Genomic DNA, 44,890 nt, shown 5'->3' with positions numbered 1-44,890 from the left:
GTCCTGGACGCCATGTACGCCGAGTCCCGGGACCGGCTGCCCGCCCCCGGTCGCCCGGCGTGGCCCGCTCCCGCCCGCCGAACCCGGCACTCCCCCGCCCGCCAAGGGCGGGGGAAACCCCGTGCATGCGCATCAAGCTGCGCACATGCAGTACGTTCGGGTCATGTCCCAGCCCGCCAAGTCCTCACGTACACCCACCACGCCCGACGCGCCGGAAAGTGCCGCCGGCAGTCGCGCGGCCGCTCAGCGTCTCAAGATGCGCCGCGAACTGGCGGCCGCGGCGATGGAGCTGTTCGCGACCAAGGGGTACGAGGCGACCACCGTCGACGAGATCGCGGCCGCGGCCGGGGTCGCCCGCCGTACGTTCTTCCGCCACTTCCGTTCCAAGGAAGAGGCGATCTTCCCGGACCACGACGACACCCTGATCCGCGCCGAGGCGGTGCTGAACGCCGCCCCGGCCCACGAGCACCCGCTCGACACGGTGTGCCGTGGCATCAAGGAAGTCATGCGGATGTACGCGGCCCGACCGGAGATCTCGGTCGCCCGCTACAAGCTCACGCGCGAGGTGCCCACCCTGCGTGAGGCGGAGATCGCCTCGGTGGCCCGCTACGAGCGCCTCTTCACCCGCTACCTCCTCGGCCACTTCGACGAGCACGCCCACGACGACGACGCCAACGACGACCCGCTGCTGGCGGAGGTCGCCGCGTCGGCCGTGGTCACCGCGCACAACCACGTGCTGCGGCGCTGGCTGCGGGCCGGCGGCCAGGGCGACGTGGAGGCCCAGCTCGACCACGCCTTCGCGATCGTCCGCAGGACCTTCGGGTCGGGAATCGGGGCGGGCCGCGAGACCGCGCCCCGCACGGCGCCGGCGTCGGTGGCCGCGCAGGGCGAGGTGCTGGTGACGGTGGCCAGGACCGACGCCCCGCTCGACGAGGTGATGCGGACGATCGAGCAGGCGCTGAAGGAGCGGGCCTAGACACACCGCTCCCGGGGCCCGCGGCGGGCCGGTCAGGGCCCCGGGTGCCACAGCAGGACGCGCGCGATGGATCCCCCAGCGGGAACCATCGCGCGTTTGTGCGTTCACGAGCGGGGAGCCGCCGGGCGTTGCGGCACGAGCCGCGGAGCGCGAGAGCGAGGAATCTCGCGTGTCCGGCCGATGCCGTGCGGATGACCGGCGGGCGACGACCGATAGCAACCGATTAGTACCTACTCGCCAGTAGCTTTGATCGATCATCGCTCATTTGTTACGTAAAGATTTCATCTGAGAGCAAGTTCTGGCACTCGGTGCCTTGCCAGGTGACACGCGGTGCCATACGTTGAAAGTGTCCGGGCGGCCGGCGTGCAGAGACCTTTCGTACGTCGGCTGTCCCCGCAAGTCCCTCCCGGGACCTGCGCGCCCGGGCGCCTGCGTCACAGGCAACCTCCCGCGCCACAAAGCGCTGCCGAACAGCAAGAACCGCCGAACCGACGGCAACCACCAAATCCCCCAGCAGCACCGACGTAACCCTCAGCACCCCTCCCTCAGGGTGCGCATCGCCGGAGGCAACACCGTGACCACTCAGGCCATTCTGGACGCGATCCAGTCGCCGGACTCGACGCCGGACGACTTCGCCGCCCTGCCGCTCCCCGAGTCGTACCGCGCGATCACCGTGCACAAGGACGAGACGGAGATGTTCGCGGGCCTTGAGACCCGTGACAAGGACCCGCGCAAGTCGATCCACCTCGACGAGGTGCCGCTGCCCGAGCTCGGCCCGGGCGAGGCCCTGGTGGCCGTCATGGCCTCCTCGGTCAACTACAACTCGGTGTGGACCTCGATCTTCGAGCCGCTGTCCACCTTCGGATTCCTCGAGCGCTACGGCCGCACCAGCGACCTGGCCAAGCGCCACGACCTGCCGTACCACATCATCGGCTCCGACCTCGCGGGCGTCGTCCTGCGCACCGGCCCCGGCGTCAACTCCTGGAAGCCCGGTGACGAGGTCGTCGCGCACTGCCTGTCCGTCGAGCTGGAGTCCTCGGACGGCCACAACGACACGATGCTCGACCCCGAGCAGCGCATCTGGGGCTTCGAGACCAACTTCGGCGGCCTCGCCGAGGTCGCGCTCGTCAAGTCCAACCAGCTCATGCCCAAGCCGGGCCACCTGAGCTGGGAGGAGGCCGCCGCTCCCGGTCTGGTCAACTCCACCGCCTACCGCCAGCTGGTCTCCCGCAACGGCGCCGGCATGAAGCAGGGCGACAACGTCCTGATCTGGGGCGCGAGCGGTGGACTGGGCTCGTACGCCACCCAGTTCGCGCTGGCCGGCGGCGCCAACCCGATCTGTGTCGTCTCCAGCGACCAGAAGGCGGACATCTGCCGCTCGATGGGCGCCGAGGCGATCATCGACCGCAGCGCCGAGGGCTACAAGTTCTGGAAGGACGAGCAGACCCAGGACCCCAAGGAGTGGAAGCGCTTCGGCAAGCGCATCCGCGAACTCACCGGCGGCGAGGACATCGACATCGTCTTCGAGCACCCCGGCCGTGAGACCTTCGGCGCGAGCGTCTTCGTCACCCGCAAGGGCGGCACGATCACCACCTGCGCCTCGACCTCGGGCTACATGCACGAGTACGACAACCGCTACCTGTGGATGTCGCTGAAGCGGATCATCGGTTCGCACTTCGCCAACTACCGCGAGGCCTGGGAGGCCAACCGGCTCATCGCGAAGGGCAAGATCCACCCCACCCTGTCGAAGGTCTACTCCCTGGAGGAGACCGGCCAGGCCGCGTTCGACGTGCACCGCAACCTCCACCAGGGCAAGGTCGGCGTCCTGTGCCTCGCCCCCCAGGAGGGTCTCGGCGTGCGCGACGAGGAGATGCGCGCCCAGCACATCGACGCCATCAACCGCTTCCGCAACGTCTGAGACACCCGAGGTCATAGATGACTGAGCGTCAGCCCGCCGAAGGCAAGCGGGAGAAGGACCGGCCGTGGCTCATGCGGACCTATGCCGGTCACTCCACGGCCGAGGCGTCCAACGAGCTGTACCGGCGCAACCTCGCCAAGGGCCAGACCGGTCTGTCGGTCGCGTTCGACCTGCCGACCCAGACCGGCTACGACTCCGACCACATCCTCGCCCGCGGCGAGGTCGGCCGGGTCGGCGTGCCGGTGGCCCATCTCGGTGACATGCGCCGGCTGTTCCAGGACATCCCCCTGGAGCAGATGAACACCTCGATGACGATCAACGCCACCGCCATGTGGCTGCTGGCGCTCTACCAGGTCGTCGCCGAGGAGCAGGGCGCGGACATCACCAAGCTCCAGGGCACGACCCAGAACGACATCGTCAAGGAGTACCTGTCGCGGGGAACGCATGTCTTCCCGCCGGGGCCCTCACTCCGGCTGACGACGGACATGATCGCGTACACGGTCTCCCACATCCCGAAGTGGAACCCGATCAACATCTGCAGCTACCACCTGCAGGAGGCGGGCGCCACGCCGGTCCAGGAGATCGCGTACGCGATGTCCACCGCGATAGCGGTTCTCGATGCCGTACGCGATTCAGGGCAGGTCCCCGCCGAGAAATTCGGGGACGTCGTGGCCCGTATCTCCTTCTTCGTGAACGCGGGCGTCCGCTTCATCGAGGAGATGTGCAAGATGCGGGCGTTCGGGCGGATCTGGGACCAGGTCACGCGCGAGCGGTACGGCATCGAGAACCCCAAGCAGCGCCGCTTCCGGTACGGCGTCCAGGTCAACTCCCTCGGTCTGACCGAGGCACAGCCGGAGAACAACGTCCAGCGGATCGTGCTGGAGATGCTGGCGGTGACCCTCTCCAAGGACGCACGCGCCCGTGCTGTGCAGCTGCCCGCCTGGAACGAGGCGCTGGGGCTGCCCCGGCCCTGGGACCAGCAGTGGTCGCTGCGTATCCAGCAGGTCCTGGCGCACGAGAGCGACCTGCTGGAGTACGAGGACATCTTCGAGGGCTCGCACGTCATCGAGGCGAAGGTCGCGGCCCTGGTCGAGCAGTCCTTCGCCGAGATCGAGCGGATCCAGGAGATGGGCGGCGCGATGGCCGCCGTCGAGTCCGGCTACCTCAAGTCGCAGCTCGTCTCCTCGCACGCCGAGCGCCGGGCCCGGATCGAGTCCGGCCAGGAGAAGATCATCGGCGTCAACATCTTCGAGACGACCGAGCCGAACCCGCTGACCGCCGACCTGGACACCGCGATCCAGACGGTCGACCCGGCGGTCGAGGCCCGGGTCATCGCGGGCCTGGAGCACTGGCGCGACACCCGCTACCAGCCGCCCTTCAACCACCCGCGCCCGTGCAAGGCGCTGGAGAAGCTGAAGGAATCCGCCAAGGGCACCGCCAACCTCATGGAGGCCACCCTGGAGTGCGCCCGCGCCGGCGTCACGACCGGCGAGTGGGCCGGGGCCCTGCGCGAGGTGTTCGGTGAGTTCCGGGCGCCCACGGGTGTCTCGTCGGCCCCGGTGGCCGTGCCGGCCGAGGAGGGCAGTGCGCTGTCCCTCGTCCGCCGCAAGGTGCAGCTGACGGCGGACGACCTCGGCGTCGGCAAGCTGCGCTTCCTGGTCGGCAAGCCGGGCCTGGACGGGCACTCCAACGGCGCCGAGCAGATCGCCGTCCGTGCGCGTGACGCCGGCTTCGAGGTGGTCTACCAGGGCATCCGGCTGACGCCGGAGCAGATCACGGACGCGGCCCTCGCCGAGGACGTGCACGCGGTCGGCCTGTCGATCCTGTCCGGCTCGCACGCGCAGCTGGTTCCGGACGTCCTGGAACGGCTCCGTGTGGCCGGTGCCACAGATATACCCGTGATCGCCGGTGGCATCATCCCGAATGGTGACGCCGAGCAGCTCCGGGCCGCGGGCGTGGCCGCCGTCTTCACCCCGAAGGACTTCGACATCACCGGCATCATCGGCCGCATCGTCGACGAGATCCGGAAAGCGAACAAGCTCGACCCCCTGGAGGTCCCCGCATGACGACCGTCAACCGTCTCCGCCCGCGGCGCTCGTGCCTGGCAGTACCCGGTTCGAACCCCCGCTTCCTGGAGAAGGCGCAGGGTCTCCCGGCTGACCAGGTCTTCCTCGACCTCGAGGACGCGTGCGCCCCGCTCGCCAAGCCCGAGGCGCGGCACACCATCGTCAAGTTCCTCAACGAGGGCGACTGGACGGGCAAGACGAGGGTCGTGCGCGTCAACGACTGGACGACCGAGTGGACGTACCGCGACGTCGTCACGGTCGTCGAGGGCGCCGGCCAGAACCTCGACTGCATCATGCTGCCGAAGGTGCAGACGGCCCAGCAGGTCGTCGCCCTGGACCTCCTCCTCACCCAGATCGAGAAGACGATGGGCTTCGAGGTCGGCAAGATCGGCATCGAGGCGCAGATCGAGAACGCCCAGGGCCTGAACAACGTCAACGAGATCGCGACGGCGTCCCAGCGCGTCGAGACGATCATCTTCGGCCCGGCCGACTTCATGGCGTCCATCAACATGAAGTCGCTGGTCGTGGGCGAGCAGCCGCCCGGCTACCCGGCGGACGCCTACCACTACATCCTGATGAAGATCCTGATGGCCGCCCGCGCCAACAACCTCCAGGCGATCGACGGCCCCTACCTGCAGATCCGCAACATCGACGGCTACCGCGAGGTCGCCCAGCGCGCCGCCGCGCTCGGCTTCGACGGCAAGTGGGTGCTGCACCCGGGCCAGGTCGAGGCGTCCAACGAGATCTTCTCGCCCTCGCAGGAGGACTACGACCACGCCGAGCTGATCCTGGACGCGTACGACTACTACACGTCCGAGGCGGGCGGCAAGAAGGGCTCCGCGATGCTCGGCGACGAGATGATCGACGAGGCCAGCCGCAAGATGGCGCTGGTCATCTCGGGCAAGGGCCGGGCCGCCGGCATGCAGCGCACGTCGAAGTTCGAGATCCCGGAGGCCTGAGCGCGATGCAGTTCGGACGCACCTACGAGGAGTTCGAGGTCGGCGCGACGTACAAGCACTGGCCGGGCAAGACGGTCACGGAGTACGACGACCACCTCTTCTGTCTCCTGACGATGAACCACCACCCGCTCCACATGGACACGAACTATGCGGAGAAGACGACGGACTTCGGCAAGAACGTCGTCGTCGGCAACTACATCTACTCGCTGCTGCTCGGCATGAGCGTGCCGGACATCTCCGGCAAGGCCATCGCCAACCTGGAGATCGAGTCGCTCAAGCACGTGGCGCCGACCTTCCACGGCGACACGATCTACGGCCAGACGACCGTGCTCGACAAGTGGCCGTCGAAGTCGAAGAACGACCGCGGGATCGTCTACGTCGAGACCAAGGGCTACAAGCAGGACGGCACGCTGGTCTGTGTGTTCCGCCGCAAGGTGATGGTGCCGACGGAGACGTACATCAAGGAGCGCGGCGGCGAGCAGCCGGGCCGCCCCGAGCTCAAGGAGCAGGAGAAGTAGCCATGGCACGTCTCGCCCGGACCGCCGGTCTGACCGACATCCAGCAGGAGATCCTCTCCACCGTCCGCGACTTCGTGGACAAGGAGATCATCCCGGTCGCCACCGAGCTGGAGCACCGCGACGAATACCCGCAGCAGATCGTCGACGGCCTCAAGGAACTGGGCCTGTTCGGCCTGATGATCCCCGAGGAGTACGGCGGCCTGGGCGAGTCGCTCCTGACGTACGCCCTGTGCGTCGAGGAGATCGCCCGCGGCTGGATGTCGGTGTCCGGCATCATCAACACGCACTTCATCGTGGCGTACATGCTCAAGCAGCACGGCACGCAGGAGCAGAAGGACCACTTCCTGCCGAGGATGGCGGCCGGCGACATCCGCGGCGCCTTCTCGATGTCGGAGCCGGCCCTGGGCTCCGATGTGTCGGCCATCACGTCGAAGGCGGTGAAGGACGGCGAGGAGTACGTCCTGAACGGCCAGAAGATGTGGCTGACGAACGGCGGGACGTCAAGTCTGGTCGCCGTTCTCGTCCGAAGTGACGAAGGACACCCCGAGGGCACGGCGCCCCACAAGTCGATGACGACCTTCCTCGTCGAGAAGGAGCCCGGCTTCGGAGAGGTCCGCCCCGGCCTCACCATCCCCGGCAAGATCGACAAGATGGGCTACAAGGGCGTCGACACGACCGAGCTCATCATGGACGGCCTGCGCATTCCGGCCAATCGGGTACTCGGCGGCGTCACCGGGCGCGGCTTTTACCAGATGATGGACGGTGTCGAGGTCGGGCGCGTCAATGTGGCGGCGCGTGGCTGCGGCGTCGCTCAGCGTGCGTTCGAGCTGGGTGTCCAGTACGCCCAGCAGCGGCACACCTTCGGCAAGCCGATCGCCCAGCACCAGGCCATTCAGTTCAAGCTGGCCGAGATGGGTACCAAGGTCGAGGCCGCCCATGCCATGATGGTGAACGCAGCACGCAAAAAGGACTCCGGGGAACGAAACGACCTTGAGGCTGGGATGGCGAAGTACCTCGCCTCCGAGTACTGCAAGGAGGTCGTGGAGGATGCTTTCCGGATCCACGGCGGCTACGGCTTCTCCAAGGAGTACGAGATCGAGCGCCTCTACCGCGAGGCTCCGATGCTGCTGATCGGTGAAGGAACTGCCGAGATCCAAAAAATGATCATCGGTCGCCGGTTGCTCGAAGAGTATCGCTTCCAGGGCTGATTGTCCGGATACGGGGTGTTTTCTTGGAGAAGAAGATCACACCCCGTCAACACTCTTCGGCCGCCGACTCGGCTTCCTGGCTTGCCCAGTTGTGGTCCGCGACCGGTACGATCCCGGGAAAGCCGCCGTCCCCTGATACCGCGCGGCATCATCCGCTACGAAGGTCATCCATGCCCCACAGCCAAACCTCTGCACCACGCGACAGCCAGGTCGGCGGCGTACGCCTCGCGCGCGGAGCATCGCCGTGGCTTCTCCCGACCGTCGCCACCGCAGCCGTCAGCCTGCTGCGCGCACGCCGCTCCGGCGTCGCCAAGGCCGTCGCCGTGCCCGCCACCGCTCTCGCGGCGGGCATGCTGTGGTTCTTCCGCGACCCCGAGCGCGAGATCGCCCAGGGCCGGGTCATCTCGCCCGCCGACGGAGTGGTGCAGAGCATCATGCCGTGGAAGGACGGCCGCACCCGCGTCGCGATCTTCATGAGCCCGCTGAACGTCCACGTCAACCGTGCGCCGCTGTCCGGCACGGTGACCTCCGTGGAGCACATCCCCGGTGGGTTCGTTCCGGCGTTCAACAAGGAGAGCGAGAACAACGAGCGCGTGGTCTGGCATTTCGACACCGAACTCGGTGACATCGAGATGATCCAGATCGCCGGCGCGGTGGCCCGCCGTATCGTCCCCTACGTCCCGCAGGGGACGAAGGTCGAGCAGGGTGACCGTATCGGTCTGATCCGCTTCGGCTCGCGTGTCGACATCTACCTGCCCGAGGGCGTGGAGGTCGCGGTCGAGGTCGGGCAGAAGACCGTGGCTGGGGTGACTCGCATTGACCGTGATTGATCCTGAGACCCAGCCGGGCTGGGTGCCCGAGGCCGACGAGGTCGACGAAGAGGAGGAGATGCCTCTTTCTCTGCGCCTGTCGATAGCGGACACCCTGACGCTCGGCAACGCGACCTGCGGCTTCATGGCGGTGTACTTCACCACCACCGGCATCCTGATCCCGCACCTCACCGGTGACCAGGAGACCGGCATGGCCCGCCACAGCGCGGCCACGGCGGTCATCCTGATGCTGTGCGCGGCGGTCTTCGACCTGTTCGACGGCCTGGTCGCGCGCAAGCTGCGCTCGTCGCCCATGGGCGCCGAGCTGGACAACCTGTCCGACCTGATCAGCTTCGGTCTGGCGCCCGCGTACTTCGTCCTGGTCTACGGCATGGTCGCCGACGACGCCCACCAGCGGGTGGCGGCGGTCGGCGCGATCGTCGTGTTGCTGGCCGTGGTGCTGCGGCTCGCCAGATTCTCCTGCGTGACACCGCCGAACGGCATGTTCCAGGGCATGCCCTCGCCGTTCGGCGCGCTGACGGTGGTGTCGATCGTGCTGCTGGAGCTGCCCTTCGTGGCGACGCTGCTCGCGATCCTCGGCACGGCGTGGCTGATGGTGAGCCGGGTGGAGTACCCGAAGCCGCGGGGGCGCCTCGCGGTGGCGATGCTCTCCTGGATCGTGGTCAGCATGGGCCTGCTCGCTGCCTGGGCCTTCGACGCCCCGAGCGGTCAGCTGCTGCTGCAGACCGGCTGTGCGTTGCAGCTGGTGATGGGCGCGGTGATTCCGCTGTTCGCCACGGCTCGCCGGGTGAACAACTTCCGTGACAATCGACGTGAGGCGCGGGCGGCTCAGCCGTAACGCTGCGCTTGCCTTGGGCCCCGGACCGGGTTGGTTCGGGGCCCTTCGCTTGTCCGCGGGCGGCGCTCGGGCGGACGTTCCTGGGGGCTGACGCCCCCAGACCCCCGCATCGGCCCTGAACGGGCCTCGTCCTCGAACGCCGGACGGGCTGAAAACTCAGACCCCTCCGGCGTGACCCGTATTCAGCCCCTCCGGCGTTTGAGGAGCCGGAAGACGGGACGGGTCGGGGCGGCGAGGGCGGGAGGAATCGGGTCAGGACAGGAAGTCGCGGGCGATCCGTTCCGCCGAGCGTTCCAGGATGGGGCCCGCTTCCGCGATGCACTTCGCGACGTCCGGCTCGATCTCCGTCAGGGGGTAGGCCCGCCGGATGCCGGCCCGGCCGAGCGTCTCCGGGGCCAGGGCGAGGCGGCCGCAGACCGCGACGACCTCCTTGTCCGCCGCCCGGGCGGCGGAGGCGACGCCCGCGGGCGCCTTGCCGTGCAGGGTCTGCTCGTCGAGGGAACCCTCACCGGTGATCACCAGCGTCGCCCGCTCCAGCGCGGGCGCGAAGCCCAGGACGTCGAGCATGACCTCGATACCGGGGCGGAACCGGGCACCGAGGAGCAGGGCGCCGTAGCCGATACCGCCCGCGGCACCCGCGCCGGGCGCGGCGGCGTGCTCGGCGGCACCGGCACCGACCGACTCCTCCAACACCTTCGCGAAGTGCGCGAGAGCCGCGTCCAGCGTCTCCACGTCGTCCGGCGAGGCGCCCTTCTGCGGCCCGTACACGGCGGATGCGCCCTTCGGGCCGGTGAGCGGATTGTCGACGTCGCTGGCGAGCACCAGGTCGACGGCCGCGAGGCGCGGGTCCAGACCCGACAGATCGGCCGTGGCGAGGTCGCCGAGGCCACCGCCGCCCGGCGGCACGGGCTCGCCGTCCGCGTCCAGGAAGCGCGCGCCGAGCGCGGTCAGCATGCCGGCGCCGCCGTCCGTCGTGGCACTGCCTCCCACGCCGAACACGATGGTGCGGGCACCGGCGTCCAGGGCTGCCCGCAGCAGCTCGCCGGAGCCGCAGGTGGACGCCGTGAGCGGCGCGAAGACGCCCGCGGGCAGCCGCTGCAGGCCGCTCGCCTCGGCCATCTCCACGACCGCCGTGTCGCCGCGCAGCGCGAACGCCGCGCTCACCTCGTCCCCGAGGGGCCCGGCCACCCGGACCTCCCGCCGCTCGAAACCGGCCGCGACCGCCGCGTCCACGGTCCCGTCGCCGCCGTCGGCCACGGGCATGGCCTCCACCTCGAGGTCCGGCACGATCCGGCGCAGACCGGCGGTCACACGCTCGGCGACCTGCACGGCCGTCAGCGACCCCTTGAACTTGTCCGCGGCGATGAGCACGCGCTGTGTCACCTGTTTTCCCCTTGCTCTCCGGGCCTCGCGCACGTCAAGGCCAGTCGCGCCGCTGCGACCTTAACCGGAGGAGGCCCGTGGCGTCATGCCCTGCCCGGAGCCTGAGAACGCCCTGCGGGCCCGCTGTGCGTACCGGGCGAACCCCGAGCGGAGGGCCCCGGAATTGGGTAAACCGGTCCTATGACCCCTGTGGGCACTGAGCCGGAGCTCGCCGACCGCGTTCTCGGAGGCTGGCTGGGCCGGATCGCGGGCAACATGCTCGGCAAGCCGGTCGAGCAGGGCGACCTGTGGACGCGGGACCGTATCGACCGGTATCTGCGGCAGGCCGCCGCCCTGCCGCTCACCGACTATCTCCCCGAGCCGCCCAGCGAGGCCGACGGCTTCGAGCTGCGCCCGGAGTGGCGCAGCTGCGTGCGCGGCCGTATCCACGGCAGCTGCCGGGACGACGACGTCGACTACGCCATCCTCGGCCTCGACCTGCTGGAGACCCACGGCTTCGGCTTCAGTACCGAGCAGGTCGGGGACCTGTGGCTGCTGCGGCTGCCGTACCTCCAGACCTTCACCGCGGAGCGGGCCGCGTACCGCAATCTCGCGAACGGGCTGAAACCGCCGCTGACGGCGACGTACGACAACCCCTACCAGGAGTGGATCGGCGCTCTCATCCGTGCCGACATCTACGGCTGGACCTGCCCCGGCGTCCCGCGGCGCGCGGCCTCGCTGGCCCGGCGGGACGCGGTGCTGTCGCACACCGGCAACGGCGTGTACGGCGCGATGTGGGCGGCGGCGCTGATCGCGGCGGCGTTCACGGCGTCCACGATCCGGGAAGCGGTCGACCAGGCGCTCGCGGTGATCCCGGCGAGCTGCCGCCTCGCCCGCACCGTGCGCCGGGTCGTCTCGCTGCACGACACCCGGATGACCTGGGAGGACACGCTCACCACGGTCGCCGAGGAGACCGCCGGGCTGGGCTGGATCCACACCGTGCCGAACGCCGCCGTGCTCACCGCGGGGCTGCTGTACGGCGACGGCGACTTCACCCGCAGCATCACGCTCACCGTCCGCGGCGGCCTGGACACCGACTCCAACGGGGCGACCGCCGGTTCGGTGGCCGGTGTCCTGACCGGGGCGGAGGCGATCCCGGAGCAGTGGACCGAGCCGCTGGAGGACAGGGTGCGCAGCGCGGTGTTCGGGTTCGACGGGGCGCGGATCAGCGAGCTGGCGGAGCGGACGGTGCGGCTGGCCGGGACGGCGGAGGAATAGGGGGTGGAAGGGGCGCGGTCCGCTCCGCAGCGTCGGGCTCTGGGCCGAGGGCGTGGTTGCGCCCGCTGGTTACGCTTCCCCCCATGACCACCACGCAAGACTTCGCCACGTACATCGCCGGTCTCCCCCGCGTCCTCGCCGGTGCCGCCGCCCTGTTCCGGGACGGCGAGGGCCGGGTGCTGCTCGTGGAGCCCAACTACCGAGAGGGCTGGGCGCTTCCGGGCGGCACGGTCGAGTCCGACGACGGCGAGACACCCCGCCAGGGCGCGCGCCGGGAGACGGCCGAGGAGATCGGCCTGGACCGGCAGCTGGGCGCGCTGCTCGCGGTGGACTGGGTGCACGGGACGGGGCGGCCGCCCGTGGTGGCCTATCTGTACGACGGCGGGGTCCTCGGCGAGGACGACCTCAAGGCGATCCGGTTGCAGGAGGAGGAGTTGGTGTCCTGGCGGCTGGTCGCGCGCGAGGAGCTCACGGCGCATCTGCCGGGCTCGCTCGGCCGGCGTGTCCTGGCCGCACTCGACGTCCTGGCGGACGGCGGCGGGACGGTCGAGCTGGAGAACGGGCACCGGGTGGACTCCGGCGCCGTGTGAGTCCGGCTGGGTGCCCGGGAATTCCCGGGCACCGTGGTGTTTCCGGAAGCGGGCGGGAATGGCCGGAAGAAGTCGGGGAATCACGGCCTCACCCGCCCGTGCCCCCGTCAGAGGTGGCCGATGGGGGCATGCACGGCGACACGATTGACGCCGCGCCCGCCTCCTCGGCCAGGGCGTTCACGGCGGCACGGCTGTCGCCCTGCGCTCTTCGCGGGGCCGGCGGAAATCCGTTCGCCGCCACCACAACCCGGCCCTACTCTCGGGGACATGACCAAGCCGCCCCTCGTCGCCCTGCTCAGCGGCGCCGGTATCAGCACGGACTCCGGGATCCCCGACTACCGCGGGCCGAACGGTCTGTGGCGCCGGGACCCGGAGGCCGAGAAGCTCGTGACGTACGAGTACTACATGGGCGATCCGGAGATCCGGCGCCGCTCGTGGCAGATGCGGCGCGAGAACCGCGCGCTGAAGGCGGAGCCGAACGCCGCGCACCGGGCGGTGGCGGAGCTGGAGCGCTCCGGGGTGCCGGTGCGGGTGATCACACAGAACGTCGACGGGCTGCACCAGCTCGCCGGGATGCCCGCCCGCAAGGTCCTCGAACTGCACGGCAGCGCACGGAGCGTGGTGTGCACGAAGTGCCATGCGCGCGGGCCGATGGAGGACGCCCTGGCCCGGGTCGAGGCCGGTGAGGCGGATCCCCCGTGCCTGGAGTGCGGCGGGATCCTGAAGTCGGCGACGGTCATGTTCGGCGAGCGGCTGGACCCGGTCGTCCTGGGCGAGGCGGCCGCGATCACCAAGGCCTGCCAGGTGTTCATCGCCGTCGGCAGCAGCCTCCAGGTGCAGCCGGCGGCCGGTCTCGCGGGCGTCGCCGCCGACCACGGCGCCCGGCTCGTCATCGTCAACGCCGAGCCGACGCCTTACGACGACCGCGCCGCCGAGGTGATCCGCGAACCGATCGGCACCGCCCTGCCGGAGCTGCTGCGGGGGCTGGGCGCCCCGAGCGGTCGGGCGGGCTGATCCGCCGGGCCCGCGGGCCCGCGGCACGGCTAGGGGCGGATCCCGTCGCAGCCGATGTGCAGATGGCGCGGCCCGCGCAGTACGGCGTTCTGCCGGTACGGCGGCGGGTCCTCCAGCAGTCGTGGGTTCTCCAGCCTCCGGGCCAGCTCCGCCAGGGCGAACTGGGCCTCCAGCCGGGCGAGCGGTGCGCCGAAGCAGCTGTGGATGCCGCTGCCGAGACCGAGGTGCTGGATGTCCGGGCGGTCCGGGTCGAAGCGGTCCGGGTCCGTGAAGCGCTCCGGGTCGCGGTTGCCTGACGCCAGGACCAGCCAGAGGCCGGAGCCCTTGGGGATGGTGACCCCGCGGACCTCGATGTCGGCGAGGGTGGTGCGCTGCGGCAGCAGTTGCACCGGCGGTTCAAAGCGCAGCAACTCCTCGACGACGGGCACCGCCAGCCGCGGTTCGGCACGCAGCCGGCGCAGGACGTCGGGGTTGCGCAGCAGGGTCAGCATTCCGTTGGTGATGAGGTTGACGGTGGTCTCGTGCCCGGCGATCAGCAGCAGTGCCGCGGTGCTGAGGAGTTCCATCGTGGTCATCGCGCCGTCCTCGCCCTCGGCCGTCGCCAGCTGGGAGAGCATGTCGTCCCCGGGGTTCCTGCGGCGCTCCTCGATCAGCCCGGCCAGGTACATGCCCAGCTGCATCCGGGCGTCGTGCGCCTCCTTGTCCCGGTCGCCGCGGTCGGCGCCCGGTTCCGGGTCGAGGCTCGCGGCGAGGGTGTCGGCCCAGGTGTGGAAGCGCGCCTCGTCCTCGCGCGGCACTCCGAGCAGCCGGCAGATCACGGTCACCGGGAAGGGGTACGAGAACTGCTCCACCAGGTCGATCCGGGAGGGATCGCCGATGCCGTCGATGAGGCCGCTGACGATGTCGTGGAGTTCGGGGCGCATGCCGTCGACGCGGTGGGGCGTGTGCGGCGGGCCGAAGGGCCGGTTGGTCATGCGGCGCAGCCGGTCGTGTTCGGGCGGGTCGAGCCGCAGGAAGCCGGGCGGCAGCGCGCTCTCCTCCTTGGGCGCCTCGGCCAGCGGGTCGCCCGCGGCCACGGCCTGGTTGCGGGCGTCGGAGCTGATCCGGGGGTCGTGCAGCAGGCCGCGGATCTCGTAGTAGGTGCTGATCACGTACGGCCCGTCGTCCTCGTGGTGGACCGGTGTCCTGCGCAGCTCCTCGTAGATCGGGTACGGATCGGCCCGGTTGGCGTGGTCCAGGATCCGGTGCAGCAGGGATGGCGTCATGGCAGGTCCTCGGGGCCGTGCGGGTCAGTGCGCGGGGACGAACGTCGGCCGCCGGTCGGCCGGCGAGTAGCCGCTGAGGGTCACGGTGGGGCCGTGGGTGGGGACCGAGGGGTCGGGGAACTCCGCGTCCACGGGCCGCTGCGCGCCCGGGCGCCGGTCGACCGTGGCGAACGGCGGCGGGAACGGCGCCGTGGTCTCGATCAGCTCCTGGTAGAACGGCAGCCACCGGCCGTGGTCGAACGAGACGGCGCCGATGACGCGGCCCTGGTATCCGTAGACGCCGACGAACCGGCGGCTTTCGAGGGAACCCTGGGAGATGAGGATCTCGGTCCCCAACGACGGCACTCCGACCGACTTGATGTTGACGCCGAACTGCGCGGACCAGAAGGACGGCACCTCCATGTGGGGCACGCGTTCGGTGCTCTCGGCGATCATGTTGTGCGCCGCGATCCGGGCCTGGGCGACGGCGTTGCCCCAGTGCTCCAGGGCGAGGAACTGGTAGCCGAACAGGGGGTGCGGGCAGCGGGCGACGTCGCCGGCCGCGTAGATGTCGTCGGTGACGATCCCGCGGATGTCGAAGGCGCGGCAGCCGGCGTCGCAGGCGATGCCGCGGGGGCCGGCGCCGAGTCCGGACCCGGCGAGCCATTCGGTGTTGCGGGTGGCGCCGAGCGAGACGACGACGACGTCGCTCTCCACGGTGGAGCCGTCGGACAGCCGCGCGGCACGCACCCGTCCCGAGGCGTCGCCCTCCAGGGCGGTCACCATGACCCCGCACCGCAGGTCCACGCCCCCTTCGCGCTGCATGTCGGCGGCGACCGCGCCGACCACGCCGCCGAGCGCGCCGACCAGGGGTGCCTCGCCGCGTTCGGCGACGGTGACGGGGAGGCCGCGTTCGCGGCAGGCGGAGGCGATCTCGGAGCCGGTGAACCCGGCTCCGATGACGAGGACCCGCCGGGGTCCCGCATCGAGCCGCCGGGCGAGTGCCGCGCTGTCGTCGCGGCTCCGCAGCACGAAGACGCCGTCGAGTTCCGCCTCGGCCTCGTGCGGCCACGGTCGCGCCCGTACGCCGGTGGCGATCAGCAGCCGGTCGTAGGGCACCTCGTCGCCGTCGGCGAGCCGCACCCGCCGGGCGGCCATGTCCAGGCCGCTCGCCGCGACGCCGAGCCGCCAGGTGGCGTCGACGGCCCGCAGCCTGGGCAGTGCGGTGCGCTCGGCGGCGGCCCTGCCCAGCAGCACCTGTTTGGAGAGCGGCGGCCGGTCGTAGGGTTCGTGGGGTTCGTCGCCGATCATGGTCAGTGAGCCCGTGAAGCCCTCGGCCCGCAGGGCTTCGGCGGCCCGCAGACCGGCCAGGGACGCGCCCACCACGACGATGCGGCCCTCGCTCCTGAGCCGCTCCGCGGCCACGTCACCGAGCACCGGACACCGCCTCGGCCGGTACGTCGACCGTGTCGACGAGGATGGCCTGTACGGGGCAGGCCGCGACGGCCCGCTCCAGCTTCTCGCGCTGCTCCTCGTCGACCTGCGGGGTGTACAGCAGGGCCTCCTCGCCGTGCATGGCGAAGACCTCGGGGGCGAGGAACGCGCACTGCGCGTACCCCTGACAGCGGTTCAGATCGACGGCAATCCTGACCACGGATCGGTCCTCTCGGGCGGCCCGGCCACTCCTCCTGCGCACCACTCTGGGCGCCCGGCGGGGATGCGGCGACGAAGAGCGGACCGATCGAGTGAGCGGGGTGGCCCGGTCAGGAGGGGGCGGCGGGCCGTCGGCGCCGCCAGAGGATGTCGAGGCTGATGAGCAGCGCCCAGCCCGGCAGCACCAGTTCGCACCAGGGCACGTTGGATCCGACCACGAGCAGCGTGAGGCCCGCGAGATAGCCGAGGACGACGAGCGGGCGGGGCAGGACGCCGAGCCGGCGGCCGATGGTCGAGGTGGTGATGACGAACACCGCCGCCATCCGCATCGCGTACGTGGTCAGCAGGGCGTAGGCGAAGTCGCGTCCGAAGGGTGAGTTCTGCTGCGTCTCGGCGAGCACGGTCCCGGCGGCCGCGGCGGCGCCGAACAGGGTGGCGACGAAGACCAGGCCGCTGCCCAGGAACACGGTGGAGACGAACCGGTCCTCGGCCCGGCCGGCCTGCTCGCGCAGGGCGCCCATGAACCACAGGAACGCGATTCCGGCGAACGGCAGCAGCTCCAGCGCCGTCCGCACGGCGTCGCGCTGTCCGGCGTCGACGGTCACGGAGCTGCCCGTGGGGCCGTCGGGCAGGGCGACGCGGACCAGGACGATCGCCACGGCCATCAGGGCCGCGAACACCACTCCGGCCACCCCGGCGGCCCAGGGTGTCGCGAGGTGTCGGTGCTTCGGCTCCATGGTCTCCCGCCTTCCGCCTGCTCCCCCTTCGTACAGACACGGGCGCACGGGGCGCTCACGCCACCGGGGTCACCCGGGAGGCAGAGCGGGGTGCGCCATACAGGTCACGGCTTCCGCTGCGCGGGACGGGCTCGTGGACCAGAATTGCGATCATGACTTCTGCGATACGCCATGTGACGGTCGACTCCGCCGACGCCTACCGCCTGGCCGGCTTCTGGTCCCAGGTGCTCGGTCTGCCGGTGCACGAGGACGACGAGCCGGGGGACGAGGCCGTGCTCATCGAGGGCGCGGGTCTGTTGTTCGTGACCGTCCCCGAGCCCAAGAGCGTCAAGAACCGCGTGCATCTGGACCTTCAGCCGCAGGACCGCACCCGGGAGGAGGAGGTGGAGCGGGTTCTCGCGCTCGGTGCCACGCTGGTCGACGACCGCCGCAACCCGGACGGCACGGGCTGGGCGGTGCTCGCCGACCCGGAGGGCAACGAGTTCTGTGTGGAGCGCGGTGCGGCGCAGCGGGACGACTGAGGACCCGCGCTCAGAACAGCGCCGCGGCGCTCTCGAAGTCCAGCAGACGCTGCTTGCGCTCCAGGCCGCCGCCGTAGCCGGTGAGGCTGCCGTTCGCGCCGACGACGCGGTGGCAGGGGACGACGATGCCGATCGGGTTCCTGCCGTTGGCGAGGCCGACCGCGCGGGAGGCGCCGGAGTTGCCGAGAAGGTCGGCGAGTTGGCCGTAGGAGCGGGTCTCGCCGTACGGGATCTTCCGCAGCTGCTCCCAGACCCTGCGCTGGAACGGCGTGCCGAGCAGCCTCAGTTCGAGGGTGAACTCCTTCAACTCGCCCGCGAAGTACGCCTCCAGCTGCTCCTCGGCCTCCGCGAAGGGTGAGACGTCGCGGAGGCCGAAGGTCTCCTCGGACGGGCGGTGGCGCTGGTCGGTCATGTAGAGGCCGCACAGGACGCCGTCGTCGGCGACGAGGGTGAGCGGGCCGTACGGGCTGTCGATGACGGTGTGCTGTTTCACTTGCTTTCCTTACACGGGGAGGAAGTTGATCGGATGGCTGTCCGTCGCCCACAGGTACTGGACGGCATACGCGCGCCAGGGGCGCCAGGCCGCCGCTCGGGTGGTGAGGGCGGCGGGGGTGGACGGCAGGCCCAGCTCCTGGGCGGCGCGGCGGATGCCGAGGTCGGTGGGGAGGAAGGCGTCGGGGTCGCCGAGGGCGCGCATCGCGATGACGTCGACCGTCCAGGGGCCGAAGCCGGGCAGGGACAGGAGCCTCTCCCGGGTCTGCGGCCAGTCGCTGTCGGGGCCCAGGCGGATGTCGCCGTCGGCGAGTCGGCGGACCAGGGTGGTGAACGTCGTGCGGCGGGTGCGGGGCATCGCCAGGGACTCCGGGTCCACCGACGCGAGCGCCTCGGGGGACGGGAAGAGGTGGGTGAGACCGCCTTCGGGGTCGTCCACCGGCTCGCCGTGGGCGGTGACCAGACGGGCCGCGTGGGTGCGGGCGGCGGCCGTGGAGACCTGCTGGCCGAGCACGGCCCGGACGGCGAACTCGGCCTCGTCGACCGTGCGCGGCACCCGGCGTCCGGGTGCCTTGTCGACCAGGGGCGCGAGCAGCGGGTCGGTGCGCAGCTGGTCGTCGATCGCGACCGGATCGGCGTCCAGGTCGAGCATCCGGCGGCACCGGCTGATCGCCACGGTCAGATCGCGCAGGTCGCCGAGGGTGAGCCGGCAGGCGATGTGGTCGGGCCGCGGCGTCAGGGTCACGACGCCGTGGCCGTACGGCAGCCGCAGCGTGCGCCGGTACGCGCCGTCGCGCCACTCCTCGACGCCGGGCACGGCGGTCGCCGCGAGGTGCCCGAACAGGTTGTCGGGGTTGAGCGGGGCGCGGAACGGCAGCCGCAGGGTCAGGGCGCCGGTGGTGTTGCCGGGGTTGCCGCGGGGTGCGCGGGCGCGCAGGTCGCTCGGCGAGAGGGCGAAGACCTCGCGGACGGTGTCGTTGAAGGTGCGGATGGAGGCGAACCCGGCCGCGAAGGCGACGTCCGCCATGGGCAGCGGCGTCGTCTCGATGAGGAGGCGGGCCGCCTGGGCGCGCTGGGCGCGGGCCAGGGCGAGCGGGCCGGCGCCCAGTTCGGCGAGGAGCTGGCGTTCGACCTGCCGGGTGCTGTAGCCGAGCCGGGCGGCGAGGCCGGGCACGCCCTCGCGGTCCACGACGCCGTCGGCGATGAGCCGCATCGCGCGGGCCACGAGGTCGGCGCGCTGATTCCACTCCGGGGAGCCGGGGCTGGTGTCCGGGCGGCAGCGCTTGCAGGCCCGGAACCCGGCCTGCTGGCAGGCGGCCGCGCTCGGGAAGAACCGCATGTTCGCGGGCTTGGGCGGGACCACCGGGCAGCTCGGCCGGCAGTAGATCCCGGTCGTGACGACCGCCGTGAAGAACCATCCGTCGAAGCGGGCGTCCTTGGACTGTACGGCGCGCACGCAGCGCTCCGTGTCGATGTGCATCCCCTTCTGCATACGTCCAGCATCGACCACGGCAGCGGTCGGGGCTGGCGAGAATCCGACATGGGCCTCGCCTGCGCTGGGAGCCGCCGGATCACGTCAGGGGGGTCCGGCCCTTGAAATATGAATGATCATTCATACTTCTGGTCGCGGTGGGTAGGATGCCCCCATGGGTCATGGAGCCGTCACCGCCGCGCAGGACACCCCCGAGCGCGTACGTCTGGACGCGGCGAACGTGGCGAAGGTGGCCACCACCCTCCAGGCCCTGTCCACCCCCTCCCGCCTGCTGATCCTGGCGCGTCTGCGCGAGGGGCCGCTGCCGGCCACGGAGTTGGCGGCCGAGGTGGGCATGGAGCAGTCCGCGTGCTCGCACCAGCTGCGGCTGCTGCGCAATCTGGGTCTGGTGGTGGGCGAGCGGCGCGGCCGGTCGGTCGTGTACGCGCTGCACGACCACCATGTCGCCGAACTCCTCGACCAGGCCGTGTACCACGTGGAGCATCTGCGGCTGGGGATCAGCGACAAGGCGGAGTGAGCCCACCGCGTCACTGACCACTGGGGCCCGGCGCGGGACCCACCCCCTGCAACTCCTGGATCTTTCCGCCCAGTTGGGGGCGGAGCTGTTCGAGCAGCTCCGGCTTGGCGCTGACCACCCAGCGGGTGCCGACGAGGTATTTGCCGCCGTAGACGGCCGCCGCGTCCAGCCAGGTCAGTTTGAGCCGCTCCTCGGGGAACGTCGTGATGAGGTAGTCGCCCCGCTTCGTGCGGCAGACGCCCTCGCGCAGTTCGTCCGCCTCGGTCCGGATCCTGACCTTGCACCCGGTCAGGTCGGCGATCACCTCGACCTTCGCCGGCGCCACGACACCGGGCACCGTGGCGGCGACGTTCGACGGGCCGCTCTGCGCGGCGCCCCCCTCGTCGTCACCGCCGCCGCACGCGGTGGCGGTGAGCAGCAGAACGACCGCCCCGGCCACCGCGACGCGACGGATGCCTCCGCTCCCGCCTTCGCTTCCTCGCTGTGCCTGCACGCCGAGGGATACGGATCAAGCCCGGGAGCCGTTCACCGCAGGGATCACGCGGGCCCGGCCGGCAGCCAGCGGGCGACGTAGGCGAGCAGCCCGTCCGGCTCGGTGCCGCGCGCGACGTAGCCGAGGTGGCCGTCGGGGCGTACCAGTCCCTGGGCGACGCCCGGCCAGGGGCCCCGGTCGCCGAGGCGGTGCACGGTGAGGAGGCCGGCCCGGCCCGCCAGGACCGGGGCGAGCCGCTCGTCCGGCCACAGGTGCGGCGGGCCGGTCAGGAGCAGATGCCAGCCGGGGGCGGCGACCTCGGCCTGGAGCCCGCGGGGCAGGTCGGGCAGCCGGTCCCCGGCGCGCGGGCCGCGGCGGGGCCGGTGCGCGCCCGTCGTCGAGACAGGGCTGCGGCGGTAGTGGATGCCGAGTTCGGAGACGGTACGGAAGACCCGTCGGCGCAGGAACGTCGCGTGTCCGGCCAACGGCGCGAGGCGGGGCACGAGTCGGGAGCGGGCGAAGCGCAGGACGGGGTTGGCGCCGGTGCCGATGACGAAGGCGCGGTCCGTGAACCGCCGTACGTCCCGGCCGACCGGCGACCGTTCGGCACCGTAGGTGTCCAGCAGTTCCCGCGGCGCGGCACCCCGGCACACGAGGGCGAGTTTCCAGCCCAGGTTGAGGGCGTCCTGGATGCCGGTGTTCATGCCCTGGGCGCCGGCCGGGCTGTGGATGTGGGCGGCGTCGCCGGCCAGGAAGAACGGGCCGGAGCGGTACCGGGCGGCGCCGCGGTTGTGGAGGCGGAAGTCGGTCATCCAGACCGGGTCCCGCAGGACCGTTCCCCGGGCGCCGTACCGTTCGGCGATCTCCTGCAGAAACGGCAGGGTCACCTGGGTGTCGGGGGCGTCGGAGGGCCGCATCGCGAGCATGCGCCAGGGGGCGGGCGAGCCGAGCGGGAAGAAGAACAGCATCCCGCGTCCGGTCATGTACGAGTGCACGGCGCCCGGTTCCAGCCCGTCCACCTCCAGGTCGGCGAGCAGATACGTCTGCGGATAGGCGTACCCCTCGAACCCGATGCCCGCCCGGGCCCGCACCGTGCTGTGGGCGCCGTCGCAGCCGACGACGTACCGGGCCGTCACCGTCTCCTCGGTGCCGTCCCGGCCGCGCAGCCGGGCGACGACGTGCGCGCCCGCCCGCTCCAGCGCGACGACCTCGGTGCCACGCTCGATCGTCACGTCCCGCTCGGCGAGGTGCTCACCGAGCACGCTCTCCGTCTCGGCCTGCGCGAGGAACAGCAGGAAGGGGTACGGCGTGTCGGCGGCCCCGATGTCGAAGAGCGGCAGGGACACCGTGCGCCGGTTCAGATGCAGCCGCAGCCCCATCGCCGGGTTGCCGCGCTCCACGAGTTCCCCGCTCACCCCGAACCCGGCGAGCGCCTCCAGGGTGCGGGGCTGGATACCGAGCGCCCGGGACTCCCGTACCCGGTCCAGGGACCGGTCGACGACACGGAACCGGGTTCCGTAGGAGCGCAGTTGAGCGGCGAGCGCGAGCCCGGTGGGCCCGGCTCCCACGACCAGCACGTCCAGCGGTGGCGTCATGGGTCAACGGTAGACATACCGGCCCCGCCGGCCTCCGTGCGCCCCCGCACGCTCGTGTCGATCTGCAGCTGGGCCCGGGCCGTGGCGAGCAGTTCCTTCTGGTCCGCCAGCCTCTCGCGGGTGGCGACGGTGTCGAACAGCAGCTGGTAGACCTGGCCGGCCTTGCCCGCGACGAAGACCTCGACGCGTCTGCGGGCCTCGGACCGGTCGGCGTAGTGGTAGTCGATCTCCAGCAGCAGGGCTTCCCTGCCGTTCTGCCGGGTGGGGCGGGTGGCGACCCTTCAGGTCGGCCATGGAGGACGCGGATGTGTCGCGGTACCACTCCAGCTGGCCGGCGACGGCGGCTTTCGGTGTCGGCCCGTACGAGGAGTCACGCTTGAGGCTCATGGCGTGCTGCTCCTCCGGGGAGCTCCAGCTGCTCTGGATCGCGCTGTCGACGTCCTGGGTCCAGTCGTCGGGAAGGGCGAAGGCGGCCCTGAGGTCGGGTGCTTCGACGCGGCGCCAGCCGTTCGGCAGTGGGAGCGACGGTGACGCCCGCGGTGTGTCCGACGCGGCCGGTGCCGCCGCGGCGCCGTCGACCACGGGCCGGCCGGGCGACGATCCCCCGAGGAGCGGCACCCCGAACACCGCCAGCAGCAGACCGACGACGGCCGCGGCCGCCGACACCAACGCGGCGATCTCGCCCGCACTCATCCGCCGCCTCGAAGGCGTCCCGTCCCCCGCACCGCTCACGCCGTTCCCCTCCCCCGTGTCGCCGGAACTCACCGGCGTCTCGGGAGTGTTCCCCGGATTCGGCGCAACTCCCGTCGAAAGTCGGCCAGTTGTCGCACCCCGCACCCCCGCGGACCTGCATGGCCGTCCCGGTATCACGGCACGTACGCTCGTCCGCATGGTTGCGCATCGGATGGTCGACGTGAACGGGATCAGGCTGCACATCGCCGAGCAGGGTGAGGGGCCGCTGGTGGTGCTCCTGCACGGCTTCCCCGAGTCATGGCACTCCTGGCACCACCAGTTCGGGCCGCTGGCCGACGCCGGGTTCCGGGTGGTCGCCCCCGATCAGCGGGGATACGGGCGCAGCGACCGTCCCGACGCCGTGGAGGCGTACACCATCCTGCATCTGGTCGGTGACGTCGTCGGGCTCATCCAGGCCCTCGGCGAGGAGAAGGCGTACGTCGTCGGGCACGACTGGGGTGCGCCGGTCGCCTGGCACACCGCCCTGCTGCGCCCGGACCTGGTGCGCGGGGTGGCCGGGCTGAGCGTGCCGCCGCCGTTCCGGGGCACGCATCCGCCGCTGGCCTCGACGCGGGAGCGGTTCGGCGGCCGGTTCTACTGGAACTACTTCGCGCGGCCGGGGGTCGCGGACGCCGAGTTCGCGAAGGACACCCGAACCACACTGCGGAAGTTCTTCTACGCGGCCTCGGGAGACGCTCCCCACGCGGGCGGCCGGCGGCAGCCCCTGGTCGACCCCGAGCGGGGCTGGCTCGCGGACATGCCGGACCCCGAGGTGCTGCCGGACTGGTTCACCGAGGACGACCTCGACGCGCTGACCGAGAGCTTCGCCCAGGGCTTCACCGGCGCCCTGAACTGGTACCGCAACATGGACCGCAACTGGGAGCTGACCGCGCCCTGGCACGGCGCCGTCGTCACCCCGCCCGCCCTGTACGTCTACGGCGACCGTGACCTGGTCCCCGCGTTCCCCGGCACGCCCGAGTTCATCGAGCGGCTGCCCGCGCTGATGCCCAACCTGTGGCGTCCGCCGGTGGAGTTGCCGGGCTGCGGACACTGGACCCAGCAGGAACGGCCCGCCGAGGTGAACGCGGCGCTCGTCGACTTCCTCACCCGGAGCGACTCCTAGCCGAAGCGGCCCTCCACGTAGTCGGCGGTGCGGGGGTCCGACGGGGCCGAGAACATCACCGGGGTGGGCCCGTGCTCGACGATGGCGCCGGGGGTGTTCTGCTCGGCCAGGAAGAACGCGCACTGGTCGGAGACCCGGGCGGCCTGCTGCATGTTGTGGGTGACGATCACGATGGTGACCTCGTGGGCCAGTTCGCGGATCGTCTCCTCGATGCGGCGGGTCGAGGTGGGGTCGAGGGCCGAGCAGGGCTCGTCCATCAGCAGGACCTTGGGGCGCACGGCCAGGGACCGGGCGATGCACAGGCGCTGCTGCTGGCCGCCGGAGAGCGCGCCGCCGGGCTGGCGCAGCCGGTCGCGGACCTCCCGCCACAGGCCCGCCTTGGTCAGGCACTCCTCCACCAGGTCGTCCTTGGCGTCCCCGTTCAGGCGGGTTCCGGTGAGCTTCAGGCCGGACGTGACGTTGTCGTAGATCGACATCGCGGGGAACGGGTTCGGTTTTTGGAAGACCATGCCGATCGTCCGCCGTGCCTCGGTCAGCCGCTGCCCGGCGGCGTAGACGTCCCGGCCGTCGACCAGGACCTCACCGGCCAGCGACGCGGTCGGGACGAGTTCGTGCATGCGGTTGAGGATGCGCAGGAACGTCGACTTGCCGCAGCCGGACGGGCCGATGAGGGCCGTGACCCGGCCGGCCGGCATGGTCAGGGACACCCGGTCGAGGACCTTGTGGTCGCCGAACCAGGCCGAGATCCGGCGGGCCTGGAGCGTCGCGCCGGTCACCTCGCCCGCCGGCACCGGCGGGAGGGGCAGCGTGGTCGCGGTCTGGGTTGTCTGGTCGGTCACGGCAAGTCCTTCATCGGCGTCGGCCACGAGGGGCGTCGGGGCGGGTGGTCACAGCAGGTTGGGAAGGAGCAGCAGGGCCTGGTCGGCGACCACGAGGCCGAGCGCGCCGAGCAGCGGGACGCCGACGACCCAGGTGTGCCGTCGGCCCCAGCGGGCGCGCGCCCAGGCGAGGCCCGCGGCGGCCAGGGTGAGTGCCTGTCCCCACAGCACCAGCGGCAGCCAGGCCGACTGCTGGGCGGCCATCGGCTTCTCCTCCTCCGGCAGCGCGCCGGGGGCGAGGGCGGGTGCGGGCGTGGGCTGCGCGGTCGACACCAGGTCGGCGTCCACGCGCAGGATGCCCCGGGGCATGAAGGGCGTTCCGTCGGCCGTGATCAGCGTCAGCCGCCCCTTGTCCGCCGCGGGCACGGCCGGCTGGGGGTCGCCGGCCCGGCGCGGTCCGACGACCCGGTAGGTGTGCTTGCCCTGCCCCGTGGTCACGGTGAAGGTGTCGCCCGTGCTCAGCTCGCCGAGCCGCCGGAAGGGTCCGCCGTAGGTCGCCTGGCGGCCCATGACGACGCTGACTCCCGACTGGCCCGGCAGGGGGGTGTCCCTGCGGTGGCCGGGCCCGTGGGAGAGGTCGCCGGCCGTGGTGCCCTCGCGGATCACCTCGCGCACCCCGAGGCGGGGGATCGCCAGGATCGCCACGGGCTCACCGGCCTCGGGCGCCCGGCCGCCGCCCGCGGACCGCCCGACCGGTGCGGTGCCGTTGGCGAGGGCGGCACGGAACGCGGCGTAGTCGACCTGCCGGTCCCGGGCCTGCCGCAGATCGCCGACCACACCGGCGTCGGCGACGAAGCCGAGCAGCAGCGCGGCCAGGATGCTCAACGCCGCGCCGGCGACGCGCAGTCCGGGTCCGGCGGTGGGGCGGGCGGGCCGCGCCCGGCCGGGCCCGGGGGCCGACGCGCGGTCGGCCGCCTCGGGCCCGGCGGGGGCGATGACCGGTGCCGTCATCCGATCCTCACCGCGGCGGAGGTGGCGGTGCCGTTGGCGAATCCGGCACGCTTCGCCGTGACGGTCAGGGACAGCAGGTGGCCGCGGTCCGCCCCGGTGGGGGTGTACGTGGAGCGGGTGGCGCCGGTGATGGCCCGGCCGTCGCGCTTCCAGACGTAGCTGTACGACTGGGCGGCGGGGGTCCAGGTGCCGGGCTTGGCGGTCTGCCTGTAGCCGACCTTGCGGGTGCCGGTGAACGAGGGCTTTGTACCGTTCTTCAGGGCCGGGCCCAGGGCCACGGTCACCGAAGGACTGGTCGAGGTCGTGCTGCCGGTGCTGTTGGTGCCCTTCGCCCGGCAGGCGATCCTGTGCGCCTGGTCGGCGGCGCCGAGCGCGCGGGTGCGCCCGGTCGCGCCGCTGAGCACCGTGCCGTCCCGCAGCCAGGAGTACGCGACGGAGCTCGCGCCGCTGAACGTCACCGAGCAGGTCACGGTGGAGCCGACCCGGACCGTGCCGGTGACCTTCGCCGCCGAGACGACCGCCGGGGGCTTGATCCTGACCGTGTAGGACAGCGCCGCTGAGGTGGAGCCGGCGTGCACCGCCGGGTCGGCCGGTACGAACTGGGCCTTGAGCGCGTGGGTACCCACGGCCAGGGTGCTGGTGGTCTTGGTGGCCACGCCGCCGGAGACGGTGACCGTGCTGCCGATCTGGGTGGTGCCGTCGAGGAAGCGGACCGTGCCGGCCGCGGTGGCCGGGGAGACGGTCGCCGTCAGTTTCACGGACGTGCCCTGGACGACCGGGCCGGCCGGGCTCGCCGCGAGCTTGGTGGCCGTGGCGGTGACGGGTGCGGTGTTCTGGTACGCGGTGTTGGAGGTGAACCAGATCGGCGCGGTGAAGTCGCCGTGGGTCGCCGAGCCGAACGCGCCCCGGCAGGTGAGGGTGAAGTCGTAGCGGCCCTGGAGGGTGGTGAACCCTGCGGTGCTGGCGTAGTTGCGCATCGTGTCGGACAGCGGCACCACGATCCCGCCCTGCGGGGTGGTGGCGTACGTGCTGATCGGGGAGTTGCCCACGACGATCTGGCCGTCCGCGGGGAAGCCGGCGCCCTTGACGCCGACGATGAGGTTGGTCGCCGGGTCCGGGCAGGGCGCGGGCGTGGTCAGCGTGATGCCGCTGGTGTCGGTGCCGGTGGCCGGGGACACCTCCATCGGACCGAGGGCGTCGGCCTCGGCTCCGGTGGTGCCGAGCACGAGCGCCCCGGCGGCCAGCGCGGTGACGAGGGTGGCCGCCAGGGGGCGGCGTACGGCCTTGACCTGCATGGTGTGTCGTCTCTTCCTGTGGGGTCCGGGCACGGGATTCAGGCGGTCGGGGTGTCGGTGGCGGGGAAGTCCTCGCGCGGGCGGGCCCGGCGGACGATGACGAGGCCCGCGAGCACCAGCGCGGCGGACACGGCACCGAGCGCGCCCGCGTTGACGCCGGTGGCCGCCATGGAGCCGCCGCCGGAACCGCCGCCGGACGCACCGCCGCTGACGTCGGTGGAGATGTCCTGCGAACCGCCGCCGCCCGAGGTGCCGCCGTCGGCCGCCCCGGGGTCGGCCGGAACTCCGGTGTCGGTCGGCGTCGGGGTCTCGATGGGGAGGCCGGTGTCGGTCGGCGACCCGGTGTCCGTGGGCGTCCCGGTCGGCGGGTCGGTGGGCGTGGCCGTGTCCGTCGGCGTGCCCGAGTCCGTCGGGGTCGGGGTGGCGGTGTCCGTCGGCGTCGGTGTGTTGCCCCCTCCGGCCGGATCGGTGTTCTGGTAGGCGGTGTTGGAGGTGAACCAGACGGACGCGGCGAAGTCGCGCAGACTGGTGCCGTTGAAGGCGGTGCGGCAGGTCAGTGTGAAGTCGTAGCGGCCCTGGAGGGTGGTGAACCCTGCGGTGCTGGCGTAGTTGCGCATCGTGTCGGACAGCGGCACCACGATCCCGCCCTGCGGGGTGGTGCCGTAGGTGGTGATCGGGGAGTTGCCGACGACGTTCTGGCCGTCGGCGGGGAAGCCCGAGCCCTTCACGTCGATGATCAGGTTCGTGGCCTCGGCCGGACAGGCGGCGGAGGTGGTCAGGCTCATGCCTTCGGTGTCCGTACCGGTCGCGGGGGTCACGGACATGGCGGCGGGGGCCTCGGCGGCGGACGCCTGCACGACGGTGGCGGCGGTGACGAGCAGCCCGGCCGTGCCGCAGGCGGCGACGACCGAGCCGACGCGGACCGCGGCCGCCCTGGGCATCCGGGGTGTGCGGGGTGTGATGGACACGGGGTTTCTCTCCCTGGGCAGTTGGTTCGGTCGGTACGGGGTGTGGTGCGTGGTCACCGGCTCCGGGCCCGGCGTCCGCGCACCCGGAGGGCGACGCCGGTCGCCAGCGCCAGCAGGAAGACGCCGAATCCGGTGACGGACCAGGCGCTGAGGGCGGGGGCCGGGTCGGCGGCGGGCACGGCCCGGGCGTCGTCCGGCGGGACGGCGGCGCCGCCCTGCTCGGTCGGCGCCGGCGCGGGCTGTTCCTGTGACGGCCCGGACCGTCCGGGTGCGGCCGGTGTGCCGGCGCCCGGCGCCGACGCGGCCGGGCTCTGCGGCACCGGCGCCTTCTCGGGCAGCGCGACCTCGGTGCCGTCCCGGTAGGCGTGCTGCTGGGCGAACCGCAGCGAGCCGGTGAAGTTCCGCAGACCGCGCGGTTCGAAGGGGCCCTTGAGGCAGCTGACGGTGAAGGTGTACGTGCCGCTCAGGGCGGTGAATCCGGCGGTGCTGGCGTAGTCGCGCATGGTGTACGTCAGCGGGATGCTCAGCCCGGCACCCGGCACCTTCCCGTACGTGGTGAGGGGCGCGTTGCCGACGACGATCTGCCCGCCGCGCGGGAAGCCCGCCCCGGTGACGCGGGCGATGACGTTGGTGGTCTTCGCGGGGCAGGGCGCTTCGGCGGTGAGGGTGATGGGCTGGGTGTCGCTGCCCCTCGCCGGGGTGACCGCGAGTTTGTCGGCGTCCGCCGCGCGGGCGTCCACCGGGGTGCCCCCGACGACGGCACCGGCGGCCAGCAGGGTCACCGCCGCGAGGCCGACGGCCTGCTTCGGGCGGTACGCCGAACGCACCGGCGCGCTCTCGGTGTCGCGGCGCCGGCGACGGCGTATCAGGACGAGGGCGGCCACCGCGGCGAGCACCAGCAGCAGGGCCAGGAACGCCCAGGGCACGGCGGTGAAGGCCTCGGTGGAGGTGACGCGGGGCAGGATGCGGTGCTGGATGTCGCCGCGGACCGGCTCGGGGTCGATCGTGACGCTGGTCGTGTCCCGGAAGGCGGGCAGCACACCGGTGGCCTTCGCTGTCACGGCCACGGAGTCGCCCGGCAGCAGTTCGGGGAGGTCACGGAGTTTCGCCACCTCGGCCGTGCCGCCCAACCCGTCGCGGACGCTCACCGTCTGATGGGCCGCCAGCCGGACGTTGCCGGTGTTGCGGACGGTGTACGTCACCGTCGCGGTGCCCGTGCCGAAGGGGTTGGCGGTGCCCTGGTAGACGGTGCGCAGGTCCTCGACGGCGAGGCGGGGTGTGAGGGCGCCGGCCACTCGGAGGTAGACGCGTGCGCCGACCCGCTGGTCGAGGGCGACCTTGTTGCCCTTCTTGTCGGCGCCGGCCGCCGAGAGCGAGGCGACGATGCCGGCGGTGTGGTCGCCGGGGGTCGCCTTCGCTGGGACGGTCAGGGTGAAGGGGACGATGACGCGGGAGCGGGCGGGGACCTTCACCCGGTTCTCGCGCAGCTTGATCCAGGAGCCGGCGTCGGTGGGCCGGTGCTCGGCCGCGAACAGGTCGAAGCCGCCGTCGGCGGTGGTGAAGGCGTCCTGCGCGTACACCCGCAACGTCAGTGGCTTCCGGCCGTAGTTGAAGACGGCGATGTGGTCCTTGACGAGGGCGCCCGGAGTGGCGCCGTAGGAGAAGTTCGGCCGGGTGTCGGGCTTCTTCGCGGCCGAGGGCTGGACGCCGAACGTCGTGCGGCCGGGGCTGGTCCGTCCCCCGTCGCCGGGCGCGCCGGCCGACGCGTGCGCGGCCGGGAGGACGGCGAGGAGGCAGGCGGCCAGGACGGCGGCGATGCGGCGGGCCGATGTCGTGATCATGTCGGGGTCGTCCGTTCGGGCGCGGTACCGGTGCACGGGTGGGCGGGGGCCTGGTCGAGCGGGTGCGGCCGGGACGGGCAGGAGGGCTGCCCGTCCCGGCCCGGGGCGGATCCGCGGGGGATGTGGAGGTCCGCCCCGTCAGCCATCCGCCCGGGTCAGATGGCCGTCAGGGTGAGGGTGGCGGTGTAGGTGCCGGCGACGGTCGAGGTCGGCACGTTGAGGGCCAGGTCGGCGCCGAGGTGGGCGGTGCCCAGACCGGTGCCGTTCGCCAGCGAGCGGGAGGACTTCAGGCCGGCCGAGCCGGCGTCGCCGGGGGCGGCGCCGTGGGCAGCGGCGACCGCCGCACCCGCGGTGACCGTCTGGGACGCGCCCTTGTCGGTGACCTTCGGGGTCCAGCCCAGGTTCTGGCCGTTGATCTGGTGCGAGCCGCCGTCGGCGAAGTCGGTGACCTGGCCGCTGACGGACCAGCCGGGGTTGCCGGCGCGGGTGTCGGTGAGCGTGACCGGGTTGATCCCGCCCGCGGTGGTGAGCAGGTCGGCGTCGGTGTTCAGCTGCGGCGAGGGCAGCGTGACGTGCGGGTTGTCCACGCTGATGACGAGGGCGCCGGACTCGACGGTGGTGGTGATGTCCTGCGAGGCCGTCACGCCCTCGAAGGCACCGATCACGTACGGGACGTTGCCGGAGGTGGAGCCGGTGTGGGTGCCGGGGTCCGCGGGGACGAAGACGGCCGTGAAGGAGTGGTCGCCCTCGGCGAGGCTGCTGGTGCTGAAGGCCGCCTGGCCGCCCGCGACCTGCACCGTGCCCAGGGTGGTCGTGGTGCCGCCCACGGTGTCCTGGAACTTCACGGAACCGGCCGCGGAGGCGGGCGACACCGACGCGGTCATGGAGACGGGGCTGAACTTGTCCGCCGTACCGGCCGGGGAGACGGCCAGCGCGGTGGTGGTCGGGGTCGCCGGGGCGGCCTCGACGGAGAAGGCGACCGCGCTGGACGTCGAGCCGTTGTAGGCGGCGCTCGACGGGGTGAACACGGCGGTCAGCGAGTGGTTGCCGGCGCCGAGGCTGCTGGTGGTGAGCTGCGCCTGGCCGCCGGTGACGGCCACCGGGGCGCCGAGCGCGCCGCCGTTGTCACGGAACTGGACCTCACCGGCCGCGCCCGCGGGGGCGACGGTCGCGGTCAGCGTCACCGGGGTGCCCGCGGTGACCGGGGACGCCGGGGACACCGCGAGGGACGTGGTGGTGTCGGTCTTCACGGCCGGGTCGGTGTTCTGGTACGCCGTGTTGGACGTGAACCAGACCGAGGCCGGGAAGTCACCGAGGCTGGTGGCGTTGAACGCGGTACGGCAGGTGATGGTGAAGGTGTACTTGCCGGTCAGGGTGGTGAAGCCGGCCGTCTGGGCGTAGCCCCGCATGGTGTCGGTCAGCGGGATGATCAGCCCGCCGCCGGCCGTCGTGCCGTAGCTGCTGATCGGCGAGTTGCCGACCACGATCTGGCCGCCGGCGGGGAAGCCGGAGCCGGTGACCGAGGCGATGACGTTGGTGGCGTTGCCGGGGCAGGCGCCCGTGGTCGTCAGCGACATCGGGGAGGTGTCGGCGCCGGTGGCCGGGGTGACCTCGGCGGTGCCGATCTCGGCGGCCTGCGCGGCCGGGGCCGCGGCGATGCCGCCCGCGAGGACGGCGACCAGGCCCGCGAGGCCGCCCGCCAGGGCCCGCAGATGAGTCTTCTTCAGCACTGTCGTGCTCTCCTTCTGGAGGATGTTTTCCGAAGATCCGAACGGGGCGTCAGGAGGTCTGCTTGCTGGTGTCGCCGCAGTTCGGGTTGGTGGCGAAGCCGTAGGTGTTGATCACCGACGTCTGCTGGCAGACCAGGGAGTTGTTGCCGACGAAGACCGTGCTCCAGGGCGCGGTGCCGATCTTGCTCGTCGGGATGACGTTGTAGACGTCGCGCTTCACACCGAAGTTGCTGTTCAGAACGGTCGGCGCGAGACCGTCGACGGTGCCGAGGATCGCGCGGCCGCGGAGGTCGGCGATCGTCTGCGAGGCCTGCGAGTTGTACTGCGCGATGGAGAACGGGACGATCGACTTGTCGTCGAGGACCCGGCCGTCGTGCTCCTGGACCGGGCTGCCGTTCTTGGTGTCCTTGATGCAGGGGTAGACACCGGCGACGACGTCGGCGTCCGTGATGCCCATCTGGGACTCCCAGAAACTGCGGGTGCCCGAGCCGGCCTGCGGCAGGTACACCGTCAGGCTGTAGTTGGGGCCGGCGCCCACGTAGCCCGGGTCGCAGTGGTAGATGGCCTTGAGGTCGGCCAGCGTGAGCTTGCGCGGCACCGTGCTGGTGGGCGTGATCGCGTAGCTGACGGCGTCCACGGCGAACGGGACGTAGGTCAGACCCGGGCTCGCGGCGGCCAGGTTGAGGCTGGAGGAACGCGAGAAGTCCAGGCAGCCGTTGCCCGCCTGGAGGGAGTTCTGCAGGGCGGTGCGGCCGGCGCCGGAGCCGTTCGGGCGCGCGATGGTGCAACCGGGCGTGGCGGCCGGGTCCTTGGTGGTGATCTGGGCCGAGCCGGTGGCGTCGTAGGAGCCGATGACCTTGGTGCCGTTGATGGTGATGGCCTGGGCCATCCCGTTCATCACGTCCTGCGTGGTGTCGGAACCCACGCCGGCGAGCTGACGGTAGGTGGGCGGGCCGGCCGGGTCGGCGGCGGCCTGCGTGGCGCTGAGGGTGCCGGTGACCAGACCTGCGAGACCCACGGCGGCGACGGCGGCCATTCTCTTGTTCACGTGCTGTACCTCTCGATTAGGCTTTCGCCCGGGCGGTGGTGCCCGGCGCGGACTTTCGGACAGTTCGTTGGCGCGGACCTGTCGGTGTGTCGGGTGCGGGCATCACCTCCCTTCGCCGGTGGCGGACTTGGCCCTGGAGCGCCGGTCGGCGACGGCGGCGGCCAGTCGCGGCACGGCCCTCGGCAGGAGGGGGCCGCCGACGGCGGCGGCGAGACCGGTGACCAGGGCGATCAGCAGGGCGTAGCGCACGGCGCCGAGCGCCCACGCAGGGGTGCGCAGCAGCGGGCTGTCCTGGGCGGAGGCGGCGGCCGGTGCGGTGGACGGGGAGCCCGAGGGAGTGCCGCCGCTCGCGGCGGCGGACGGGGAAGCCCCGGTGCCCCCCGCACCACTCGCACCGGCCTGCCCGCCGGGGGACCCGGCGCCGCCGGCGAGGCCGGCACCTTGCGAGCCCGCGGCGACGGCTCCCCCGGTGTCACCGGAGCCGCCGGACACCGTGCCCGAACCGCCCGTCGAGCCCCCGGCCGTGGAGCCGCCGGCCGTCGGGCCCGGGGCCGGTGCCCCGGCCCGGGACGCGATGGCCTCGGCGGCGGCACGGGTACGACCGCGTACCTCGGCCGGCAGGGGGGCGTAGCCCTCGGGCAGGGTGCCCGCGGCCACGCCGGGCCGCTGGCCGTCGCCCGCCGCGTACCGCAGCAGGGCGGCGTAGTCGGTGCCCTCCTGCCGGGTGAGCTTCTCCGGCACGGTCGCGGCGTAGGTGAGCAGCGTCAGCGGATAGGCGTCACGGCTCCTGGTGGCCGGATCGGCGACCTCCACCCCGCTCACACCGCTCGCCCTCATCGCCGCCTGCCCGGCGAGCATTCCCCGGGTGTCGGGGGCGACGAACCGGCCGGCGGCGTTCTGCAGCCTGGCCGTCACCAGGCCGTAGCGCGCCGCCGTCGCCGTGTCGGTGAGGGCGAGGACGGCTCGCCGGCCCGCGGGCTGCGGGGGGTTCTTCTTGTAGCCGGGGGGTGTCGCGGTGTTGTCCCAGTTGGTGCGGGCCAGGGTGTCGCCGCGCGCGGCGGCGCGGGCGGCGGAGTGCAGGTCGGTGGCGTACGGGTGCTTGTCCTGGATGCACAGCGGGTGGTCGGGGTGGTCCTGGAACTGCTGGCAGAACGGGTCGCTCTTCGGGAACTCCTCCCGTGGCAGCTCCATGTCCTTGTAGTGCGGGTTGACCTTCATCCCGGAGAAGGCGGGGTCGCCGTACCGCCCCGCGTCGTCGGCGGTGCCGCTCAGGAACTCACGGGCGGCGGGGTCCTGGCGCACCCAGTTCCACAGCTCCCACGTGGCGTCGGCCAGTGCCTCCGGTACGAGCGCGTCACCGAGACTGCCGCCGAAACTGAGGTCCTGGTAGCCGGGGTTGTGCTTGAGGAACTCGGGGTCGGTGGCCAGGTTGAACGGGTTGTCCGCGGTGCTCGGCGCGAGCCGGGAATTGCCGTCCTGGTACGACTCGGTGAGCAGCTTGGCCACCAGTCGCGGGGTGAGGTTCAGCGAGGTCAGCCGGGCTCCGTCCCGTGCCTTGACGGCCGCGGGCGCGTTGAAGCCGGCCTGGCTCTCGATGAAGAAGCCGAGGGTCAGTCCCGACAGGGCGACCGGCGCGTAGACGGGCCGCTGCCCCGCCGGCACCTGATCGCCGGTGGCCGGACGGCCGAGGAACACCAGCCCGGGCGAGCCGGAGACCAGCTTGGCGCGCGCGGTGTCGTCGGTGACCTGGGCATAGCCGTAGATCGTCCTGCCGCCGGACTGGCAGAGAGCGGGCTGCCAGCGCGTGACGACCTCGGCGACGATCTCGTTGCCGAGCGTGCCCCGCTCGTCGGCTCCGATCGGGCAGAACCGCCCCATCGGCTCGAAGGCCAGCGGGACGACGAGCCGGTGCTTCCAGTTGCTCGCGGTCAGCGGCGAGGATTCCAGCAGGCCGCTGGACCGCGCGGTGTAGGCGCTGCCGTCGACCTCGCTCTCCCCGCGCGGCACGACGACCAGCCAGCACCTGCGCCCCGCCGTGGCCCCGGAGGCCCCGGCGGGCACCTCGCCGCATCCCAGGCCGGGCGCTTCCAGCCCGGTCTGCGCCTCGAAGTAGACCTCTCCGGTTCCGTCGGGTCCGGTGCGGGCGTACGGCACCTCGTTGGAGGTGTTCACGTCGTAGAACTCGTTCCAGTTCCCCTTCGTGATCACATCCCCGGTCACGGACCGGAACGGCACGTACGAGATCCCGGTCCCGGACGCCGGCGGCAGCTCCTGCGCCGGATCCTTCAGCCCGCCGTAGCTGAGCTGCCGGGTGTTGGTGTACGCCCCGGCGGCCTGACTACCGGCGCCGGCTCCCAGCGCGGAGGACCCACCGAACTGACACTGCTCGGGATCGGGCCCACCGCTCCCGTCCCCCCAGCACTGCATGATCTGGAGGTAGTCGGCGGCGTAGGTGGTGTCCGAGACGGTGGGGGCACCGCCCTTCCACGACACCCGGACGACCTGGTTGACGAGGTTCCGGGTCTGACTGACCGTCACCTTCAGGTCCGCGAACGGCCCTTCACCGGAGACGGTCACATCGGAGGAGGAGTCGGCGGCCGATGCGGGCCCGGGCGAGACGAGCACGGCGACGCCGATGACGGAGAGCAGGGCGACCGCGACGCACAGGAAGGTGCGGATGAACCTGCGTGCAACGCCCTTCAGGGGCGCGGGGAACTGCGCGACGAGCCACGACGGCGCCGCGGACGACGAACGACCCATCACGGCCGCCCCTGCGGAGCTCGAAGTCTCCGGCCGATCAGGGGCGGCCCCACCGTGATCGCCAGCAACAGCACACCGGCCAGCGCCATCAACGCGGTACGCGTCCCCCCACTGATACTCCGCGCCGTGCTGACGGGCTGGGCGAACGCGTCCGCCCCGGTCCCGCCGCCCGCGGCACCCCCGGCCCCGATGACCTGCCCGGTGTCCGGGTCGATCGACGTCCCCCCGCCACTCGCGGCGGGCGTCCCGGACGCACCCCCGGAGCCGGCGCCCCCGGACCCGCCGGTGGCTCCGGCAGCCGTTCCGCCCGTCGCGGTCCCACCGGCCCCGCCGGTCCCGCCGCCACCGGACGCGCCGGCACCGCCCGAGGCACCCGCGGAACCCGTCCCCGGGCCACCGGACGCGCCCCCACCGGAGCCCCCGCTCCCCGAACCCCCGCCCACCTGGGTCGGCGCCTTGGCACCCCCCGTACCGGTGGAGCACTGGCCGGCGCCCTTCTTGTCGCACGCGGGCGGGTAAGGCGCGGTCTTGACCAGCGTGTTGGTGCCGTCCGGCGAGAACGTCGGGTTGTTGCACTTCCTGATGTCGACGCTCTCGACGTCGACCCCGGGGATCCTGCGGACCTGCTTCAGCCCGGCCTGCACGAGGTTGATCGGCAGCGGCGAGTACCCGAGGCTGTCGACGCGCTGCTGGCCCTGGCAGAGGAAGTAGTACGAGAAGGCGCCGAGCGTCTTGCCCTTCTGGGCGTTGAAGTTCGACTCCAGCCTGGTCGGGATGATCATGTAGCTGTAGCTGGAGAGCGGGTAGCTGCGCGCGTCCGAGTCGTTGTAGACACGGTCGAGCTTCTGGGTCAGATACGCCGGGGACGCGGCGTTCTCCTCGATGTCCGCCTTGGTCAGCGCCACCGCCACGTTCTTCGCGGTCGGCTCGACGTAGTACCCGGCCCTGTTGAGCACCTTGGCGACCGGGAAACCGGTCGTGTACACGGCGTACGAGTACTCGACGTAGGTGATCGTGCCGACATTGCCGGCCTGGGCGACATAGCCGGAGACACCGTTCGAGCCCGACTGCCCGACGAAGCCGCCGCCGGGTACGACCGGGTAGTTGGAGGTCGCCCCGCACGGGGTGGTGCGGCCGGCGCGGCGGCAGTAGGCGTCCCACAGACCTGCGTGCTGCTTGCTCAGCCAGGTGGTGAACTGGGCGGTCGTACCGGAGCCGTCGGAGCGGACCACCGGGACGACCCGGCGGGCGGGCAGCGCGTTGGCCAGGGCCGGGTTGTCGGCCTTGACGGCGGGGTCGTTCCAGGTCCTGATCTGCCCGGTGAACATCTTGGCGATGACCTCGCCGGACAGCCGCAGGTTGGTCACCCGGCGGTTGCCGATGGTGAGGTTGTACATGAACGAGGTACCGCCGGCCACGATCGGCATGTACGCGTACTTGCGGGACGGCGGTGAGTCGACGACGCCCGAGTCCTTGATGCCGTACGGGATTTCGGAGACGGCGTAGTCCACGGTGCCGTTGCGGAACTGGTTGCGGCCGTCGGAGGAGCCGGTGCCGTTGTAGTTCACGGTCATGCCGTACTGCTTGACGTTGGCCCGCCACTGGTCGAGCGCGTTCTGGCTCCAGGTGGAGCCCGCGCCCGAGATCGGCACGTAGGTCGCGGCGCCGGCGGGTACGGCGCCGACCAGCAGGGCGGCCAGAAGGACGAGGGCGGTCACGGCTCTCGTACGCAGGCGTGCGGAGGTGGCCGGAAGTGATCCGGGCATGACGAGGAACTCCAGGTCGTCGGTGATGCGGCGGGTAGGGCCGGGGCGGGGTGCGGGAGGGACTACTCGGGGGCCGGCCCCGGGACGGGGTCGACGGGTGGCGCGGCACCGGCTGGCGCGGCACCGGCGGGCGGTCGCGGCCGGACCCGGGCGCGCCTGCTCATGCGTTCGGCGTCGCGCCGCGAGGCGAGCACGCGGCGGTGCCGCTGGTTGCGGGTCAGCTCGCCGGGCCCGCGCCCGCCGATCACCCGGGCCAGCACGAACAGCAGCAGGACCAGGGCCATCAGCAGCGCGGCGGAGCCGAACCCGCGCGCGATGAAGGAGGGTTGGGGCGAGCGCACCAGGTCGAAGGTGGCCAGTGGCAGCGAGATCTGCGGGCCGTTGAGCGGATCGGCGTTCAGGCCCGCGTTGACCCCGGACGTCAGCAGCACCGGGGAGGTCTCGCCGATGCCCCGGGCGGTGCCCAGGATCACGGCGGTGGTCAGCCCGGAGCGGGCGGTGGGCAGGACGACCGTCCACACGGTGCGCCAGCGGCCGGCGCCCAGGGCGTAGGACGCCTCGCGCAGCGAGCCCGGCACCAGCCGGATCACCACGTCGGCGGCGCGGATGATGATCGGCAGCATCATCACGCCGAGCGCCAGCGCGGCGGCGATGCCGGACTTGTCGAAGCCGAGGATGAGGATGACGGTGGCGTAGATGAACAGGCCGGCCACGATCGACGGCAGGGCGGTCATCGCCTCGACGATGGTGCGTACGAAACGCGCGTAGCGTCCGGGCACTTCGTTGAGGAACACCGCGCAGGCCAGTCCGAGCGGCACGGTGACGGCGAGGGAGAGGGCGATCTGCTCCAGCGTGCCGACGATCGCGTGCACCACGCCGCCCTCGCTGAGCGGCTCCAGCGGGCCGGTGCCCGACATGTCCTCGGTGAAGAAGCCGATGTGCACGAGCGCGGACCTGCCGCGCCACAGGGTGTACCCCACGACCAGCGCGAGCGAGCCGAGCAGCAGCACGGCGAGGCTCTGCCACAGCACGGCGGCGACCTTGTCGCGTACGGCGACGGAGTTCTCGTCGAAGGAGACCAGCACCGCGTACAGCGCGAGGAACAGCAGGTACGCGACGACGACGAAGCCGAGGACCGAGTCGAACGGGGCGATCCACACGAACAACAGCGCCGTGAACGACACCCCGCCGGCGGCCGCGCCCGCGAGGGCGAGCAGGTCAAAGGCGTGCACGGAGGAGGTGTTCCGGCGGACCTCGGGGGCGCTGTCGTGGTCCTCGGCGGGCGGCCGCACGGTCGTCGCTTCCTTGAGGAGCTCGGTGGTCATGGTCAGGCCTCCGTTCCGGCGCCGGAGCGGCTGCGGGCGGCGATCGAGGACGCGACGAAGTTCACGACGAGGGTCAGCAGGAAGAGCGCGAGTCCCGCGGCCATCAGGGCCGACATGCCGAACTCGCTGGCGGAGCCGTAGCGCAGGGCGATCAGCGCGGAGACGGAGTTGGCGCCGTTCTGCAGGACGTGCCACTGCACGGAGAACACCGGCGAGATGATCATGTAGACGGCGATCGTCTCGCCCAGGGCCCGGCCAAGGCCCAGCATGGTTCCGCCGATGATGCCGCCCCGCCCGTACGGCAGGACGACCGCGCGGATCATCCCCCACCGGGTCGCGCCCAGCGCCAGGGCGCCCTCACGCTCTCCGGGCGGTGCCTGCGAGAAGGTCTCCCGCATCACCGAGCAGGCGATGGGCGTGACCATCAGGGCGACGACGATGCCGGCGATGAACGTGGACGAGGTGTACACGGTGGCCGTCTGGAGCGGATCGCCCGGGACGACGCCGTCGACCTCGAAGAGCGGGATCCAGGAGAAGTACGTGGCGATCCAGCGGGAGAGCCCGACGACCTGGCCCTGGAGCAGGAAGAAGCCCCACAGCCCGTACACGACACTGGGCACGGCGGCCATCAGGTCCACCAGGCTGATCAGGGTCCGCCGCAGCTTCCGGGGCGCGTACTCCGAGATGTACAGCGCGGTGCCGAGCGCCAGCGGCAGGGCGACGCAGATCGCGGTCACGCCGATGAGCACCGTGCCGGTGAGCACGGCGGCGATGCCGAAGCGGCGCGAGTCGGGCTCCCACGCGGAGGTGGTGAGGAACGACCACTGGGCGACGCCGAGTGCCTGGGACGCGCGGTAGGCGAGGAAGACGCCGACCAGCAGCATGATCGCCAGGACGACCGCGCCGCTGCCGCGGAGCACGCCCTGGAAGACGCGGTCCGCGGGCTCGGTCCGGCCGCGCGGTGCGCGCCGGGCGGCGTCGTCGGGGCCGCCTTCCGCCCCCGGTGCGGGTTCGGAGGGCGGCCCGGGTCTGGGGATGACGACACTCATCGCGCACGCGTCCCGGCACGCTCGCGGCCACCGCCGTCGTCGCCGGAGGGCCGGTGGCCCGGGGCGTCCGGTTCCTTCCCGGGGCTGCCGGGCCGGGTCGGACCGGCCGGGCGGCGAGGGCCGTACGCACGGCGCGCACCGGCCCCTCGGGACAGCGGCGGCAACGGCTCCGCCAACTCCGCCACCTGGACCGTGTTCAGGAACTGCCCGAAGTTGTACTGGCAGTCCCGCTGGCGCTGGTAGAGCCGCCCGGCGACCGCGACCGCCCGGCCGTCGATCTCCAGGCGCCAGCTCCAGCCGCCCGCCGCCTCCGTCGTGGTCAGCAGCACTCTGGCGTCCGAGATCCGCTCTCTCAGCCACAGCACCGCGGCCCGGCACTCCGTGAAACCGGCGAACGACTCGGCGCTGCGCCCCAGTTCACGGTGATTGGATCCGACCAGTCGCCAGCCGACCGACTGATCCTCGCCACCGGGTCTCTGCGGCGTCCCCCAAACCACATACAAGAACCGTGACGAAACCATGGAAACCACCCCCTCTCCACTCCACCGGATGGGCCGTTTTTCGCCAGCGGCGATGAACCACCCAAAGCGCACTGAGAGTCGCGGACCTGTGTGCGATCTGTGTTCACGGCTGAGTGAAGGCCGAACGGAGGGGAGATGAACGGGAGAGGCGGCACGGTCGGGAGAGGCGGGCGGGACGCGGGCCACCAGCCGGGTCACCCGGCGTAATGCCGCCTGGCGCCGGCCGCCGGCGTCTCCACGCGTCCTCCACAACCTCGGCGTTGTTGCCGTTCCCGCAAGATTCCCGGTGCGGCCGCGGGCGCCTCGCGAGACTGGGGATCCGGCGACGTCGCGAGCCCCCGGCGCGCCGCCCCGATCAGTGAAGGGAGACCACTGTGCCCGGCCCCACGCGCCGCAGCCGTCGCGGCGACACCCCGCCGCCCCGGACCGGAGGCAGCGAGAGCGAGGTCCTGCGCGGTTTCCTCGACTACCTCCGCACCTCGGTCGCCGCGAAGGTCGACGGCGCGCCCGAGCCGCAGGTGCGAACCGCCGCGACGGCGTCGGGGACGAACCTGCTCGGCCTGCTCAACCATCTGACGTGCGTGGAGCGGTCGCTCTTCCTCGGGGAGCACGTCCCCGACTGGCAGGCGACGTTCCGGGCCGCGCCGACGGACAGCGTGGCCGATGTCGTGATCCGCTACCGGCACGCGGTCGCATGTGCGAACGAAGCGCTCGACGGATGTACCGACCTCGGCACGCCGCTTCCCCGGCCGCGGCCGGGCCGGCCCGCGCCCAGCGTCCGCTGGGCGCTCACCCACATGATCGAGGAGACCGGCCGGCACGCGGGCCACGCGGACATCCTGCGGGAGCTGATCGACGGCTCGACCGGCCGCTAGCGGCCGATGGTGCGGGGGTGGTCGAGTACCTCCCCCGCACCACGGTTCGGGTCAGATGCCGAACGGCGCGGCGTAGCGCACGGTTCCGCCGGGCAGCGGGTGGCCGGCGTCCAGGGCGAGGGCCATCAGGGCCTCGTCGGGCACGTCGATGCTCAGACCGATGCCATGGGCGGAGGCGCGGGTGAAGCCGAACCGGGGGTAGTAGCCCGGGTGCCCCAGGACGACGACGTGGTGCTCGCCCATGTCCCGGGCCGCGGCGAGGGCGGCACGGACGGCCGCCGAGCCGGCGCCGCCGCGCTGCCACTCGGGCCGGACGGCGCACGGTGCCAGGCACAGGGCCGGGACGTCGCCGATGTGACACCGGGTCAGCAGCGCGTATCCGACGGGGCGGCCGTCGTCGTCGGTGGAGACGAGGGACAGGCCCTCGATCCAGGCGGGGTCCGTACGCAGCGCGTCGACGAGGTCGGCCTCCGCGGGGGTGTCGAACGCGGCGAGGTTGATGTCACGGACGGCGGGGATGTCGGCGCCGGTCTCGGCGCGCGTGCTCCAGGTACGCATGAGGGATGAAGATCCGTTTCATGGTCGTGTTCGGGTGGGTGCCCCGCGGGCTCACGCTCCCGGTGAGGGCGGACCGGCCGATGTCAGGCCACGGCCCGGGGCGTGAGGGAGACCCGGACGCTGCGCACGGCGGCCTCGAGCGCGGTCATCGACCCCACCTCCCTGGTTCCTCGGCTCCTGAGCGAACACAACCTGGTGGGAGCATACGGGACACCGGCCCGGGGAGCGTCAGCCCTGCTGGGCGAAGGCCTCGTAGGCCCGGTCGTCGAAGAGGACGAACCGCACCTCTTCGACGGAGGTCGGCGTGTCCCGCACGGTCTCCGTCGCGATCCGCGCGGCGTCCTCCATCGGCCACCGGTACACGCCGGTGGAGATCGCCGGGAAGGCGACCGTACGGGCGCCCAGCTCGTCGGCCACCCGCAGGGACTCCCGGTAGCAGGAGGCCAGCAGCGCCGAGCGGTCCTCGGAGGCCGACCAGACCGGGCCGACCGTGTGGATCACCCATTGGGCGTCCAGGTCCCCCGCGGTCGTGGCGACCGCGTGCCCCGTGGGCAGGCCCTTGCCGTAGTGGGAGGCGCGCAGGTCGCGGCAGGCGGCGAGGATCGCGGGGCCGCCGCGGCGGTGGATGGCGCCGTCGACTCCTCCCCCGCCGAGGAGGGAGGAGTTCGCGGCGTTGACGATCGCGTCGGCCGTCTCGCGTGTGATGTCGCCCTGCACGAGCCTGATCGTGGTCATGACTGCTTCTATAGCAGGGCGGTACCGCCCTCGCAGGTTCACCGCCGGGCGACGGGCAGCGAGCGCACTCCGTGGACCGTGCTGGTGGACAGGGCGAGCGAGGCGGGCGGGGCCGTCGGATGCAGCATCGGGAGCCTGCGGAACAGGGGTGGCCAGGCCCAGGCGGAGTTCGGCGCGGGCCGGCGACCGGCCCAGGCACTGGTGCGGTCCGTGACCGAAGGCCAGGTGGCCTGACGCGTCCCGGCGCGCGTCGAGATCGTCTGGGGCGGCGTGGCGCGACGGGTCACGGTTTGCGGACTGTAACGCCACCACGACGCCCTCCCCCGCCCGGATGGTGACCCCGGACAGCTCCACGTCCTGGGTGGCGATCCGCCGTATCCCGGAGTGGATGAGGCTCAGGGCGGGGCGGGGGTCGGCCGGATCCGAGGGGGAGGCGGTCGTGACAGCCATGGGGTCAACTTCCTGAGGGGCGTGGGGAAGGAAGGACGAGACCGGCCGCCCGGCCCGGAGCCGGGGCGGGCGAGGGACCGGGTGGGGGCCAGAGGTCCGCGGCGGCGCGTTCGGCCGTGCGCAGGAACTCGATCGAGCGGCGGGCGACCTCGGGGGCGTCGAGCGAGCCGCCCTGGATCTCCACGGACACCAGGCCGCGGTGGTCGAGGGCGCGCAGGGCGGCCAGCACGGCCGGGAAGTCGATCTCGCCGGCACCGAACTCCAGATGCTGGTGGACCCCGCGCCGCATGTCCTCGATCTGCACGTTGCGCAGCAGCGGCGCGGCCCGGCGCACGCAGTCCAGCAGCGGGTGTTCCTCGACGCAGTGCGCGTGGCCGATGTCCAGGGTGATCCCGAACAGCGGGTGCCCGCCGACGAGTCGGCCCAGCCGCAGACAGCGTTCGACGGTGTCGACGAACATGTACGGCTCCGGCTCGAAGGCCAGCGCCACCCCGTACGTCTCGGCGCTCTCCAGCACCGTCTCGATGCCTTCCGCGAGCCGTTTGAAGGCGTCCTGCTCCGGCATGCCCTGCGGCGCCGGGCCGCTGCACAGGTGGACCGTGGGCGAGCCGAGGTCGGCGGCTGTGCGCAGGGCGCGGCGCAGCAGGTCGATCCTGAGCTCGGAGCCGTCCGACATCAGCGTGGGCAGATGTTTGGCCCAGCGGTCGAGGAAGTAGGGGGCGCCGGTCTCCACGGTCACGTCGAGCCCGTGCCGGTCGAGCTGCCGGGCGAGCGCGTCGACCCGGCGGGGCAGGTCGTCCGCGTACGGGTCGAGGTGATTGTGGTCCAGGGTGAGCGCGACGCCGTCATAGCCGAGGTCGGCGAGGACGGCGAGGACGTCGGACAGCCGGTGGTGGGTGAAGCCGTTGGTGCCGTAGCCGAACTTGAGGGGCGTGGGGGGAGGTCTCATGGTGCCGGTTCCTCACACGGAGGTGGGTGGGTCTCAGGTGGGGGATATGCGCCGGGCCGGCCGTCGCGCGAGGGGGTGGACGACGCCGAGCACCGCGGCGACACGGGGCGCGCCGCCCCGCGCGGTCAAGGCCGCCTGAAGAGGCAGCAGCCCGAGAATCCCGGCCCCCACGGCCCGCCGCACGTTCTCCGCCGAGGGCTCCCGGACCGCACGAGCCTGAGCGGCTCCGTACGTCCCGAGACAGGCAAGGGCGGCAGCCCCGACAAGGCCACGCGGAAACACTGCGGAGTCGACGGCGCCAACACCCTCGAGGGACGCACGGACCTGCGCCCCGGCACGGGCGCCCAGGGCGAGGTCGGCGAGGCGCACGGCAGACCGGGATCCACAGCGGACAACCGCTTTCCGATCTTTCATGGCCGCACCCTACTGGCGGCCGTTGAGCATTCAGCTCCCTACTCCCCGGTAAGCGGAGTGACAAAGAAGACACAGGTCTTCCTCACCCCGCGGCCTCAACTACCGGTAGAAGTAAGTCGTTTGAGCGCCGTCACGGCTCCTGACGCAGCCGCCGCCACACCGCCTTGGCCGCGTTGTGACCCGACATGCCGTGCACGCCCGGTCCGGGCGGCGTGGCCGACGAGCAGATGAAGACCGCCGGGTGCGGGGTGGTGTAGGGGAACAGCGACAGCTTGGGGCGCAGCAGGAGCTGGAGTCCGGAGGCGGCGCCGGAGCCGATGTCGCCGCCGACGTAGTTGGCGTTGCGGACGGCGAGTTCGGCCGGGCCGGCCGTCGCCCGGGCGAGGACACGGTCGCGGAAGCCCGGGGCGAAGCGCTCCAGTTGGCGTTCGATGGCGTCCGTGAGGTCGCCGGTCCAGCCGTTCGGGACGTGTCCGTACGCCCAGAAGACGTGCTTGCCCTCGGGGGCCCGGGACGGGTCGACCACACTGGGCTGCACCGTGATCATGAACGGCTTGTCGGGTGCCCGGCCCTGCCGGGACGCGGCTCGCAGCGCGGCGTCGATCTCGGCGCTGTCCCCGCCGATCTGCACGGTGCCGGCGC

At 72.1% G+C, this 44,890-nt stretch carries 41 protein-coding genes and 1 pseudogene (1 of these 42 cut by a window edge); 15 read left to right on the top strand and 27 right to left on the bottom strand.

Annotation, left to right across the window (positions count from 1 at the left end; genetic code table 11):
* Positions 1 to 163: 163 nt before the first annotated feature.
* The 8 genes from ACGFW6_RS39455 to pssA all read left to right on the top strand — a co-directional run bounded on the left by ACGFW6_RS39455 (position 164) and on the right by pssA (position 9,313).
* Positions 164 to 976, top strand: coding sequence for a TetR family transcriptional regulator (locus ACGFW6_RS39455; protein ID WP_393521178.1), 813 nt, complete (start codon positions 164 to 166; stop codon positions 974 to 976).
* A gap of 574 nt (positions 977 to 1,550) precedes the next feature.
* Positions 1,551 to 2,894, top strand: coding sequence for a crotonyl-CoA carboxylase/reductase (ccrA, locus tag ACGFW6_RS39450; protein WP_393521176.1), 1,344 nt, complete (start codon positions 1,551 to 1,553; stop codon positions 2,892 to 2,894).
* Between the two features lie 17 nt (positions 2,895 to 2,911).
* Positions 2,912 to 4,960 carry a protein meaA gene (locus tag ACGFW6_RS39445; RefSeq protein WP_393521174.1) on the top strand — a complete coding sequence of 683 codons (2,049 nt, stop codon included), beginning with the start codon at positions 2,912 to 2,914 and terminating at the stop codon, positions 4,958 to 4,960.
* Positions 4,957 to 5,919, top strand: coding sequence for a CoA ester lyase (locus ACGFW6_RS39440; RefSeq protein WP_048579464.1), 963 nt, complete (start codon positions 4,957 to 4,959; stop codon positions 5,917 to 5,919). The genes ACGFW6_RS39445 and ACGFW6_RS39440 overlap by 4 nt, the downstream gene beginning before the upstream one ends.
* 5 nt (positions 5,920 to 5,924) lie before the next feature.
* On the top strand, positions 5,925 to 6,437 hold the full coding sequence (locus tag ACGFW6_RS39435; protein ID WP_030948303.1) for a MaoC family dehydratase: 513 nt from the start codon (positions 5,925 to 5,927) through the stop codon (positions 6,435 to 6,437).
* A 2-nt stretch (positions 6,438 to 6,439) separates the two neighbouring features.
* On the top strand, positions 6,440 to 7,645 hold the full coding sequence (locus ACGFW6_RS39430; protein WP_190067967.1) for an acyl-CoA dehydrogenase family protein: 1,206 nt from the start codon (positions 6,440 to 6,442) through the stop codon (positions 7,643 to 7,645).
* 170 nt (positions 7,646 to 7,815) lie between these two features.
* Entirely contained in the window at positions 7,816 to 8,475 is a 660-nt protein-coding gene (locus ACGFW6_RS39425; RefSeq protein WP_030948297.1) for a phosphatidylserine decarboxylase, read from the top strand.
* Between the two features lie 22 nt (positions 8,476 to 8,497).
* Complete coding sequence (pssA, locus tag ACGFW6_RS39420; RefSeq protein WP_393521190.1) at positions 8,498 to 9,313, top strand: CDP-diacylglycerol--serine O-phosphatidyltransferase; 816 nt, start codon at positions 8,498 to 8,500, stop codon at positions 9,311 to 9,313.
* A gap of 252 nt (positions 9,314 to 9,565) precedes the next feature.
* On the opposite strand, the gene ACGFW6_RS39415 is transcribed toward pssA, so the two are convergent.
* Complete coding sequence (locus tag ACGFW6_RS39415) at positions 9,566 to 10,696, bottom strand: glycerate kinase (RefSeq protein ID WP_393521171.1); 1,131 nt, start codon at positions 10,694 to 10,696, stop codon at positions 9,566 to 9,568.
* A 180-nt stretch (positions 10,697 to 10,876) separates the two neighbouring features.
* Between ACGFW6_RS39415 and ACGFW6_RS39410 the strand changes: the two genes are divergently transcribed.
* From ACGFW6_RS39410 to ACGFW6_RS39400, 3 genes are all read left to right on the top strand, one after another.
* The gene (locus tag ACGFW6_RS39410; protein ID WP_393521169.1) at positions 10,877 to 11,953 is read left to right on the top strand and encodes an ADP-ribosylglycohydrolase family protein; all 1,077 of its coding nucleotides are present in this window, start codon (positions 10,877 to 10,879) and stop codon (positions 11,951 to 11,953) included.
* 83 nt (positions 11,954 to 12,036) lie between these two features.
* Positions 12,037 to 12,543 carry an NUDIX domain-containing protein gene (locus ACGFW6_RS39405; protein ID WP_393521167.1) on the top strand — a complete coding sequence of 169 codons (507 nt, stop codon included), beginning with the start codon at positions 12,037 to 12,039 and terminating at the stop codon, positions 12,541 to 12,543.
* A gap of 267 nt (positions 12,544 to 12,810) precedes the next feature.
* Positions 12,811 to 13,557, top strand: a complete 747-nt coding sequence (locus ACGFW6_RS39400; protein ID WP_393521165.1) for an NAD-dependent deacetylase — start codon at positions 12,811 to 12,813, stop codon at positions 13,555 to 13,557.
* A gap of 29 nt (positions 13,558 to 13,586) precedes the next feature.
* On the opposite strand, the gene ACGFW6_RS39395 is transcribed toward ACGFW6_RS39400, so the two are convergent.
* The 4 genes from ACGFW6_RS39395 to ACGFW6_RS39380 form a co-directional block, all read right to left on the bottom strand.
* The gene (locus ACGFW6_RS39395; RefSeq protein ID WP_393521163.1) at positions 13,587 to 14,822 is read right to left on the bottom strand and encodes a cytochrome P450; all 1,236 of its coding nucleotides are present in this window, start codon (positions 14,820 to 14,822) and stop codon (positions 13,587 to 13,589) included.
* Positions 14,823 to 14,846: 24 nt separating this feature from the next.
* Positions 14,847 to 16,238, bottom strand: coding sequence for an NAD(P)/FAD-dependent oxidoreductase (locus ACGFW6_RS39390; RefSeq protein ID WP_393521161.1), 1,392 nt, complete (start codon positions 16,236 to 16,238; stop codon positions 14,847 to 14,849).
* Entirely contained in the window at positions 16,228 to 16,455 is a 228-nt protein-coding gene (locus tag ACGFW6_RS39385; RefSeq protein WP_393521159.1) for a ferredoxin, read from the bottom strand. The genes ACGFW6_RS39390 and ACGFW6_RS39385 overlap by 11 nt, the downstream gene beginning before the upstream one ends.
* A 109-nt stretch (positions 16,456 to 16,564) precedes the next feature.
* On the bottom strand, positions 16,565 to 17,191 hold the full coding sequence (locus ACGFW6_RS39380; RefSeq protein ID WP_393521157.1) for a hypothetical protein: 627 nt from the start codon (positions 17,189 to 17,191) through the stop codon (positions 16,565 to 16,567).
* A gap of 152 nt (positions 17,192 to 17,343) precedes the next feature.
* Between ACGFW6_RS39380 and ACGFW6_RS39375 the strand changes: the two genes are divergently transcribed.
* Positions 17,344 to 17,712: a VOC family protein gene (locus tag ACGFW6_RS39375; RefSeq protein WP_393521155.1), complete on the top strand. Its 369-nt coding sequence runs from the start codon at positions 17,344 to 17,346 to the stop codon at positions 17,710 to 17,712.
* A gap of 10 nt (positions 17,713 to 17,722) precedes the next feature.
* On the opposite strand, the gene ACGFW6_RS39370 is transcribed toward ACGFW6_RS39375, so the two are convergent.
* Together ACGFW6_RS39370 and ACGFW6_RS39365 are read right to left on the bottom strand one after the other, a co-directional pair.
* Positions 17,723 to 18,205 (bottom strand): methylated-DNA--[protein]-cysteine S-methyltransferase, encoded by a 483-nt coding sequence (locus ACGFW6_RS39370; RefSeq protein WP_393521153.1) that lies wholly within the window; start codon positions 18,203 to 18,205, stop codon positions 17,723 to 17,725.
* A 9-nt stretch (positions 18,206 to 18,214) separates the two neighbouring features.
* Positions 18,215 to 19,696, bottom strand: coding sequence for an AlkA N-terminal domain-containing protein (locus tag ACGFW6_RS39365; protein ID WP_393521151.1), 1,482 nt, complete (start codon positions 19,694 to 19,696; stop codon positions 18,215 to 18,217).
* Between the two features lie 154 nt (positions 19,697 to 19,850).
* Here ACGFW6_RS39365 and ACGFW6_RS39360 point away from each other — a divergent pair, with 154 nt between their 5' ends.
* Positions 19,851 to 20,213 (top strand): ArsR/SmtB family transcription factor, encoded by a 363-nt coding sequence (locus tag ACGFW6_RS39360; RefSeq protein WP_393521149.1) that lies wholly within the window; start codon positions 19,851 to 19,853, stop codon positions 20,211 to 20,213.
* 10 nt (positions 20,214 to 20,223) lie between these two features.
* Here the strand turns inward: ACGFW6_RS39360 and ACGFW6_RS39355 are convergent, their stop codons facing one another.
* Positions 20,224 to 20,652: a hypothetical protein gene (locus ACGFW6_RS39355; protein ID WP_393521147.1), complete on the bottom strand. Its 429-nt coding sequence runs from the start codon at positions 20,650 to 20,652 to the stop codon at positions 20,224 to 20,226.
* Positions 20,653 to 20,750: 98 nt separating this feature from the next.
* The gene (locus tag ACGFW6_RS39350; RefSeq protein ID WP_393521145.1) at positions 20,751 to 22,280 is read right to left on the bottom strand and encodes an FAD-dependent monooxygenase; all 1,530 of its coding nucleotides are present in this window, start codon (positions 22,278 to 22,280) and stop codon (positions 20,751 to 20,753) included.
* An 889-nt stretch (positions 22,281 to 23,169) separates the two neighbouring features.
* Here ACGFW6_RS39350 and ACGFW6_RS39345 point away from each other — a divergent pair.
* Complete coding sequence (locus ACGFW6_RS39345; protein ID WP_393521188.1) at positions 23,170 to 24,135, top strand: alpha/beta fold hydrolase; 966 nt, start codon at positions 23,170 to 23,172, stop codon at positions 24,133 to 24,135.
* Here ACGFW6_RS39345 and ACGFW6_RS39340 read toward each other — a convergent pair.
* The 12 genes from ACGFW6_RS39340 to ACGFW6_RS39285 form a co-directional block, all read right to left on the bottom strand.
* Positions 24,132 to 24,911 carry a phosphate ABC transporter ATP-binding protein gene (locus tag ACGFW6_RS39340; protein WP_393521186.1) on the bottom strand — a complete coding sequence of 260 codons (780 nt, stop codon included), beginning with the start codon at positions 24,909 to 24,911 and terminating at the stop codon, positions 24,132 to 24,134. The two genes, ACGFW6_RS39345 and ACGFW6_RS39340, sit on opposite strands and share 4 nt — an antisense overlap.
* Before the next feature lie 111 nt (positions 24,912 to 25,022).
* Positions 25,023 to 25,964 (bottom strand): sortase, encoded by a 942-nt coding sequence (locus tag ACGFW6_RS39335; protein ID WP_393521143.1) that lies wholly within the window; start codon positions 25,962 to 25,964, stop codon positions 25,023 to 25,025.
* Complete coding sequence (locus ACGFW6_RS39330; protein WP_393521141.1) at positions 25,961 to 27,259, bottom strand: Ig-like domain-containing protein; 1,299 nt, start codon at positions 27,257 to 27,259, stop codon at positions 25,961 to 25,963. Before ACGFW6_RS39330 ends, ACGFW6_RS39335 begins: the two co-directional genes overlap by 4 nt.
* 38 nt (positions 27,260 to 27,297) lie before the next feature.
* Positions 27,298 to 28,227 carry a hypothetical protein gene (locus tag ACGFW6_RS39325; RefSeq protein WP_393521139.1) on the bottom strand — a complete coding sequence of 310 codons (930 nt, stop codon included), beginning with the start codon at positions 28,225 to 28,227 and terminating at the stop codon, positions 27,298 to 27,300.
* 53 nt (positions 28,228 to 28,280) lie between these two features.
* Positions 28,281 to 30,068: a WxL protein peptidoglycan domain-containing protein gene (locus tag ACGFW6_RS39320; RefSeq protein ID WP_393521137.1), complete on the bottom strand. Its 1,788-nt coding sequence runs from the start codon at positions 30,066 to 30,068 to the stop codon at positions 28,281 to 28,283.
* Between the two features lie 155 nt (positions 30,069 to 30,223).
* A complete protein-coding gene (locus ACGFW6_RS39315) occupies positions 30,224 to 31,798 on the bottom strand; it encodes an Ig-like domain-containing protein (RefSeq protein WP_393521135.1) in 1,575 nt (524 codons plus the stop codon).
* Between the two features lie 49 nt (positions 31,799 to 31,847).
* Positions 31,848 to 32,846 carry a hypothetical protein gene (locus tag ACGFW6_RS39310; protein ID WP_393521133.1) on the bottom strand — a complete coding sequence of 333 codons (999 nt, stop codon included), beginning with the start codon at positions 32,844 to 32,846 and terminating at the stop codon, positions 31,848 to 31,850.
* Between the two features lie 102 nt (positions 32,847 to 32,948).
* Entirely contained in the window at positions 32,949 to 35,606 is a 2,658-nt protein-coding gene (locus ACGFW6_RS39305) for a hypothetical protein (RefSeq protein WP_393521131.1), read from the bottom strand.
* Positions 35,606 to 37,372, bottom strand: a complete 1,767-nt coding sequence (gene pstS / locus ACGFW6_RS39300; protein ID WP_393521129.1) for a phosphate ABC transporter substrate-binding protein PstS — start codon at positions 37,370 to 37,372, stop codon at positions 35,606 to 35,608. The genes ACGFW6_RS39305 and pstS overlap by 1 nt, the downstream gene beginning before the upstream one ends.
* Positions 37,373 to 37,434: 62 nt before the next feature.
* Entirely contained in the window at positions 37,435 to 38,697 is a 1,263-nt protein-coding gene (gene pstA, locus ACGFW6_RS39295; protein ID WP_393521127.1) for a phosphate ABC transporter permease PstA, read from the bottom strand.
* Positions 38,698 to 38,699: 2 nt separating this feature from the next.
* The gene (gene pstC, locus ACGFW6_RS39290; protein WP_393521125.1) at positions 38,700 to 39,746 is read right to left on the bottom strand and encodes a phosphate ABC transporter permease subunit PstC; all 1,047 of its coding nucleotides are present in this window, start codon (positions 39,744 to 39,746) and stop codon (positions 38,700 to 38,702) included.
* Positions 39,743 to 40,111 (bottom strand): hypothetical protein, encoded by a 369-nt coding sequence (locus tag ACGFW6_RS39285; RefSeq protein ID WP_393521123.1) that lies wholly within the window; start codon positions 40,109 to 40,111, stop codon positions 39,743 to 39,745. Before ACGFW6_RS39285 ends, pstC begins: the two co-directional genes overlap by 4 nt.
* 530 nt (positions 40,112 to 40,641) lie before the next feature.
* Between ACGFW6_RS39285 and ACGFW6_RS39280 the strand changes: the two genes are divergently transcribed.
* On the top strand, positions 40,642 to 41,142 hold the full coding sequence (locus ACGFW6_RS39280; protein ID WP_393521121.1) for a DinB family protein: 501 nt from the start codon (positions 40,642 to 40,644) through the stop codon (positions 41,140 to 41,142).
* Between the two features lie 51 nt (positions 41,143 to 41,193).
* On the opposite strand, the gene ACGFW6_RS39275 is transcribed toward ACGFW6_RS39280, so the two are convergent.
* The 6 genes and pseudogenes from ACGFW6_RS39275 to ACGFW6_RS39250 all read right to left on the bottom strand — a co-directional run.
* Positions 41,194 to 41,700, bottom strand: coding sequence for a GNAT family N-acetyltransferase (locus ACGFW6_RS39275; RefSeq protein WP_393521119.1), 507 nt, complete (start codon positions 41,698 to 41,700; stop codon positions 41,194 to 41,196).
* A 228-nt stretch (positions 41,701 to 41,928) separates the two neighbouring features.
* Positions 41,929 to 42,435 (bottom strand): O-acetyl-ADP-ribose deacetylase, encoded by a 507-nt coding sequence (locus ACGFW6_RS39270; protein WP_393521184.1) that lies wholly within the window; start codon positions 42,433 to 42,435, stop codon positions 41,929 to 41,931.
* 38 nt (positions 42,436 to 42,473) lie between these two features.
* Positions 42,474 to 42,722, bottom strand: a complete 249-nt coding sequence (locus ACGFW6_RS39265) for a hypothetical protein (RefSeq protein ID WP_393521192.1) — start codon at positions 42,720 to 42,722, stop codon at positions 42,474 to 42,476.
* Positions 42,643 to 42,885, bottom strand: a pseudogene (locus tag ACGFW6_RS39260) (hypothetical protein); the annotation flags it as partial. The pseudogene ACGFW6_RS39260 and the gene ACGFW6_RS39265, both read right to left, overlap by 80 nt.
* Before the next feature lie 4 nt (positions 42,886 to 42,889).
* Positions 42,890 to 43,834: a sugar phosphate isomerase/epimerase family protein gene (locus ACGFW6_RS39255; protein WP_393521117.1), complete on the bottom strand. Its 945-nt coding sequence runs from the start codon at positions 43,832 to 43,834 to the stop codon at positions 42,890 to 42,892.
* Between the two features lie 544 nt (positions 43,835 to 44,378).
* Positions 44,379 to 44,890, bottom strand: the 3' end of a protein-coding gene (locus ACGFW6_RS39250) for a phytoene desaturase family protein (RefSeq protein WP_393521115.1). 901 nt of this gene lie beyond the right edge of the window; the window shows 512 of its 1,413 coding nt (coding positions 902–1,413); its start codon lies beyond the right edge, outside the window; the stop codon is at positions 44,379 to 44,381.

The organism is Streptomyces sp. Y7 (assembly GCF_043195415.1).
Taxonomy (GTDB): domain Bacteria; phylum Actinomycetota; class Actinomycetes; order Streptomycetales; family Streptomycetaceae; genus Streptomyces.
This window is presented reverse-complemented; position numbering and strand designations above follow the sequence as displayed.

Coding starts and splice junctions, on each gene's coding strand:
- ACGFW6_RS39455 (WP_393521178.1), top strand. CDS start 164: ATGTCCCAGCCCGCCAAGTCCTCACGTACACCCACCACGCCCGACGCG.
- ACGFW6_RS39445 (WP_393521174.1), top strand. CDS start 2,912: ATGACTGAGCGTCAGCCCGCCGAAGGCAAGCGGGAGAAGGACCGGCCG.
- ACGFW6_RS39440 (WP_048579464.1), top strand. CDS start 4,957: ATGACGACCGTCAACCGTCTCCGCCCGCGGCGCTCGTGCCTGGCAGTA.
- ACGFW6_RS39435 (WP_030948303.1), top strand. CDS start 5,925: ATGCAGTTCGGACGCACCTACGAGGAGTTCGAGGTCGGCGCGACGTAC.
- ACGFW6_RS39430 (WP_190067967.1), top strand. CDS start 6,440: ATGGCACGTCTCGCCCGGACCGCCGGTCTGACCGACATCCAGCAGGAG.
- ACGFW6_RS39425 (WP_030948297.1), top strand. CDS start 7,816: ATGCCCCACAGCCAAACCTCTGCACCACGCGACAGCCAGGTCGGCGGC.
- ACGFW6_RS39410 (WP_393521169.1), top strand. CDS start 10,877: ATGACCCCTGTGGGCACTGAGCCGGAGCTCGCCGACCGCGTTCTCGGA.
- ACGFW6_RS39405 (WP_393521167.1), top strand. CDS start 12,037: ATGACCACCACGCAAGACTTCGCCACGTACATCGCCGGTCTCCCCCGC.
- ACGFW6_RS39400 (WP_393521165.1), top strand. CDS start 12,811: ATGACCAAGCCGCCCCTCGTCGCCCTGCTCAGCGGCGCCGGTATCAGC.
- ACGFW6_RS39395 (WP_393521163.1), bottom strand. CDS start 14,822: ATGACGCCATCCCTGCTGCACCGGATCCTGGACCACGCCAACCGGGCC.
- ACGFW6_RS39380 (WP_393521157.1), bottom strand. CDS start 17,191: ATGGAGCCGAAGCACCGACACCTCGCGACACCCTGGGCCGCCGGGGTG.
- ACGFW6_RS39375 (WP_393521155.1), top strand. CDS start 17,344: ATGACTTCTGCGATACGCCATGTGACGGTCGACTCCGCCGACGCCTAC.
- ACGFW6_RS39365 (WP_393521151.1), bottom strand. CDS start 19,696: ATGCAGAAGGGGATGCACATCGACACGGAGCGCTGCGTGCGCGCCGTA.
- ACGFW6_RS39360 (WP_393521149.1), top strand. CDS start 19,851: ATGGGTCATGGAGCCGTCACCGCCGCGCAGGACACCCCCGAGCGCGTA.
- ACGFW6_RS39350 (WP_393521145.1), bottom strand. CDS start 22,280: ATGACGCCACCGCTGGACGTGCTGGTCGTGGGAGCCGGGCCCACCGGG.
- ACGFW6_RS39345 (WP_393521188.1), top strand. CDS start 23,170: ATGGTTGCGCATCGGATGGTCGACGTGAACGGGATCAGGCTGCACATC.
- ACGFW6_RS39335 (WP_393521143.1), bottom strand. CDS start 25,964: ATGACGGCACCGGTCATCGCCCCCGCCGGGCCCGAGGCGGCCGACCGC.
- ACGFW6_RS39330 (WP_393521141.1), bottom strand. CDS start 27,259: ATGCAGGTCAAGGCCGTACGCCGCCCCCTGGCGGCCACCCTCGTCACC.
- ACGFW6_RS39320 (WP_393521137.1), bottom strand. CDS start 30,068: ATGATCACGACATCGGCCCGCCGCATCGCCGCCGTCCTGGCCGCCTGC.
- ACGFW6_RS39305 (WP_393521131.1), bottom strand. CDS start 35,606: ATGGGTCGTTCGTCGTCCGCGGCGCCGTCGTGGCTCGTCGCGCAGTTC.
- pstS (WP_393521129.1), bottom strand. CDS start 37,372: ATGCCCGGATCACTTCCGGCCACCTCCGCACGCCTGCGTACGAGAGCC.
- pstA (WP_393521127.1), bottom strand. CDS start 38,697: ATGACCACCGAGCTCCTCAAGGAAGCGACGACCGTGCGGCCGCCCGCC.
- pstC (WP_393521125.1), bottom strand. CDS start 39,746: ATGAGTGTCGTCATCCCCAGACCCGGGCCGCCCTCCGAACCCGCACCG.
- ACGFW6_RS39275 (WP_393521119.1), bottom strand. CDS start 41,700: ATGCGTACCTGGAGCACGCGCGCCGAGACCGGCGCCGACATCCCCGCC.
- ACGFW6_RS39270 (WP_393521184.1), bottom strand. CDS start 42,435: ATGACCACGATCAGGCTCGTGCAGGGCGACATCACACGCGAGACGGCC.
- ACGFW6_RS39255 (WP_393521117.1), bottom strand. CDS start 43,834: ATGAGACCTCCCCCCACGCCCCTCAAGTTCGGCTACGGCACCAACGGC.